Annotated in this window: 43 protein-coding genes (1 of these 43 running past the window's edge); 21 read left to right on the top strand and 22 right to left on the bottom strand. The window is 72.7% G+C overall.

Annotated features, from left to right (window positions below; all coding sequences use genetic code 11):
* Positions 1-78 precede the first annotated feature (78 nt).
* The 3 genes from DMH12_RS05065 to DMH12_RS05055 are packed head-to-tail and all read left to right on the top strand — an operon-like array spanning position 79 to position 3,511.
* Positions 79-1,398 (top strand): uracil-xanthine permease family protein, encoded by a 1,320-nt coding sequence (locus DMH12_RS05065; RefSeq protein WP_125490329.1) that lies wholly within the window; start codon positions 79-81, stop codon positions 1,396-1,398.
* Positions 1,395-2,804, top strand: a complete 1,410-nt coding sequence (locus DMH12_RS05060) for an amidohydrolase family protein (RefSeq protein ID WP_125490316.1) — start codon at positions 1,395-1,397, stop codon at positions 2,802-2,804. Before DMH12_RS05065 ends, DMH12_RS05060 begins: the two co-directional genes overlap by 4 nt.
* On the top strand, positions 2,801-3,511 hold the full coding sequence (locus DMH12_RS05055) for a sulfite exporter TauE/SafE family protein (protein WP_125490315.1): 711 nt from the start codon (positions 2,801-2,803) through the stop codon (positions 3,509-3,511). Before DMH12_RS05060 ends, DMH12_RS05055 begins: the two co-directional genes overlap by 4 nt.
* 36 nt (positions 3,512-3,547) lie before the next feature.
* On the opposite strand, the gene DMH12_RS05050 is transcribed toward DMH12_RS05055, so the two are convergent.
* Both DMH12_RS05050 and DMH12_RS05045 read right to left on the bottom strand, forming a co-directional pair.
* Positions 3,548-4,594, bottom strand: a complete 1,047-nt coding sequence (locus DMH12_RS05050) for a substrate-binding domain-containing protein (protein ID WP_125490314.1) — start codon at positions 4,592-4,594, stop codon at positions 3,548-3,550.
* A gap of 84 nt (positions 4,595-4,678) precedes the next feature.
* A complete protein-coding gene (locus DMH12_RS05045; protein WP_125490313.1) occupies positions 4,679-5,581 on the bottom strand; it encodes a hypothetical protein in 903 nt (300 codons plus the stop codon).
* A gap of 212 nt (positions 5,582-5,793) precedes the next feature.
* On the opposite strand from DMH12_RS05045, the gene DMH12_RS05040 reads away from it, so the two are divergent.
* The 4 genes from DMH12_RS05040 to DMH12_RS05025 all read left to right on the top strand — a co-directional run bounded on the left by DMH12_RS05040 (position 5,794) and on the right by DMH12_RS05025 (position 9,235).
* Positions 5,794-6,168 carry an AQJ64_40280 family protein gene (locus DMH12_RS05040; RefSeq protein ID WP_125490312.1) on the top strand — a complete coding sequence of 125 codons (375 nt, stop codon included), beginning with the start codon at positions 5,794-5,796 and terminating at the stop codon, positions 6,166-6,168.
* Between the two features lie 105 nt (positions 6,169-6,273).
* Positions 6,274-6,840 (top strand): PadR family transcriptional regulator, encoded by a 567-nt coding sequence (locus tag DMH12_RS05035; RefSeq protein ID WP_125490311.1) that lies wholly within the window; start codon positions 6,274-6,276, stop codon positions 6,838-6,840.
* A gap of 70 nt (positions 6,841-6,910) precedes the next feature.
* Positions 6,911-8,620 (top strand): acyl-CoA dehydrogenase family protein, encoded by a 1,710-nt coding sequence (locus DMH12_RS05030; RefSeq protein WP_125490310.1) that lies wholly within the window; start codon positions 6,911-6,913, stop codon positions 8,618-8,620.
* A gap of 63 nt (positions 8,621-8,683) precedes the next feature.
* Entirely contained in the window at positions 8,684-9,235 is a 552-nt protein-coding gene (locus DMH12_RS05025) for a YciI family protein (protein WP_125490309.1), read from the top strand.
* Between the two features lie 28 nt (positions 9,236-9,263).
* Here DMH12_RS05025 and DMH12_RS05020 read toward each other — a convergent pair whose 3' ends face one another.
* Positions 9,264-11,729 (bottom strand): SCO7613 C-terminal domain-containing membrane protein, encoded by a 2,466-nt coding sequence (locus tag DMH12_RS05020; protein WP_125490308.1) that lies wholly within the window; start codon positions 11,727-11,729, stop codon positions 9,264-9,266.
* Positions 11,730-11,876: 147 nt separating this feature from the next.
* Between DMH12_RS05020 and DMH12_RS05015 the strand changes: the two genes are divergently transcribed.
* Both DMH12_RS05015 and DMH12_RS05010 read left to right on the top strand, forming a co-directional pair.
* Complete coding sequence (locus DMH12_RS05015) at positions 11,877-12,056, top strand: hypothetical protein (protein WP_125490307.1); 180 nt, start codon at positions 11,877-11,879, stop codon at positions 12,054-12,056.
* A gap of 29 nt (positions 12,057-12,085) precedes the next feature.
* Entirely contained in the window at positions 12,086-12,388 is a 303-nt protein-coding gene (locus DMH12_RS05010; protein WP_125490306.1) for a hypothetical protein, read from the top strand.
* Positions 12,389-12,477: 89 nt separating this feature from the next.
* Here the strand turns inward: DMH12_RS05010 and DMH12_RS05005 are convergent, their stop codons facing one another.
* A complete protein-coding gene (locus tag DMH12_RS05005) occupies positions 12,478-14,406 on the bottom strand; it encodes a CASTOR/POLLUX-related putative ion channel (RefSeq protein WP_260474069.1) in 1,929 nt (642 codons plus the stop codon).
* A 363-nt stretch (positions 14,407-14,769) separates the two neighbouring features.
* Between DMH12_RS05005 and DMH12_RS38945 the strand changes: the two genes are divergently transcribed.
* A complete protein-coding gene (locus tag DMH12_RS38945; protein WP_185832151.1) occupies positions 14,770-14,919 on the top strand; it encodes a hypothetical protein in 150 nt (49 codons plus the stop codon).
* 21 nt (positions 14,920-14,940) lie between these two features.
* On the opposite strand, the gene DMH12_RS05000 is transcribed toward DMH12_RS38945, so the two are convergent.
* The 3 genes from DMH12_RS05000 to DMH12_RS04990 form a co-directional block, all read right to left on the bottom strand.
* Entirely contained in the window at positions 14,941-15,873 is a 933-nt protein-coding gene (locus tag DMH12_RS05000) for an ion transporter (RefSeq protein ID WP_125490304.1), read from the bottom strand.
* A 191-nt stretch (positions 15,874-16,064) separates the two neighbouring features.
* Entirely contained in the window at positions 16,065-17,000 is a 936-nt protein-coding gene (locus tag DMH12_RS04995; RefSeq protein ID WP_125490303.1) for a MerR family transcriptional regulator, read from the bottom strand.
* Positions 17,001-17,041: 41 nt separating this feature from the next.
* Entirely contained in the window at positions 17,042-17,245 is a 204-nt protein-coding gene (locus DMH12_RS04990; protein WP_260474068.1) for a hypothetical protein, read from the bottom strand.
* 41 nt (positions 17,246-17,286) lie between these two features.
* Between DMH12_RS04990 and DMH12_RS04985 the strand changes: the two genes are divergently transcribed.
* The 5 genes from DMH12_RS04985 (at position 17,287) to DMH12_RS04965 (ending at position 22,021) form a co-directional block, all read left to right on the top strand.
* Positions 17,287-17,739: a hypothetical protein gene (locus DMH12_RS04985; RefSeq protein ID WP_185832150.1), complete on the top strand. Its 453-nt coding sequence runs from the start codon at positions 17,287-17,289 to the stop codon at positions 17,737-17,739.
* A 133-nt stretch (positions 17,740-17,872) separates the two neighbouring features.
* A complete protein-coding gene (locus DMH12_RS04980) occupies positions 17,873-18,403 on the top strand; it encodes a hypothetical protein (protein ID WP_125490302.1) in 531 nt (176 codons plus the stop codon).
* Between the two features lie 318 nt (positions 18,404-18,721).
* On the top strand, positions 18,722-19,963 hold the full coding sequence (locus tag DMH12_RS04975) for a PP2C family protein-serine/threonine phosphatase (protein WP_125490301.1): 1,242 nt from the start codon (positions 18,722-18,724) through the stop codon (positions 19,961-19,963).
* A 70-nt stretch (positions 19,964-20,033) separates the two neighbouring features.
* Positions 20,034-21,578 carry an ATP-binding protein gene (locus tag DMH12_RS04970; RefSeq protein WP_125490328.1) on the top strand — a complete coding sequence of 515 codons (1,545 nt, stop codon included), beginning with the start codon at positions 20,034-20,036 and terminating at the stop codon, positions 21,576-21,578.
* Positions 21,575-22,021: a response regulator gene (locus tag DMH12_RS04965; protein ID WP_125490300.1), complete on the top strand. Its 447-nt coding sequence runs from the start codon at positions 21,575-21,577 to the stop codon at positions 22,019-22,021. The genes DMH12_RS04970 and DMH12_RS04965 overlap by 4 nt, the downstream gene beginning before the upstream one ends.
* A gap of 23 nt (positions 22,022-22,044) precedes the next feature.
* Here DMH12_RS04965 and DMH12_RS04960 read toward each other — a convergent pair whose 3' ends face one another.
* From DMH12_RS04960 to DMH12_RS04945, 4 genes are read right to left on the bottom strand one after another with little or no spacing between them, the layout of a single operon-like run.
* Positions 22,045-23,013, bottom strand: a complete 969-nt coding sequence (locus DMH12_RS04960; protein ID WP_125490299.1) for a PfkB family carbohydrate kinase — start codon at positions 23,011-23,013, stop codon at positions 22,045-22,047.
* The gene (locus tag DMH12_RS04955; RefSeq protein WP_125490298.1) at positions 23,010-24,488 is read right to left on the bottom strand and encodes a cytosine permease; all 1,479 of its coding nucleotides are present in this window, start codon (positions 24,486-24,488) and stop codon (positions 23,010-23,012) included. The genes DMH12_RS04960 and DMH12_RS04955 overlap by 4 nt, the downstream gene beginning before the upstream one ends.
* A gap of 47 nt (positions 24,489-24,535) precedes the next feature.
* Positions 24,536-25,528, bottom strand: a complete 993-nt coding sequence (locus tag DMH12_RS04950; RefSeq protein WP_125490297.1) for an ADP-ribosylglycohydrolase family protein — start codon at positions 25,526-25,528, stop codon at positions 24,536-24,538.
* Entirely contained in the window at positions 25,525-26,244 is a 720-nt protein-coding gene (locus DMH12_RS04945; RefSeq protein ID WP_125490296.1) for a GntR family transcriptional regulator, read from the bottom strand. The genes DMH12_RS04950 and DMH12_RS04945 overlap by 4 nt, the downstream gene beginning before the upstream one ends.
* A gap of 254 nt (positions 26,245-26,498) precedes the next feature.
* Between DMH12_RS04945 and DMH12_RS04940 the strand changes: the two genes are divergently transcribed.
* The 3 genes from DMH12_RS04940 to DMH12_RS04930 are packed head-to-tail and all read left to right on the top strand — an operon-like array spanning position 26,499 to position 29,322.
* Positions 26,499-27,521, top strand: coding sequence for a FecCD family ABC transporter permease (locus tag DMH12_RS04940; protein WP_399186638.1), 1,023 nt, complete (start codon positions 26,499-26,501; stop codon positions 27,519-27,521).
* Between the two features lies 1 nt (position 27,522).
* Entirely contained in the window at positions 27,523-28,296 is a 774-nt protein-coding gene (locus DMH12_RS04935; protein ID WP_125490295.1) for an ABC transporter ATP-binding protein, read from the top strand.
* Between the two features lie 15 nt (positions 28,297-28,311).
* On the top strand, positions 28,312-29,322 hold the full coding sequence (locus DMH12_RS04930) for an ABC transporter substrate-binding protein (RefSeq protein WP_125490294.1): 1,011 nt from the start codon (positions 28,312-28,314) through the stop codon (positions 29,320-29,322).
* A gap of 53 nt (positions 29,323-29,375) precedes the next feature.
* On the opposite strand, the gene DMH12_RS04925 is transcribed toward DMH12_RS04930, so the two are convergent.
* Positions 29,376-29,951, bottom strand: coding sequence for a snapalysin family zinc-dependent metalloprotease (locus DMH12_RS04925; RefSeq protein WP_125490293.1), 576 nt, complete (start codon positions 29,949-29,951; stop codon positions 29,376-29,378).
* Between the two features lie 149 nt (positions 29,952-30,100).
* Here DMH12_RS04925 and DMH12_RS04920 point away from each other — a divergent pair, with 149 nt between their 5' ends.
* From DMH12_RS04920 to DMH12_RS04910, 3 genes are all read left to right on the top strand, one after another.
* On the top strand, positions 30,101-30,967 hold the full coding sequence (locus tag DMH12_RS04920; RefSeq protein ID WP_125490292.1) for an aldo/keto reductase: 867 nt from the start codon (positions 30,101-30,103) through the stop codon (positions 30,965-30,967).
* Positions 30,968-31,166: 199 nt separating this feature from the next.
* Positions 31,167-32,303: a sorbosone dehydrogenase family protein gene (locus DMH12_RS04915; RefSeq protein ID WP_185832152.1), complete on the top strand. Its 1,137-nt coding sequence runs from the start codon at positions 31,167-31,169 to the stop codon at positions 32,301-32,303.
* 117 nt (positions 32,304-32,420) lie between these two features.
* Complete coding sequence (locus tag DMH12_RS04910; protein ID WP_125490290.1) at positions 32,421-33,101, top strand: phosphatase PAP2 family protein; 681 nt, start codon at positions 32,421-32,423, stop codon at positions 33,099-33,101.
* 7 nt (positions 33,102-33,108) lie between these two features.
* On the opposite strand, the gene DMH12_RS04905 is transcribed toward DMH12_RS04910, so the two are convergent.
* The 10 genes in view from DMH12_RS04905 to DMH12_RS04860 are tightly spaced (at most 7 nt apart) and all read right to left on the bottom strand, a layout consistent with a single transcriptional unit that may run on beyond the window.
* Positions 33,109-34,443 carry a glutamate-1-semialdehyde 2,1-aminomutase gene (locus DMH12_RS04905; RefSeq protein WP_125490289.1) on the bottom strand — a complete coding sequence of 445 codons (1,335 nt, stop codon included), beginning with the start codon at positions 34,441-34,443 and terminating at the stop codon, positions 33,109-33,111.
* 7 nt (positions 34,444-34,450) lie between these two features.
* Entirely contained in the window at positions 34,451-35,002 is a 552-nt protein-coding gene (locus DMH12_RS04900) for a dTDP-4-dehydrorhamnose 3,5-epimerase family protein (RefSeq protein ID WP_125490288.1), read from the bottom strand.
* Positions 34,999-36,237 carry a polysaccharide pyruvyl transferase family protein gene (locus DMH12_RS04895; RefSeq protein ID WP_125490287.1) on the bottom strand — a complete coding sequence of 413 codons (1,239 nt, stop codon included), beginning with the start codon at positions 36,235-36,237 and terminating at the stop codon, positions 34,999-35,001. The genes DMH12_RS04900 and DMH12_RS04895 overlap by 4 nt, the downstream gene beginning before the upstream one ends.
* Positions 36,234-37,181 (bottom strand): glycosyltransferase family 2 protein, encoded by a 948-nt coding sequence (locus DMH12_RS04890; RefSeq protein ID WP_125490286.1) that lies wholly within the window; start codon positions 37,179-37,181, stop codon positions 36,234-36,236. The genes DMH12_RS04895 and DMH12_RS04890 overlap by 4 nt, the downstream gene beginning before the upstream one ends.
* Positions 37,178-38,509, bottom strand: a complete 1,332-nt coding sequence (locus DMH12_RS04885; protein ID WP_185832149.1) for a hypothetical protein — start codon at positions 38,507-38,509, stop codon at positions 37,178-37,180. Before DMH12_RS04885 ends, DMH12_RS04890 begins: the two co-directional genes overlap by 4 nt.
* Positions 38,506-39,804 carry a DUF4910 domain-containing protein gene (locus DMH12_RS04880; RefSeq protein WP_125490285.1) on the bottom strand — a complete coding sequence of 433 codons (1,299 nt, stop codon included), beginning with the start codon at positions 39,802-39,804 and terminating at the stop codon, positions 38,506-38,508. Before DMH12_RS04880 ends, DMH12_RS04885 begins: the two co-directional genes overlap by 4 nt.
* Positions 39,801-40,826, bottom strand: a complete 1,026-nt coding sequence (locus tag DMH12_RS04875; protein ID WP_125490284.1) for an NAD(P)-dependent oxidoreductase — start codon at positions 40,824-40,826, stop codon at positions 39,801-39,803. Before DMH12_RS04875 ends, DMH12_RS04880 begins: the two co-directional genes overlap by 4 nt.
* Positions 40,827-40,832: 6 nt before the next feature.
* Positions 40,833-41,480 carry a PIG-L deacetylase family protein gene (locus DMH12_RS04870; protein ID WP_125490283.1) on the bottom strand — a complete coding sequence of 216 codons (648 nt, stop codon included), beginning with the start codon at positions 41,478-41,480 and terminating at the stop codon, positions 40,833-40,835.
* Positions 41,477-42,271 (bottom strand): sugar phosphate nucleotidyltransferase, encoded by a 795-nt coding sequence (locus tag DMH12_RS04865; RefSeq protein ID WP_125490282.1) that lies wholly within the window; start codon positions 42,269-42,271, stop codon positions 41,477-41,479. Before DMH12_RS04865 ends, DMH12_RS04870 begins: the two co-directional genes overlap by 4 nt.
* Positions 42,268-42,832: the end of a class I SAM-dependent methyltransferase gene (locus DMH12_RS04860; RefSeq protein WP_125490281.1), read on the bottom strand. Its footprint extends 671 nt past the window's final position; the window shows 565 of its 1,236 coding nt (coding positions 672-1,236); its start codon lies beyond the right edge, outside the window — the gene reads right to left on this strand; it ends in the stop codon at positions 42,268-42,270. The genes DMH12_RS04865 and DMH12_RS04860 overlap by 4 nt, the downstream gene beginning before the upstream one ends.

Genomic DNA, 42,832 nt, shown 5'->3' with positions numbered 1-42,832 from the left:
CCGCAGGCCCCGCCCCCGGAGCCCGCCGCCGACTCGCGGTCCACGGCCGCCGCCGGTGAACGGTCCGGCGTCCACCCCGTGGACGAGTCGCGCCCGTTCCACCGCATTTTGCTCTTCGGCGTCCAGCACGTCCTCGTGATGGCGGCCACGCCCATCTCCGCGATCTTCCTGATGAGCGCCACCCTCGGGCTGGGCGACGGCCTCACCGTCGACCTGCTCTCCGCGGCCTTCGTGCTCTCCGGTGTCGGATCCCTCATCCAGTCGCTCGGCCCATGGAGGTTCGGGCCCCGGCTGCCGTTCGTGATGCTGCCGGGCGGCGCCCCGCTCATCCTCTTCCTGGCCATCGCCGAGCAGCACGGCCTGCCCACCGCCGGTGGCGCCGTGCTCCTCACGGCGGCGTTCTGCTTCGTCGTACTGCCGGTGTTCTCGCGGCTGCTGGCCTTCTTCCCCGCCCTCGTCATCGGCACGATGATCGTGATCGTGGGCGTCAACCTGGTGAAGGTCGGCGCGCTCCTCGTCACCGGCCCGCCCGGCTCACCGGCTTTCGCCGACCCCGGCAACCTCGGCCTGGGCATGGCGACGATCGGGCTCACCATCGTCTTCTACCTGCTCTTCACCGGCGTCCTGCGCCAACTGGCCGTCATGCTCGGCCTGCTGGCCGGCACCGCCCTCGCCGCGGCGACCGGCGCGATCCACACCGGGTCCCTCGCCGACGGGCAACTGGTCTCCCTGCCGCACCTGATGCCCTTCGGCACACCCGAGTTCAACCTCGTCGCCGCGCTGCCCCTGATGCTCTACAGCCTGGCCTCGATGGCCGAGGCCACCGGCCAGACCGTCATCAACGCCGAGGCGGTCGGCAAGACGATCGACAAGCGCACCGACGTCCCGAAGACCGTCCGCGGCGACGCCCTCACCTCGCTCCTGGGCGGCTGCTTCGGCCTGCCCCTCATGGTCACCAGCGGGGAGAACATCGGCATCGTCCGCGTCACCGGCGTCCGCAGCCGTTTCGTCACCGCCGTGGCCGGCGTCGTGCTCGTCGTCAGCGGGCTGCTGGCGCCCGTCACCCACGCCATCAGCGTGATCCCGTCCGCGGTCGTCGGCGGCACCGCCATGATCGTCTTCGGCGTCGTCACCGTACTCGGCGTCCAGATGCTCGGCCGGTCCGACCTCGACCGGCACACCAGCACCTTCGTCGTCGCCGTCGCGCTCGCCCTGGGACTGCTCCCGATCCTGGTCCCCGGCGTCTACGGCGGCTTCCCGCCGAACGTCCGCATCCTGCTCGAGAGCGGCGTCGCCGTGGGCGCGTGCGTCGCCGCCGTGCTCAACGTCCTCTTCCACCACGTCAGGCCGGGCATCGCCGCACGGCTGCCCCACCCCCGCACAGAAAGCGACCGATGAACCGACTCGACCGCGCCCCCCTCACCGGCCAGGGCCCCCTGCTGCTCGCGCCGGACGCCGTCCTGCTGCCCGAAGGGGCCACCGACGGGTGTGCCGTACTGGTCGACGACGGACTCTTCCAGGCCGTCGGACCTGCGGCGGAGCTGGCGGGGGCCCATCCGGGACTCGACACCGTACGCCTCCCCGGACACCTGCTGATGCCCGGATTCGTCGACGCCCACCACCACCTCACGCAGAGCTTCGGAGCGGCGCTCGCCTTCGGGGAACCGTCGGAGATCTTCCGCCGGGTCTGGGTGCCGCTGGAGGGAGCACTGGACGAGGAGTCGGCGTACACGGCGGCCAAACTCGCCTCCTTCGAGGCGCTGCGCGGCGGTTTCACGACCGTCACCGACGCCGGCACCCGCGCCGACGTCGACGTGGACGTGGTCGCGTCCGCCGCGCGGGACGCGGGCATCCGCCTCGTCCTGGGCCTCGTGTGCAACGACACCGACCGCGAGCCCGGGAGCGACCCCCGGGCCGTCCTCGACGGCGCCGAGAAGCACCTCGCCCGGTACGACGGCGACCCGCTCGTCCATCCCTCCCTCGCCGTCTCCATCCCCGAGGCGGCCACCGAACGAACCCTGCGCGACACCGCCCGACTGGCGGCCGAGGCGGGCGCCGTCGTGCAGATCCACGTCAACGAACATCTCGCCGGCGTCGAACGGTCGCTCCTGCGCCACGGGCTGCGCCCCCTCGAACACCTGCACCGCGTCGGGGCCCTCGGCCCGCAGCTGCTCGCCGCACACGCCACGCTGCTCACCCCGCGCGAACTGTCCCTGCTCGCCGACACGGGCGCAGCCGTCAGCTACAACCCGGTCGCCAGCGCCTGGAAGGGCAACGCGGTCGCGGCCGCTGCCGACATGACCGAGCGCGGAATCCGCGTCGGCCTCGGCACCGACGGCACCCGCGGTGACGGCTTCCGGCTCGCGGAGGCCGCCGAGTTCGCCCAGCGCCTGGCGTACGGGCTGACCACCGGCGACTCGTCGTGCGGGGCCGGCTGGACCTGGCTGGAGCACGCCACACGCGGGGGAGCGGACGCCGCCGGTCTCGGTGGCCGCACGGGGACCGTCGCACCGGGCAGGGCCGCCGACTTCCTCCTGGTCGACATCGACACACCCGAACTCGCGCTCTCCTGGGACCTGCCCTGGGAGCTGGTCCGGCGCGGCAACCGCGACCAGATCACCGCCGTCTTCGTCGCGGGACGGCTGCGCATGTGGCACGGCCACCCCACCGACTGGGACGGTGCCGCGCTGGTGCGACGCGCGGCCGAACTGGCCCGAGCGGCGGTGACCAGGGCGGGCGTCGTGCGGGCGCACCCCACCTCCACCGAGGCCCGGGCACGGCACGAGCGGACGGTGATCCTGTGAGCTGGCCCTCGCTGGTCGCCCTGGCCGTGACGGTGGCCGTCGCCGCCTTCGTCCAGGGCAGCAGCGGACTCGGCTTCGCGCTGGTCGTCGCGCCCGTGGCCGGCTTCCTCGCGCCCGGTCTGGTCCCGGTGTTCGTCCTGGCCGCGATGATCCCGCTCAACCTGTACGTCGCCTGGCGGGAACGTGCCTCGCTCGACCTGCGGGGCGCCGGGTGGATCACCGGGGCACGGCTCGCGGCCACCCCCGCGGGACTGGCACTCCTCTGGCTGATCCCGGAGCGCAGCCTCGGCGTGTTCGTCGGGGCCGCGACCGTGCTCGCGGCCGTGGTGAGCCTCGCCGCGCCCGTGTTCACTCCCGGCCGGGCCGCCTACCTGGGCGCGGGCGCGGTGACGGGACTGACGGAGACGGCCACCGGCGTCGGCGGGCCGCCGCTCGCGCTGGTCTACCAGCACCGGTCACCGGCCGAACTCCGCTCCACCGTCGCCGCCTGCTTCCTGGTGGGAGAGGTCGCCTCCCTGGTGCTGCTGTTCGCCACGGGGAAGGCGGCGCCGTCCCAGCTCGGCTGGGCGGCGGCGGCGCTGCCGGCGATCGCCCTGGGCGCCGGGCTCAGCCGCCTGGTGCACCACCGGCTGGACGCCCGCAGGATGCGGCTGTTCGTGCTGGTGTTCGCGCTGGTCTCCGGGGTCGTCCTGCTGCTGGGCTTCTGAACGGGCCGGGACGGGACGGCGGGGCGACGGAGGGAGTCAGCCCTTCCCGCCCCGGTCCCGTACCGACGAGGCGCGGGCGATCAGCGCCGGCTCCGGGGACCCGGCCACCGCCGGCGTGGTGGTGTCCCCGCGCAGCCTGCGCAGCAGCAGCTCGACGGCGGCCGACGCCGCCTGCTCCAGGTGCAGGTCGACCGCCGTCAGGGGCGGTTCGCAGGTGCGGGCGCGCAGGCCGTCGTAGCGGGTGGCCACCATGACGTCGTCCGGTACGGACCGCCCGCTGTCCCGGACGGCCCGGACGGCGCCCACGGCGAAGGCGTCGACCATCGCGCACACCGCGTCGGTGCCGGGGTGTTCGGCGAGGAGCGTGGCGCAGGCCTCGTAGCCCGCCTGTTCGCCACCCGCCTCGGCGACCCGCGCCACGACCGGGGGCCAGCCCCGCTCCCGCGCCATGTGCTCGTAGGCGGCGACCGCGTCAACGGACGAGTGCCGGGAGCCCGAGCCCACCATCAGCGCCGGCCGGGTCGCGCCCTGGTCGTGCAGGTGCCGCAACAGCAGCTCGGTCACCCGCCCACCGCGCAGATCCACATACGGGACGTCCTCGTCCGGCGCCATGGGCCTGCCGAGCGCCACGTACGGGAGCCCGCGCTCGCGCAACTGCGCCGCGGCGGCGTCCGCGGTGTCCGGCTCGACCACGATGGCCCCGTCGATGTCCACGGCGTACAGCGCCGACCCCGACTGGACGGGCGGCACGAGCACGAGCGCGAAGCCGTGTGTGAGGGCGCTCTCCGCGGCCGCCGCCGCGACCTCCATGTAGAAGCCGAGCCGGGACGGGCCGCCCGCCACGGCGAACGGCATCGAGGACGCCAGCGCGATCGCCTTCGCCTCTCCGCGGCGCAGCCTCTGGGCCCGGAGGTTGGGCCGGTATCCCAGCTCCGCGGCCGCCTGCCTGACGCGTTCCCGGGTGCGGGGGTCGACCTTCCCCAGCCCGTTGAGGGCGTGGGACACGGTGGTCCGGGAGACCCCCGCGACGCGGGCGACGTCGGCGATGGTGGGCTGTCTCGGGCCGGGGGCGGAAGCGGTCATCCGCGCGGACTCTCCTCGCTGGCGGGGAAGGGCGTACCCGACCATCTTCCCCGACGGCGCCGCGCACCGGGATCACGGCCGCGCTCAGCCCTGCTGCCCGGCCCCCTCGAGGGCCTGGCCGGTCATGTCGGTCACCTCGGCGGCGGGCGGGGCCTCGGCGTCGACCTCGGTGCCGAAGTCCGAGAAGTTCATGACCGTGCTCATCTTGAGTTCCTTGGGCGACGAGCCGCCGTCGGGCTTCGCGGAGGCGGAGGCCGGGGCCTTGACGGTCATGTCGATCTGCTGGCGCCGCAGCCGGCCTTCGTCGTCGAGCCAGACCTGCATCGGCAGCGTCGGGCCGAGCTGCTGGCGCATCAGTTCGCCGCCGGGCAGCTCGGCGACGTCGACCGACACCCGGTAGTGGGTGGTCTCGGCGCCGTCGACCTCCTCGCTGCCGACCTTCTTGACGTCCTTGTCGGTGATCGCCTTGGCGTAGGCGGCGGTCTGGGCCGGGTCGCCGAGCTGCTGACTGCCCAGGCCCTGCTGCTGGGCGACCTTCTTGAGGTCGATCTTGATCCAGGGCTTGCCGCCCGCGTTCTGCCCGGGCACCTTCTGGTACAGGACCTGGTCGACGACGCGCTGCTCGATCTTCTTGTTCTGAGCGGTGACGGTCATCACGCTGTTGCCCTCGGCCAGGTCGATCGTGCCCTGCCCGTCGGTCGTGATCCGCTCTTGCCCGGCGGTCAGTTCCATGTCGATCGTCATGCGCGCGGACCCGGCTTCGGCCGTCTTGTCGTAGGCCGCCCGGACCGCCTTCGTGTCCTGCCCCTGGCCGCCCTCGCCGGAGCCGCTGTCGCCCGCACTCGAACTCGCGCTCGCCGACGCGCCCTTGTCCTTGCCCGTGTCCTCGGCCTGCGAGTCGCTGTCGCCCCCGCATCCCGCCAGCACCACGCTCGCCATGACGGCGGCGGTGCCGATCGCGCCGGCCCTCATCCCCCTGCTGCGCATGTGAATCCCCTTCTCCTCAACGGCTCTCGGCCGCCGTCACCGGCGTCCGGCTTTCGAGCCGAATGCCCGTGATGAGGCCCAACACGCCTATTGCTGCCTTGTTTTGCGGATGGGACGGGCCGTCAACCTCAGCGGCCGTCGAGCGGTCCTGTCGAAGGGGGCCGGCGGTGGAGGAAGGCCGGCCCCGGACGACAGCCACGAGCGAGGTGGAGATGACGGATCTGCACACCACGGTGACCTGGGTCGACGTACGCGAGCGGCTGCCGCGGGCCGGTCACCCCGTAGCGGCGGCGATCACCGGACGGTATCCGGCCGAGGACACCGCCGATGCCGCCACCGCGCGACGGCAGGATTTCTGGCTGGTGAGGACCATGTACTTCACGGACCGGCACCACACAGAGGACGGCGAGGTGCACAGCGACTGTTTCGTCGACTCCGACGGCGTCGTGCGTTTCCCCTACGACCCGGACAGCGGCGACAGCGTGACCCACTGGGCCGAGCTGCCCACCCTGCCCGGCCGGGCGACGCACCTCCTGCTCGGCGACGACGTGCGGCCGGCTCTGCGGCAGGCGTGGAACATGCGCTGAGGCGTCCCGTCTCCAGCGGTCCGGCACGGGCGTCCCGGGGTGAGGCGTGTCTCATCCGGACCTGCCGCCTTGTCTATGCAACAAGTTGCATAGAAGGATCGGGGCATGGCGCTCGAACACGCGATCCTCGTCTCGCTGCTGGAGAAGCCGGGCTCGGGTTACGAACTCGCGCGCCGGTTCGAACGGTCCATCGGGTACTTCTGGACCGCGACCCACCAGCAGATCTACCGCGTCCTCGGACGCATGGAGGGTGGCGGCCTCCTGCACGTCCGCGACGTCCCGCAGCAGGGTCGGCCGGACAAGAAGGAGTACTCCGTGGCCGCCCCCGGCCGCGCGGTGCTCTCGGCATGGCTGCACGAGCCGATCGAGCCGGAGAGCGTCCGCCACGAACTCGCCGTGAAGATCCGGGGAGCGGCCTTCGACGACCCGACGGCGCTGATCTCCGAGGTCGAGCGCCACCGAAAGGCCCACGACGACCGGCTCCGGCGCTACCTCGCCGGGGAGCAGCGGGACTTCACCGGCCCCGAGGCGCCCGACCCCCTGGACGCCGGCCAGGAACTCCAGCACGTCGTCCTGCGCGGCGGCATCGCCTACGAGCGCATGACCATCGCCTGGCTCGACGACGTCCTCGACACCCTCCACCGGCTCCACGCCGGGAAGCCCCGCGCCTGAACACCCGGCGCCCCCGCCGCACCAGTACCACGTCCGCTCGTCCGACCCCGCTCCGGAAGGCAGCCCCCTCATGGCCGACCAGCTCCTGTTCAACCCGCTCACCTATGACCCGGCGCACTTCGACCCGGAGACGCGCAGGCTGCTGCGCGCCACGGTCGACTGGTTCGAGGCGCGCGGCAAGCGCAGGCTGATCGAGGACTACCGCTCACGCGTGTGGCTGGAGGACTTCCTCGCCTTCGCCGCGAAGGAGGGCCTGTTCGCCACCTTCCTCACCCCCGCGGCGGACGGCGACCGGCCGGACCAGCGCTGGGACACCGCCCGGATCGCCGCCCTCAACGAGATCCTCGGCTTCTACGGCCTCGACTACTGGTACGCCTGGCAGGTCACCATCCTCGGCCTCGGGCCGGTCTGGCAGAGCGACAACGCCGCCGCCCGCGCCCGCGCGGCCGAACTCCTCGCCCAGGGTGAGGTGTTCGCCTTCGGCCTCTCCGAGAAGAGCCACGGCGCCGACATCTACTCCACGGACATGCTGCTGGAACCCGACGGCAGGGGAGGCTTCCGGGCGACCGGCTCCAAGTACTACATCGGCAACGGCAACGCCGCGGGACTCGTCTCGGTGTTCGGCCGCCGCACGGACGTCGAGGGCCCGGACGGATACGTCTTCTTCGCCGCCGACAGCCGCCACTCCGCCTACCACCTGGTCAAGAACGTCGTCGACTCCTCCAAGTACGTCAGCGAGTTCCGGCTCGACGACTACCCCGTCGGCCCCGAGGACGTCCTGCACACCGGGCGGGCCGCCTTCGACGCCGCCCTCAACACCGTCAACGTCGGCAAGTTCAACCTGTGCACCGCCTCGATCGGCATCTGCGAACACGCCATGTACGAGGCCGTCACCCACGCCCACAACCGCATCCTGTACGGCCGCCCGGTCACCGCGTTCCCGCACGTGCGGCGCGAACTGATCGACGCCTACGTGCGCCTCGTCGGCATGAAGCTGTTCAGCGACCGCGCCGTCGACTACTTCCGTACCGCCGGCCCGGACGACCGCCGCTACCTGCTGTTCAACCCGATGACCAAGATGAAGGTCACCACCGAGGGCGAGAAGGTCATCGACCTGATGTGGGACGTCATCGCCGCCAAGGGTTTCGAGAAGGACACCTACTTCGCCCAGGCCGCGGTCGAGATCCGGGGTCTGCCGAAGCTCGAGGGAACGGTGCACGTCAACCTCGCGCTGATCCTCAAGTTCATGCGCAACCACCTGCTCGACCCGGTCGACCGGCCGCGGGTGCCGGCCCGCCTCGACGCGGCCGACGACTCCTTCCTCTTCCGCCAGGGCCCGGCCCGGGGGCTGGGCTCCATCCGGTTCCACGACTGGCGCACGGCGTTCGACGCCTACGCCGGGGTGCCCAACGTGGCCCGGTTCCGCGAGCAGGCCGACGCGCTGTGCACGTTCGTGACGACGGCCGCTCCCGACGAGCGGCAGAGCCGCGACCTGGACCTGCTGCTCGCGGTCGGCCAGCTGTTCGCCCTGGTGGTGCACGGCCAGCTCATCCTGGAGCAGGCGGAGTCGGCCGGCCTCGACGAGGACGTGCTCGACGAGCTGTTCGCCGTGCTCGTGCGTGACTTCTCGGGCCACGCCGTGGAACTCCACGGCAAGGACTCGGCCACGCAGGAGCAGCAGGACTGGGCCCTCGGGGCCGTCCGCCGCCCGGTCGTGGACGAGGTCCGCTCGGCCCGTGTCTGGGAGCGGGTGGAGGCGCTGTCCGGCGCCTACGCCTGACGGGCGTACGACGGGGAGCGGGCCGGTGGCGGCGGCCCGCGCCCGGTGATGAACACTGGGCGCATGGAGTTCTTCTGCTTCCACCGCGACCGGCCCGGCTCCCTGACGCTGCGGCATGAGCTGCTGGAGGCGCACTGGTCCTACATGGACGGGTACGCGGAGGAGATGATCGCCCGCGGTCCCACCTTCTCCGGCGACGGCGAGGCTCCCACCGGCAGCGTGCACATCCTCGACCTGCCGGATGCCGCCGCGGCCCGCGCGTTCGCCTTCGACGAGCCCGGCCATCAGGCGGGTGTGTACCGGGACGTGATGCTGCGACGGTGGCGGAACCTGCTGGGGCGCACCATGTGGGACTTCCCCGGCGGGCCGACCGACGGCAACCGGTACCTCGTGCTCGGCCTGGGCTCCGGGCGGGCGGCCGACCTCGCCGTGCCGCCCGCCCAGGACGAGCTGATCGCGTACGGCCCCCTGCTCTCCGACGACGGCGCCGGCTGGCTGGGCACCGCGGCGCTGGTGCGGGCACCGGGCGCCGACGCGGCCCGGTCCTGCCTCACACCGGACCGGTACGCCCACATCGAGGTGCACGACTGGCAGTTCGGCGGGCGACCGTCCTGACCTCGGCAGGCGCCCGGCCGGCCACGTCTCAGTGCAGCCGGCCGAGTGCCTCCCGCACCCTGCGCGCGTCCCGCAGCCGCTGCTCATAGGTCGCGCCCAGCACGAGCAGCACCACACCGGCCAGGGCCGGAGGCACCCAGCGGGGCAGCGCGTCGACGGCCTGGGCGATGTACGGGGCGAGTTCGTGCAGCGCCACCAGCGCGAGCGCGCCCCCGCCGAGCAGCAGCGGCGCCTGGAGCCGGTGCCGGGCACCCGCCAGCGTCACCGCAAGGGAGGCCGCGCCGAGCAGGAGCGGGCGCGTCCAGTGCGGGTCGCCCCAGGTCGCGAGCAGGCTCGGCACCAGAGCGACGGCCAGTCCGGCGCCGTACGCCGTCCACGAGGAGACCGTCGGCTCGCGGCGCCGGCGCAGCAGGCCGACGACGAGCGCGGGCACGGCCACCGGGAGGGTGTAGGCCTCCGGCGTCGTGACGTCCCAGGCGGCCAGTCGGACCCAGGCCGCCAGCAGGAACATCGCGGCGGCCGCGTGACCGACCGGGCGCCGGTCGGAGCGCAGCGCGGTCCCGGCGGCGACGACCCCGCAGAGGGCCAGGACCAGGGCCAGCGTCGGCAGGTCCGTCACGGCGAGCGAGAGCGCGAGTACCCCCGCGGCCGCACCGGCGCCCTCGACCGGGACGGTGGTCCGGGAGCCTCCGCCCAGTCGCGCGGCCACCAGGGCGGCGACGGCGGGCACGGCGACGACCAGCAGCGCCGTGCGGTGCGGCTGCCATCCGGCGGACGCGCCGACCGCGCACGCCAGCGCCGCGGCGTACCCGAGGGCGGCAGGGGCGGCGAGCGGACCGAGCGCCGGGCGGAACCCGGCCGCACCGAACAGGGCCGCCAGCGCCACGAGCACACCGAGCGTCGCCGGCTGGGAGGCCAGCGAGAGGAAGGCGAGGTGGACCGAGGTGACGAGGGCCAGCAGGAGGGCCGTCAGCGGCAACGGCGACGCCTCGGCGGCGGGACGCCGTGCCCACTCGGCGTACCCCAGGGCGGCCAGGACCACTGCCCCCTGAGCCACCAGACCCGCCTCGTAGGGCAGTTGGAGCACCACCGGCAGCACGAACACGGCCGCCCACCCCAGGACGAGCGCGCCCACCGCGGTCGCCGGGCGCTGGATGGCGCGCCGCTCGGCCACCACGAGCACAACGGCGAGGGCGGCGAGCACGAGCGGCACGGTGGTCGCGTACGGGGGCCAGGGCATGTGAGTGAACACGGCGTCCCGCGCGTCCCCGGGCGCACCGGACCACGGCCGCTCGGCCCCCGCGACCGGACCGAGAAGGGTCCCGGCGCACAGCGGGAGGGCCCACAGTACGGCGTACCCCTGGACGGTCACCGAGGCCCACACCAGCCCCTGACGAAGCGGCCGGGGGAGCGGTGTGCGGACGACCGCGAGCAGGGCCAGCGCGCAGGCCAGGCACCCGGGCACCGTCCACTCACCGGGCACCGAGACCCGCAGCACCCCGCCCGCCCCGGCGACCACCCACAGCCCGGCGGCCAGTGCCGCGCCCAGCCCGACGTCCGCCCTCGGGGCGAACCCGCCGGCGAGCAGCGCGACCACCGCGGCGAAGACCAACAGCGCCGCCGCCCGCGCGGCCTCGCCCGGATCGGCCGCGGTCCAGCAGAGCCCGCCGGCCGCCAGGACACCGACGGCACCCGTACTCAGCGCCCCGACGACCGCGACGAGGCGCACCGGCACGAGGCCCGTCCGCAGGGCGAGCGCGGTGCCGCCCGAGGCGGTCACCAGCAGCACGGCCGTGAGCGTGTGCGCATTCGCGCCGACGGCGACCGCCCACAGCAGCAGGGGCAGGTGCGCGGTCCCCACGGCGAGGGGGAGCGGCAGCCGGAGCGTGAGGCGCACGCCCTTCGTCGCCGAGCCGTCCTCCGCCGCCACGGGGCGACCCGCGGCCGGCGGCGCGAGTGCGCCGGTCCCCACGCCGTAGGCGGCCCACGCCGCGGCCAGCACGGCGGAGGCGACAGCCGTGTACGCGAGACCGTCCGTGCCGCTGAACGCCACCTCGTACAGCGCGTACGCGTCCAGCGAGGTCAGCGCCAGCCCCAGCCCCGCCACGGCCTCGGCGGTCGACCGCAGCCCGCGCCGCAGCAACACCAGGGGCGCGCCCAGCGCCCCCAGGGTCAGCGCACCGAGCACCAGGCCCCGCCCGGTGATCCCCATGTGTCCCCAGCTGACCAGGGTGAACGCGATCGCGGCGATCGTCAGGAGGACTCCGCCGAGGACCAGCAGCACGTTCTGCACGCCGGGTCCCGTCGCCTCCGGCCTCGGGGGAGGGACGGCGCCGGGGCCGGCGGGACCCCATCCGGTCGGGGCGGCGGTCGCCCGCAGTGTGTGGATCAGCCACTCGCGGCGGCGCAGCAGGACGGCACGGCGGGCGTCGAGCTGCCGCAGCTCGGCGTCGAGGAACCGCAGTTCCTCGGCCGGGGGCGGAAGGTTCGTCATGCCTCGGAGTGTGGCCGCCGCCACGTGGCCGGACATGAGCGCGGATACTCAGTCCGTACTCAGGTGCCGACCGGTCCGGACCTCCGCATCACCGGCGCTCTCCTGGGCACCCGGCAACCGTCGGGTTCACGAGCCGGAGGAGAGACCATGCCGCAGACATCCGAGGGACAGCGCCGCAGCCGCTACTGCAAGGCATGTGGCACGCCCGCCGGGGACGGCACACTGTGCGAGCACTGCGGGTCCGTCCTGGAGACGCCCGACGGCGAGGGGCTGACGGAGGACCAGGGTGCGGCCGTCCGGAGGGACTTCGAGGAACGGCGCCCATAGCGCGCCGAGTGCCGGGTACACGGTGCCGCATGGCAACGAGCACCGATTCCCCCGCACCCCTGTCGGCCGTGCGCCGGCTGCGCCAGCTCCGCCGCACCCGGGCCTCCTACCTGGTAGGTCTCGCCCTGTGGGCGGTGTCCACCGCCTGGACCGGGTGGGAATCGCCCGGCAGCCGGCAGATGTGGGTGTCCGTACTCCTTCTGTCGGTCTTCGCGGCCCTGCTGCTCATGACCTCGCTGTGGACCCGCCGTCTGGAGAAGTCGCGTCCGGCCGCGCCGGCACACCACGCGGCACCGCGACAGGCGGTCGTTCCGCACCACGCCGGCACCTGAGACGACGGCGCTCGTACCGCCGCGAGGACAGGCGTCCGTCCTGCCGTCGGCGTCCGTCGTGACGAGGAGCGTCCGTCCCGCCGTCGGTGTCAGTCGTGCGGTGGGCCGGACGCCGGACTGTCGTCCGTCTCGATCCGCTCCGCCCCGCGCATGCCCGGCAGGGTCCGGTGCCCGCCGGGGCAGTGGCGCTCGTCGTCGGGCGGAGCCACGACCAGGATCTCGTCGGCGTCACTCCAGACTCGCCGCTCAGACTTGTGGGGCGCCAGCCGGACGTCGGCGGGGCGGCCCGGCGCGTGCGGGCGGTACCCGATGGCGCACTCTCCGCGCCCGAGCGCGGCGGCCACCACCGTGGCGAAGGACGCTTCTCGACCCGCCAGCACATAGCGGGAGGCGGGGTGCAGGGCCAGCGCGCCGCCCCTGGAGGCGAACAGCTCCTCGAACAGGGAGGCCAGGGCCGGCGTGTGGGAGATCCGCGTCATGACCAGGGCGGTGAGTTCCGCGCGCACCACGGCGGCCGACCGCGGGCCGAGGGGTGCCAGCGCCCGGGTGCGGTGGTCACTCAGCTCGGCGACCACGGGCAGCGGCCGCCCCGCGGACTCCTCGCACGACCGCAGGGTCAGCAACGTCAGCAGGGTCTGGTCGTCCGGCCCGAAGGAGACGGTCCCCTCGTCGGGCCCCAGGACGATCACACAGTCGTAGCCGAAGAGGTCGAGCCCCGCCGCCTGCTCGGGCAGAGCCGACTCACCGGTGCGGTGGGTGACGGTCAGCCGTCCGCCGCTCACGCGACTCACGAGGCGGGATGCCGTCGGCGCCGCCCGTGGCGCGGTCATGATGTCGAGGACGGAACCGGCGCGTGCCGTGCGGCTGAGCAGGTCCGTGACCAGCGGAGCCCGGCTGTTCCACCCCAGCAGCAGGAAGCGTGCCGGCGGACCGGGTGGCGCGACGGCCGGGGCCATCACGTCGGGGTCGACGTGTGCCTCCCCCGCCGTCGGGCTTTCGGGCCGCTCGTCCGGGGCGACGACGATCAGGCGGTCGCCCGGACCGCACCGGGTACGCGCCGCCGGGGTGAGCAGGGCCCGTCCGTCCGGCAGCAGGAAGCCGACGGGGCACGCTCTCGTGTACCGCAGAGCCAGCTCCCCGAACTCCAGCCCCGCGGCCTCCGGTTCGTCGACCACGTGGAACTCCGCCCCCGCCAGGTCGAGGAGGTCTCGCAGTGTGGCCACCAGCCCGGGGGTGCGGGCGGCCTGCACGAGCAGCCGCGCCGTCGTGGCCTCCGTCTCGAGCACGGTTCCCCGCGCGCCGGCGGCGAGCCGGGCGGCCGTCAGGTGGCGCTCGTGGCGCACCGCGGCGACCACCGGCGGGCCCGCCTGCTCGCCGAGCAGCGCCCGCAGCGCCAGCAGGATCCGGATCACCTCGAGGTCGGCGTTGTCGTCGTCGGACGGCATCACCAGCACGGAATCCGCCGCCGACGGTGTGAGCAGGGCGAGCGCGTCGGGATCGGACGGTGAGCCGGAACGGCAGATGATCCGGACGCCGCTCGTCGCACCGAGCGCGGTGTGCAGCGCGGCCGCCATCTCGGTGGAATCCCGGTCCGCGAGGACGGCGACGACGCCTCTCTGCCGGGCGGACTGGGCCGCGACCAGCTCACCGACCACCGTGAACACCTGGTCGGACCAGCCGAGTACCACCGCGTGCCCGCGCTCCAGCACCGTGGAGCGCCCTCGCCGCAACTCCTCCAGCCGGTCACCCAGCCCGGTCGTGACGACGCCGACCAGGGTCGACACACACAGCAGCGCGATCAGCCCGAGCACCACGGACAGGAGCATCCGCAGCGGTGCGCCCGTGACCCCGCCCAGGCGCAGGGTCTCGGCGCTCGTGCGCCACACCGCGACCAGCCGCTCGGAGAGCGAACGCGGCGCCTGGGGGTCCGTCCAGACCAGCAGCGTGCTGACCGGAACCACGACCGCCAGGCAGCACACGGCGAGCCAGCCGAGCAGGGTCCCGGTGCTCCGCGCCAATGTCCGGTCGAACGCGTAACGCGCCCGGTCCCGGTACGAAGCCGGTCGATGCCGCCGCTCCACAGCCACCTCCTGCCAACCCGCCCGGCGTCCGCCGTCAGCGGCAGAGTGCTGGCAGCGACCTCCGCGACACACCGTGCCAGCTGGATATTCACCCTTACGGGAGCCCGCTGAACCGGCGGGAGCGGGTGCCCGCGCCGTCGAGGGCCCGTCGCAACGGGCAACGCCGGGGGAGCTATTGGTCCGGACCATGGCACTCGCGGCCGGTCCGGCCGGGCAGAGTGCGGGCGTCTGCTTGCTGTACTTCGAGTAACAAGATCATTCTTGGTCCCGCGTCCCAGCCCCCCAGTGACAGGAACCCCGATGACTCCGCCGCACGACCGCCTCGAGCAGGCACGCCAGGACTACGAACGGCACCTGCGCAGCTGCCGTCAGTGCGAGGCGGACGGCGCGCGGTGCCCTGCTGCCAAACACCTGAGACGCCTCTACAACAACCAGCTCAGAGCGGGCTGACGAGCGCGCCGCGACACGCGGTCAGACGGTGGTGGTGACGCGGTCCCGGCCGTTTCCGGCGGGTGGCTGCGCGGCCAGGGACTGCTCCAGGGTGTCGAGCGCCTGGCGCATGCCGGCGATGCGCTCGGCGAGAACCGCGGGGTCCGGCGCGGGAGGGCTCACCACGGCGGCCCGGGCCCCGAGTTCACCGTCGCCCCTCGGGCGCCGGGCGTCGTCGAGCGCCGCGGTGTCCAGCTCGCGCGCCTCGTCGAGGCTGTTGAGGACGACGCCGATGAGGACGTTGACCAGGACGAAGGACGCGAGCATGACGTAGGAGCCGTAGTACAGGATGCTCAACCGGGAGATGGACAGACCGGAGTACACGGCGTCCTGCAGGCCCTCCAGCGTCATGAGCAGGAACAGGGTGAGCATGGCCCGGCCGAGCGAGCCGTAGTGGGCGGGGTCGCTGGAGCCGAAGCAGAGCCAGCCGATCATCGCGTAGACGTAGAGGATGACGGCGCCGACGAAGAGGAAGCTCACGGTGCCGGGCAGGCTGCGCGACACGGCCAGGAACAGGACGCGCAACTGGGGCAGGAACCTGGCCGTGCGCAGTACCCGTACCAGGCGCAGCAGCCGGAGCACGGTGGCGTTCTCCCGCACCAGGGGGATGTAGGCCGAGGCGACGACCACCAGGTCGAACACGTTCCATCCGTCACGCCAGAACTTCCCGGGCCGGTCGGCGTGCGCGGCCACCCGCAGCAGCATCTCCACGGTGAAGAAGGCCAGACAGCCGTGCTCGGCCCAGCGCAACCGGCCCATGTGGTCGGCGGCGAAGCCGTGGTAGGTCTCCGCGCCCAGCAGGGCGGCGTTGAGCAGGATCACGGCGAGGACGGCCAGGGAGAAGAGGCGGGCCTCGGTCACGGCGCGGCAGGAAGCCGCGAGCCGGGCCCGGACGGGAGCCGGGGCGGTGGTCATGAGGATCTCCGATGCGGGACTGAGTCGGGCACCCGCCACGGAGCGTGCGCTGCGACCCCCGGGCGGCAGGAGCGGCTGCCCCCTCGCGCCTAACGCGTGAGACGCCCTCAGGCTGCGGCGCGAGGGGCAAATGACCACGGGATTCATCCACTTCGGCGAAGGCCCGCTCCCGCAGGCCCGCGCGCCGCTGGTCAGGGCCGGCCGAGGGCCTCGGTCATCCAGGGCTGGAACGGCAGGTGTCCGTCGACGATCTCCCAGTCGTTCACGGTCCAGACGAGACGCCAGTACCGCTCCACGAGCGGGTCGTGTCCCGCCTCGAACTCCCGGGCCATCCACTCCCGCAGCGCCGGGCCCGCCGGGCGGCCGAGTACCGCGGCGAAACGTGCGACCACGGAGCCGACGACGGGGGCCGCCTCGGCACTGTCCGGCTCGATGCCCGCACCCCGCGCGGCGGCGACGGCCTCCCTGGTGAAGGACACCAGCTCGGCCGCCTTCTCGGACTCCACCCGCGGCAGGGCCGCTTCGTCGGAGGCGGCGAACGCCCCGTTCGCCAGGCGGGTACGGAACCCGTCGTCGGCCATGAGCTCGGCGATCTCCACCCACGCGGCCAGTTGGGCGTCGGACGGGTCGTCGGGCAGCACGGGCAGCGCGGTGCCCAGTACCGCCGCCGCAGCACGGGCCTGTGGTGTGCCGGGGGCGAGACCGGCGACGAAGTCGGCGACCAGGCGCTTCCGTTCCTCGGCGGTGAGGTGGGTGAGGCGGTGCATGAGAACTGTCTCCTCGGGGCTGGAACCACGCTCGGCGACGAGCCGCAGAATGCTCTGACGCAGGCGCAGCGTGCGGATCCGCAGTGCGGTGGCCTCCCTCTGCGCCGCCGCGACCTCCGCGACGGAGAGGTCCTCGTCGAGGACGCGGCGGATGGTGGGGAGATCGACGTCCAGGTCCCGCAGGACGCAGATCAGGCGCAGCCGCCCGACGGACGCGTCGCCGTACCGGCGGTAGCCCGCCGGGGTGCGATGAGCCGGGGGCAGCAGTCCGGTGTCCGAGTAGAACCTGACCGTCCGCACCGGAACGCCGGTACGGACGGACAGGTCACCGATCGAGTGCGGGAGCGTCGCGCCGTTCATGACGCCCACTCTCCAGTCTCCAGCCACTGGAGGGTCAAGCCTCAGGGGCCGGCTTCGATCCTCAGGTCACCCGTGGTCACCCTGCGGATGTGGTCACTGGCGAGCATGTCGTGCGGGAAACCCAGCTCGATCCGGCCGGCCTCGTCGAGACGGGCCAGCTGGGAGGCGGTCAAGTCGACCTCCAGCGCACCGAGGTTGCCTTCCAGCTGCTCGGGGGTGCGGGCGCCGATGATCCGCGGCGCCACAGCTGGCCCGGCTGGTCGCGGACCTGTCGCCCCTGCCGGCCATGCTGACGAACCACCGCTACGACATCCTGGCCTGGAACGGCGCCATGGCGAGGCTGCTGCTGGACTTCGGCACCCTGCCGCCGGCGCGCCGCAACGCGATGTGGCTGTGCCTGCGGCATCCGCGGATCAGCGCGTTCTACGCCGACCGCGAACGCGTCGTGCGCGAGGGCGTCGCCCACCTGCGTGCCGCGTGGGCCGCGCACCCCGAGGACGCGGCGCTGACCGACCTCATCACCGGGTTCGTCACCCATGACGAGGAATTCGCGCGCCTGTGGGCCGAGGGCGACGTCAAGGTGAACGGCCGGGGGCAGAAGGTGATGCGGCATCCGGACGCCGGTGAGATCGCCCTGCACTTCGAGGTGCTCATGCCACTTCAGGACACGGACCAGCTGCTGATGATCTGCCGCGCCGCCGACGACGCGAGCCGGTCGGCGCTGGACCGCTTGCGGTAGTCCGGCCACCGGCGGCGGGCCCGGCCGGTCGCGGGGGCGAACGGCCGTACGCGCCCGCGTGGCGCCGTGTCCGGGGACGCCACGCGGGCGAGCATGTGCTGACCCACCCCTCTCCCCGCACCGAGGCGATGCGATGGCCGACCACACCAACCCCGTCCCCGCACAGGGGGCCGCGTCGTGGATGTCGCGGCACCGGCAGGAGCGGTGGCTCTTCCGGGGCATCTACGGCCTGGTGCTCGCCAGCGCCCTGGTGGCCGCGCTGGACGTTCCGGGCGAGGCGGCGGAACCCGGCCAGGACGCGCTGTGGGTGCTGCTCACCGCGCTGGCGGCGGGCGCGGCCCACGGGTACGCGCATGTCATCGCCCAGCGTGCGGCCGTCGCGGGAGCGGCCGGATCCAGCAGGCTGCGAGCGGTGCTCGCCGAGTGGCCGCTGGTCGCGGCGGTGCTCCCCACCGTCTGCCTGCTGCTCGGCGCGGAGGCGCAGTGGTGGACGGAGCAGACGGCCGCCGATGTGGCCCTGCTGTTCAACACCGTGGCCCTGTTCGCCCTGGGGACGTGGGCGGCCCGCGCCGCCGGGCTCAGCCGGCTGTCCTCCCTGCGGTCGGGAGCACTGGACATGCTGATCGGCCTCCTGATCATCGCCGCGGACGCGCTGATCGAGTGACGGCGGCGGACCAGGTACTGCTCCCCGGCACCGCTCCCCGGTACTGCGCGGCCGCTCGGCGGAACGCCGCCGCGCTCCGACGGGCCCCACGGGCACGCCCTGCCGCATCCTCGTCCGCGGGCCGGTCGGGGTAGTTGCGTGGAGCACATCCGGCACGTCACCCGCCCGATGTTGTGTACATTCTGTAAGGGCGGGCGCAGTCGTCGTGGGAGAGACGGCTCCGGGTGTGCTGGACCCCGTACTCGGAGCCATGATCCCGTGTTTGACGGGACGGAAGGTGGAGGCAGGGTGGCGGCGCCACAGTCATGGGCCGGGGGGATGCCCGCGTCCGCGAGGACCTCCGCCGCGGAGGCCTGGCAGTGGCGGGAACCGTCGGTGCTCCTGATCGAGGACGACCCGGGCGACGCCCTGCTCGTCGAGGAACTCGTCGCCGACAGCGCGTTGAAGATGCGCCTGCGCTGGGCCCGGTCCATGGCCGAGGCCCGCGAGGTGCTGCTGGTGGAGGCGCCGGACTGCGTGCTCCTCGACCTCCACCTGCCGGACGCCCACGGGCTCGAGGCCGTGTCCCAGGTGCACGCCCTGGCCGAGCAGGTCGCCGTCGTGGTGCTCACCGGTCTGGCCGAGGACGAGACCGGCCTCGCCGCCCTCATGGCGGGTGCCCAGGACTACCTGGTCAAGGGCCGCGTCGAGCCGGAACTGTTCGGCAGGGCCGTGCGGTATGCCATGCAGCGCAAGGAGGCCGAGCAGGCCGCGGCGGCTCTGCAGGCCAGCCAGATGCACGCCCGGGAGAACGCCCGGCTGGAGAGGGGGCTGCTGCCCCGCCCGTTGCTGCACGGCACCGGCGTGGACGTCGTGGCCCGCTACCGGCCGGGCCGCGCCCAGGCGCTGCTCGGCGGCGACTTCTACGACATCGTCCAGAGCCCCGACAAAACCGTGCACGCCGTCATCGGTGACGTCTCCGGGCACGGCCCCGACGAGGCCGCCCTGGGCGTCGCGCTGCGCATAGCCTGGCGCACCCTGGTGCTCAGCGGTGTCACCGGGCCCGAGCAGATCCGCCGCCTGGAGGAGATCCTGGTGGCCGAACGAGCCCGCACCGAAGTGTTCGCCACGCTGACCAGCCTCATCCTTCCGCCGGGCGCACCCTGCGCACGGATGGTGCGGGCCGGCCACCCCGGCCTGCTGCTGCGCACCGACGACGGCGACGTGCGGTGGGTCGAGGTCGCGGGGGGACCGGCCCTGGGCGTGGTGCCGGGCCTGGCCCACTGGCCCGTCCAGGAACTGCCCCTCCCCCCGGGCGCGGCACTGGTGCTCTTCACCGACGGACTCTTCGAGGGATACGTCGGCCAGGGCAGGGAGCGCCTCGGTGAGGAAGGGCTGCTCCGACTCGCGAAGGAGGCGGCCCGGCTGGCCCCGGAGCCGTTCGTCGACGGTCTGATCGGCCGGGCCGAGGACCTCGCCGAGGAGCAGGGCGGCCTCGCCGACGACGTGGCCGTGCTGCACCTGCGCTGGAACGAGCGGCAGGAGAACGAGAACAAGGGTGGAGACGTAAGCAGTGGCTGACGAGACACGGGGGCCGCGGGGCGGCGGCCGGCTGACGGTGCAGGGCTGGTTCCAGCTCGTACTCGGCCTCATGGTCCTCATCGTGGTGGTGGGCACCGTGGTCGGTGCCCGGGTGCAGGAGCGCACCACGGACCTCACCGACCAGCTCACCGACCGAATCCAGCCCGCCCGCACCGAGGCATACCGGCTGCAAGCGGCCCTGGTCAATCAGGAGACGGGCGTACGCGGCTACGCCATCGCGGCCGACCGGCAGTTCCTCACCCCCTACGAGCAGGGCAGGAAGGACGAGGCCCGGGCCGCGGCCCGGCTGCGCACGCTCATCGGGGACCAGCCCGTGCTCCTGGCGGACCTGCAGAAGGTCCAGCGGCAGGCGGCCGAGTGGCGACGCGTCTACGCCACCCCCCTCGTGGACGGCGTCACGCCCGGTGAACCCAGGACCGTCGACCAGACGACCGCCGGGCGGGGCAAGAAGGTCTTCGACGCGATGCGCGCCGGCTGGAACCAGCAGAACCGCGACCTCGCCGACGCCGTCGAGGACGGCAAGGCCGACCTGGCCGACGCCCGCACGCTGCGCAACCTGACCTTCGGCGTCATGGTGGCGGCCTTCCTGCTGGCCGGTGCGGCACTGGCGATCGTGGTGCGCCTGCTGGTGGCGCGTCCCCTCCAGAGGCTGCGCGAGGCCTCGCGGAAGGTGGCGGGCGGTGAGTTCGAGCACTCCATCCCCGCCGAAGGCCCGGCCGACCTCACGGCCGTGGCACGGGACGTCGAGGACATGCGGCAGCGGATCGTGGCCGAACTCGATGCGTCCCAACGGCAGCAGGGCGTCCTGAGCCGCCAGGCCGCCGACCTGGACGAACAGGCCGTCGAACTCCGCCGCTCGAACGCCGACCTGGAGCAGTTCGCCTACGTCGCCTCCCACGACCTCCAGGAGCCCCTGCGCAAGGTGGCCTCCTTCTGCCAGCTGCTGGAGAAGCGGTACGGCGACCAACTCGACGACCGGGGCCTGCAGTACATCGACTTCGCCGTCGACGGCGCCAAGCGCATGCAGGTCCTCATCAACGACCTGCTCACCTTCTCCCGGGTGGGCCGGGTCAACGACGCCGCTGTGGAGTGCGGCCTCGACGAGTTCCTGTCCAAGGCCCTGACCAATCTCGACACGGTCGTCACCGAGACCGGGGCGCAGGTCGAACGTCCCGAGGAACTGCCCCGGGTCGTCGGCGACCCGACCCTGCTGGTCATGCTCTGGCAGAACCTGCTCGGCAACGCCGTCAAGTTCCGCGACCCCGACCGCGCCCCACGGATCCGCATCACCTGCGACGAGGACCCCGACACCCCCGGGGCCCGGCGGTTCTGTGTCACCGACAACGGCATCGGCATCCCGCAGGAGTTCGCCGAGAAGGTGTTCGTCATCTTCCAGCGGCTGCACAGCCGCGACTCGTACGGTGGCACGGGCATCGGCCTGGCGCTGTGCAAGAAGATCGTCGAACATCACGGCGGGCGCATCTGGATCGACACCGCCCACACGGGCGGTACCCGCTTCTGCTTCACTCTGCCGTGCGTCGGTGGCGACACCGGCGACATCGACTCCCGCACCGAGGAAAAGGCCCTGGCATGACGACACCCGCCACCCCCATCGACGTCCTCCTCGTCGAGGACGACCCGGGCGACGAGCTGATGACGCGCGAGGCGTTCGAGGACAACAAGATCGGCAACACCCTGCACGTGGTCCGGGACGGCGAGGAGGCGCTCGACTTCCTCTACCGTCGCGCCGGCCACGCCGAGGCCCCTCGCCCGGACCTGATCCTGCTCGACCTCAACCTGCCCAAGTACGACGGCCGGCAGGTCCTGGAGAAGATCAAGTCCGATCCCGAGCTGAGCGACATCCCGGTCGTCGTCCTCACCACGTCGGCGGCCGAGGAGGACATCCTGCGCAGCTACAAGCTGCACGCCAACGCCTACGTCACCAAGCCGGTCGACCTGGACCAGTTCATCGCCGCGGTCCGCCAGATCGACGACTTCTTCGTCCAGGTGGTACGCCTGCCCCGACGCGGCTTCTGAACGAGCGGGCGGAGTCGGCCTCCTTACGGGCCGTCCGCGCCGAACAGGGCGTTCGCGAGCGGGTCCGCACCCAGGAACGCCTTCAGTTCGGCGCGGTCGGGTGCGGTGGCCGGGCCCCGGCGGCCCACCGCGAAGGCGGCCGCCGCGTTGGCGCCGCGTGCGGCTGTCAGCGGGTCGTGGCCTTGTGCGAGCAGGGCCAGGAACGAACCGACGTGGGCGTCTCCCGCCCCGTTGCTGTCGACCGCGTCGACGGGGAATCCCGGCACGTGGACCGGTTCCCGGCCGGGCAGAGTCAGCCGGCAGCCGTCCTTGTCGGCCCGCACGAGCACGCCCGCCGTCGGGGCCAGGCGCTCCCGCAGGGATGCCACCGCGGCCCCCGGATCCTCGTGTCCGGAGAGCAGGCGGGCCTCTCGCGCGTTGAGGCTGAGCCAGTCCGTGCGGGCGAGGACGGGCCCTAGGACGGCCTCGGGAATGTCGGCCACCAGGGGCGCCGGGTCGAGGCAGAGCGTGATGCCCGCCGGGAGCCCGGACGCGAAGGCGGACAGCAGGGGGCCGTTGGCCGGCAGCACCAGACCGTAGCCGGAGAGCTGCACCAGGTCCCCGGGGCGCAGTCGCCCCGCGACGGCCTCGATGTCCGAGGGCCGCAGCGTGGCCTCGACACCGAAGCTGGTGACGAAGGTGCGTTCGCCGCCGCCGTCGATCAGGGCGACGGTGAAGCCGGTGTCGGCCTCCGTGCGGGCGGGCAGCAGGGTGCCGATGTCCTCGGCGGTGAGCGCCTCGCGTACGAGATCGCCGTACGGGCCGGTGCCGTGCAGCCCGGCGAACACCGCCTGCGTGCCGAGCCGACGGGCCGCGACCAGAGTGTTGAATCCGCCGCCGACGGTCGTCCCGCTGCGCGTGCCGATGACGTCCCCGCCGCGTTCCGGCAGCGCGGGCACCTCGATCACGAGGTCGGCGATCACATTCCCGGCGAGGACGAGACGGCCGGTCATCGTCCGGCCTCCTGGAGAGCGGAGGGCAGGGTCGGGTCCCCGCTGCCCGGGGCGGAGCGGGTGCCGCTGCCGAACAGCGCGTACACGGCGGCGCCGACCGCCATGGCGATCGCCCAGCCGAGCCCGTTCTGGCCGAACCAGGTGTCGGAGAGCGGACCCGCGAACCAGACGTCCGCCTCACTGGTCGCGGCCTTGGTGAAGAGCAGGCCGGCCACGATGGCGGCGACCCAGCCCAGGACGGCGGGCAGCCGGAAGCCGCCCGAGTACCAGTAACGGCTGGTCGATGTGGTGTCCATCAACGCCTCAGGATCGTAGGCGCGCCCGCGCAGCGAGTCGACCGCGATCACTCCGATCCAGGCCGAGATGGGGACGGCGAGCAAGGTCAGGAACGTCGAGAAGGGCCCGTAGAAGTCGTCGGCGATCAGCATGAAGTAGATGCCGCCGGCGAACATCAGCACCACGTCGAGGGCGACGGCGGCGGCCCGCGGAACCCGGAGCCCCAGGGTGATCATCGTCAGCCCGGCGGAGTAGGTGGAGAGGTGGTTCGACATCAGCAGCCCGCCGAAGGCCGCGACGAGATAGGGGATCGCCATCCAGGAGGGCAGCATCGCGTTGATCGCCGCCACCGGGTCGGCGGAGGTGGCGAGCGTGGGATCGCCCGCCGAGAGCAGCGAACCGAGGGAGATCAGCAGGACCAGGGGGATGCCCGCGCCGAAGGCGGAGGCCCCGATGAGCCGCCGGCCGGGGACGGACCGGGGGAGGTAACGGGCGTAGTCGGCACCGGCGTTGGCCCAGCCGATGCCGGTACCCGCGGCGATGAAGCCGATCCCCGCGATCACACCGCTGGCCGGGCCCGCCGGGGTGCCGAGGACCTCGGACCAGTCGACGGTGGCTACCAGGAAGCCCATCACGACCAGGTTGAGCGCGCCGAAGACGACCGTGGCCCACTTGTTGATCCACATGATGGTGGCATGGCCCAGGCCGCTGATCAGCAGCGTGCAACTGATGAAGACCAGCAGGCAGACCAGCGTCAGCACGGTGTTCCGGCCCACCCCGAAGGCGGTGTGCAGCATGGCCAGCAGCGCGTACGCCGCGGTCGTGGTGGTGATGGTCTCCCAGCCGACCCGGCTGAGCCACGTGATGAGGGTCGGACCGGCGTTGCCCCGCTGTCCGAAGACCGCCCGGGAGAGGGTGAGCGCGGGCGCCCCGCCCTTCTTGCCGGCCAGACTCAGGGCTCCCACCAGCGCGAAGGAGCCGAAGGAACCGACGGCGGCGACGAGGGCCGCCTGCCAGATGTTCAGGCCGCGGAAGGCGACGAGAGTCGCGCCGAGAGGGAGCCCGAGGATACTGATGTTCGCCGCGAACCAGGTCCAGAACATCTGACCGGCCTGGCCGTGCCGCTCGTGGTCGGGGACCGGCTCGATCCCACGGGTCTCAATGGTGCCGACGCGATCGTTCGTCTTCGAAGCGGTCATGACGGAACCTCCTTGCTGGTGCGGAGGGGCGGGGCGTGCTCGGCGGCTCAGCGGAGTGCGAGCAGCCGTGTGGTCAGGGGTTCGAGTTCCAGGGAGTTGACGGACCGCAGCGTGTCCACGGCCTCGGCGGGCAGCCCGGAGAGCCCGGCGACGGACCCGGCGACGGCACCGGCGATCGCGCCGATGGTGTCACTGTCTCCGCCGAGGTTGGCGGCGAGCAGGGCGGCCTGCCAGGGATCTCCGTCGGCCACCGCCAGGACCGCGAACGCGGCGGGCACCGACTCCTGGCTCGCGACGCTGGTGCCGACGAGCGCGACGATCCGGTCCAGCGCCTCGGCCTCCGGGAGATCCTGTACGAGATCCCGCGCCCAGGTGATCCGGGTGGCGATGTCCGCCCCGGCGACCCAGTGGCCGCGCCGTGCACCGGCCCGGGCCGCGACCACCGCGGCGGCGACGGCGTCGTCCAGCGAGCCGCCCCCGACACCCGTGCTGACGGCGGCGGCGACGGCGGCCGCGCCCGCGATGCCGAGACCCGTGTCATGGGTGACCTGGCAGGACTCCACGACATGGTCCAGGAAGAGGTCCAGCGGCTGGACGTCGAAGGCGATGCCGACCGGGGTGACGCGCATGGCCGCGCCGTTCGTCGTGCCGTTCCTGCCTGCCTCCCGCGCCGGGACACCGCCGGCCACCGCGTCCAGGGCGGCCTTGGTGGAGGGGCCGAGGAGGTCGAAGGAGCCCTTGGCCTTCATCTCCTTCTCCCAGTCGAGCAGGTCGTGGGCCAGGCGCAGGGGGTCGATCCGGCCGCGTCCCTCGGCGATGAGGCGGCCGACGATGACGGCCTGGTCGGTGTCGTCGGTGACGGAGCCGGCCGGCATGCCGGCGCTGACCGGATTGCCGGGGAGCGCGGGCCGGAAGCCGGTGAGCCTGCCGTAGACCCGGACGACCTCCTCCCGGGACATCACCTGTGTGGGCATGCCGAGGGCGTCGCCGAGGGCGAGCCCGTAGTAGGCGCCGAGGGCGCGGTCGAGTCGGTCGGTCACGGTCGGCCTCCCTGGCCCGAGCGCACGTGCAGTTCGAACTTGGCGGGATCCAGCAGGCTGGTGACCTGCTCGACGACCGAGCCGTCGCCCGCCCGGTACACCTGGGTGAGCCGCAGGAAGGACTCGCCGGGCGAACGGTGCAGCAGAGCCGCGTCCGCCGTGTCGAGCCCGCGCACCGACACCACACCCTCGCCGGAGACGGTGACCCGGCCCGCGGCGACCAGTGCCCGGCTCAGCGAGCCGTCGACGAGGCCGCGTTCGGGCAGCCCGGCCAGGTCTCCCGTGGCCGGGACCCTGCTGCGCTCCAGCGACACGCCCCGTCCGTCGGCGAGACGTCTCACCCGGTCCAGCGCGATGAACGTACGCGAATCCATTCCGAGTTCGGCGGCCAACTCGCGGTCGTCGACCTCCTCGAAGCGCAGCGTCTCCGAGGTGAGTTCCGTGCCCTGCTCGGCGAGGGCCTTGGTCCAGCCGAGCCGGTTGTCGATCGGCGTCCCCTCGAAGGTGACGAAGGAGCCGATTCCGGCATGCGTGGCGATGAGCCCTTCCTCCCCGAGTGCTTGCAGCGCCTGCCGCAGAGTGGTGCGACTGACGCCGAAGCGCTGGGTGAGCGCGTGCTCCCCGGGGAGCCTGCTGCCGTCGGAGTGGACTCCGGCCCTGATCTCGTCGGAGAGAACACGGACGATGCGATGGTGTTTGTGTACCTGTCCAGGCATGTCCAAACGGTAAATGAACAAGTCTGGTCAGGTCTATAGCCGGCCGAGGTTTTCCCGAATCGTGTGATCACGCGGAGCCGGGCGTGCTAGATTCCCCACCTGAACATGGTTCCCATTATCGAAAGAAAGCGTAGGTAGGCCACGTGCCTCCGCCCTCGACATCCATACCGACGGCGCGCGCCGACGCGTTCACCGCGGCCGAGGCGCCCGCACCCGCCACGGGAGGCGGCGGCCGGCTCGCCTCCCGCACGGGACTGCTGCTGGCCTGCGGCGCGTTGACCGCCCTCCTGCTCGCTTCGGTCGTCGTGGCCATCGGCCTGGGACCCGCGGTCATCACCCCGGGGGAGACCGCCCGCCACCTGTGGGCGGCGCTCAGCGGCGGGGTCATCGGCCAGGACGAGGTGACGACGTACCAGATCGTCTGGCAGATCCGCACCCCGCGCGTCCTGCTGGCGGCCCTGGTCGGAGCCGGGCTCAGCGCGGTCGGCGTGGCGATCCAGGCCATGGTGCGCAACGCGTTGGCCGACCCCTTCGTCCTCGGCGTCTCGTCGGGCGCCTCCGTCGGCGCCGTCGCCGTCACGGTCACGGGCGGGCTCGCGGCCCTCGGCGTCTACGCCGTCTCCGCCGGAGCCTTCGTCGGCGCGCTCGCAGCCTCGCTGCTGGTGTACGCCGCGTCCGCCAGCCGGGGCGCGCTCTCCCCGCTGCGACTCGTCCTGACCGGCGTGGCCATGTCGCTCGGTTTCCAGGCCGTGATGAGCCTGATCGTCTACTTCGCGCCGGACAGTGAGGCGACCAGCATGGTCCTGTACTGGACCATGGGCAGCTTCGGCGCCGCGACCTGGGGCTCGCTGCCCGTCGTGGCGGTGGTGGTCACGGCCGGGATCCTGGTCCTCCACCGGTACGGGCGGGTGATGGACGTGCTCGCCCTCGGCGACGAGACCGCGGCGAGCCTGGGCATCGGTCCCGACCGGCACCGCAAGGGGCTGCTGGTACTCGTCTCCCTCGTCACCGGTGTCATGGTCGCCGTCAGCGGTGCCATCGCCTTCATCGGACTCGTCATGCCGCACGTGGTGCGCATGCTCGTCGGCGCCACCCACGCCCGCGTCCTCGCCGTGGCACCGCTGGCCGGAGCGATCTTCATGGTGTGGGTCGACCTGGCCGCCCGGACCGTGGTGGCCCCCCGGGAGCTGCCGCTCGGCGTCATCACCGCACTCGTGGGCGTGCCCGTCTTCATCGCCCTGATGCGCCGCAAGGGCTATACGTTCGGGGGGCGTTGACATGGATCTGAGGCTCGACGGACTCTCCGTCGTGACCGACGGCAAGAGCCTCCTGCGCGGCCTGTCCCTGGACGTGCCGGACGGGCAGGTCGTGGGCCTGGTCGGCCCGAACGGCAGTGGCAAGTCCACCGCGCTGCGGTGCGTGTACCGAGCCCTGCGTCCCAGCTCCGGAACCGTCTGGGTGGGCGAGCGGGACCTGGCGCGGCTGCCGCTCCGCCAGAGCGCGCGGACCATCGCGGCGATGACCCAGGACGGCGCCGTCGACTTCGACTTCACGGTCGAGGAGGTCGTCGCACTCGGTCGCGCGCCCCATCTCCGGGGGAACCAGGCGCTCAGTGGCCGGGAGCGCGAACTGTGCGAGCGCGCGATGCACCAGCTCGACATCGGTCACCTCGCACACCGGGGGGTCCTGACCCTTTCGGGCGGCGAGCGCCAGCGCGTCCTGCTGGCCCGCGCCCTCGTCCAGGAGCCGAGCATCCTGGTCCTGGACGAACCGACCAACCACCTCGACGTCCGCCACCAGGTCGAGTTGCTCTCGCTGCTGCGCGGGTCCGGCCTCACCGTCCTCGTCGTCCTGCACGACCTGAACCTGGCCGCGGCGGCCTGCGACCGCCTCGGCGTGCTGTCGCGGGGCCGCCTCGTCGCCTCGGGCCCGCCCGCGGACGTCCTCACGACCGAACTGGTCGGCGACGTCTTCGGCGTGACGGCCAGCGTCGTCCCGCACCCGCTCACGGGCGGTCCCCAACTCCTCTACTCGCTCGGCTCATCCCGGTGAAAGGCGCCTCACGACATGCGTAGAACCCCCTTCCCCGTCCCGGCACGGCAGCGTGCGGCTCTCGGATCCGCCCTGGCGGCGGCGCTCGTGCTCAGCGGCTGCGGCGCCGAGGTCGAACCGGACGCCAAGACGTCCGCCGAGGTCACCGTCAAGCGCTGCGGTGAGCCGGTGAAGTACAAGGTTCCCGAGCGGGCCGTCGCCTACGAAGCCGGCAGCGCGGACAAGCTGTTCGCCCTCGGCCTGACCGATCACGTGCACGGCTACGTGATGCCGCCGGCCAACCCGCCGGTGACCGAGTCCCCGTATGCGTCCGAGTACGCCAAGGTGAAGATGCTCAGCGACGACCTGCTCAACAAGGAGGTCGTCGTCGAGGCCAAGTCCGACTTCGTCGTCGCGGGCTGGAACTCCGGTTTCAAGGACGAGCGGGGCATCACGCCGGCGATCCTGGACAAGCTCGGCATCCAGAGCTTCATGCACACCGAGAGCTGCTTCAACTACCCCGGGTATCCGGAGAAGGTCACCCCCTTCGAGGCCCTCTACACCGACCTCGAACGGCTGGGCCGGATCTTCCGGGCCGAGGAGAAGGCCAAGACGGTGGTCGACGGTCTCAAGGAGCGCGTCGGGGCCGTCGAGGCCAAGGCTCCGGCGGGTGACCCGGTTCCGGTCTTCCTCTACGACTCCGGAACCGACCAGCCGTTCACCGCGGGCAATCAGGTCCCGCCCAACGACATCATCAAGTCGGCGGGCGGCAGGAACGTCTTCGACGGACTCGACGAGCGCTGGACCCAGGTCAACTGGGAGTCGGTCGCCGCATCGGAGCCGGAGGTCGTCGTCATCCTCGACTACGGCGACCTGCCCGCGGAGAAGAAGATCGACTTCCTGAAGAAGTCTCCCCACACCAAGGGACTCCCCGCCGTGCGGAAGAACAACTTCTTCGTCCTCGACTACAACGAGGGCATCAGCGGGCCCCGCAACATCGACGGTCTGGAGAAGTTCGGCGCGTACCTGCGCCGGCTCGCGGACTGACCGGGCGATGCCGTACGGCACCGGCGAGGTGCCGTACGGCGGTAGTGCGTCGGTCAGTCGCGCACCAGGACGGGCATTCGCGCCGGAGCCTCGGACGGCGAGGCTGCCGCGTTGCCGAAGTTGCCCTCGACCTCGGACTTCTCCGCCGCGTTCGGGTACGGGTTGGTGCAGGCGACGCCCGCCGTGGAGCCCGACATCAGGCTGGAGCACGGCCCGGGCTTGCGGTCCGGCAGACCCAGGATGTGGCCGAGTTCGTGGGACGAGATGCGCACCGTGTTGTAGCCCTGGTCCACCGCCTGGCGCCCTATGTAGACGGTGCCGTTGCCCAGTGAGGTGGTGTAGGCGCGCGGCCAGCCGTTGTCGGCCAGGATGCGGATGTTGGCCCGCTGCCCGGACGCGGCCGGGCGCATCTCCACGCCCTCGACACTCTCGTTCCATATCGCCGCGCCCCGGTCGACGGCCGACCGGAACTCCGCGGAACCGCTGGCGTCGTAGGTGAGTACCGTGGCCGCGGCCAGGGACCGCGCGGTGCCGCTCGGGGAGTCGGCGGCCACGGCCTGGCCGCTCAGCAGGGGCATGGACATCAGCAGGGCTGCGGCGATACCGCCGGTCAGCGTACGGACGTGCATGTTCGACCTCCTTGTGGGGGTAGGAGTCGTGCTCATGACATCACCTGCGTCCCTGCCCGCTCGCCCCGGTGGCCAATCCGCTATTCCGCCCGGCGTCGAACAACTGCGCTGATAGCGTGGTGCCTTGAGCGAAGGGGAGTAGGCAGCACGTGACTTCGACTGAGTCTCTGATCGGCGGGGATCTGCGCGTACGGCGGCTCGGATTCGGGGCCATGCACCTGCCGACGGACCCGGACCTGGCCCGCAAGAACTCTCTCGCGGTCGCCCGGCGGGCCGTCGAGCTGGGCGTCAACCTGATCGACACCGCGTACATGTACGGCGGCGGAGCCAACGAGGAACTCCTGGCGGAGGCCCTCCACCCCTATTCCGATGAGCTGCTGATCACCACCAAGGTCGGCGTCGCCCGATCGGGTCCCGATGACGAGTGGAGGCTCGACGGCCGGCCGGCGGTCCTGCGCGACCAGGTCGAGCAAGCTCTGCGCCGACTGCGCGTCGAGCGGATCGAGCTGCTCCAGCTCCACCGGATCGACCGCGAGACCCCGCTCGCCGACCAGGTCGGCACGCTCCGGGAGCTGCGGGACGAGGGGAAGATCGGCCGGATCGGACTGTCCGAGGTCACCGTGGGCGAACTCGACCAGGCGCGGCGGATCGTCGAGATCGCGAGCGTGCAGAACCGCTACAACCTGCTCGATCGCGAGCACGAGCCGGTGCTGGCGGCCTGTGAGGCGGCGGGGATCGCGTTCCTGCCCTGGCGCCCTGTCGCCTGGGGAGAGTCGGGACAGCGGGCCGAGGTCGCCGCCGTGGCTGCCGAAGTCGACGCCACCCCCACACAGCTTGCCCTGGCTTGGCTCCTGGGCCACTCGCCGGTCGTCCTCCCGATCCCGGGAACCGCCCGGATCGACCACCTGGAGGAGAACCTCGCCGCCGAGAACCTCCACCTGTCCCAGGCTCATCGCGACCGCCTCGACCGCCTCGACCGCCTCGGAGACGCCGGGAGCCAGGGAACGACCCGGTAGCGCCACCGGTTTGGAAGCCGAGTGACAGAAGTGGCGTGCGTTGGTCTAGGCCTGAGCGCTCCGGGGTCGTAGGGTCGGCGGTGGCCGGCGGCACGACCTTCCCCCCACCCGAGTTGCGAGCCGGCTCGGACGACGCCCCACGACCGCGACCCGAGCAGCCGGGTGAACTCCCCCCACTCACCGCCTCCGGGAGGCCATGGTGAAAGTTCGCACCAGATTGTCGGCGATCATCGGCACGCTCGGTCTCGTCGGATCCCTGGCCCTGGCCACGGCGTACGCCGACGAGCCCGCCACCGACGCGAGCGCGGCCCAGGTCGCGCTGACGGAGGTGGCCCAGGCCACGAACCCGACCGCCGGTGCCGCGGGACCCGGCGACACGGTCTGGATCGCCGAACGCGCGGGAACGGTCCGGGTCCTGAACGACGGCGGACTCGGCGAACCCGTCCTCGACATCTCCGACGAGACGACCACCGACGGCGAACGCGGTCTGCTCGGCGTGACGTTCGACAAGGACTTCGCGCACTTCTACATCTCCTACACCGACCTCCAGGGCACCAGCACCATCGACGAGTTCGCCGTCCAGGACGGGACGATCCAGGAGGACACCCGGCGCACCGTCCTGACCCAGGAGCAGCCCGAGTCGAACCACAACGGCGGCGACATCACGTTCGGTCCCGACGGCTACCTCTACATCGCGTTCGGCGACGGGGGAGGCGGCGGCGACCCCGACGGCAACGGGCAGAAGCTCGACACCCTGCTCGGCAAACTGCTCCGGATCGACCCGCGGGGCGGCACCCCGTACGCCGTCCCGGAGGACAACCCGTTCGTCGGCGACCCGAACGCCAGGGGCGAGATCTGGTCGTACGGGCTGCGCAACCCGTGGCGGTTCTCCTTCGACGCCGGCTCCGGCGACCTGCTGATCGCCGACGTCGGCCAGAGCGCATGGGAGGAGATCGACTGGGCGCCCGCGGACAGCAAGGGCGGCGAGAACTACGGCTGGGCGCAGATGGAGGGCACCCACCCCTTCCGCGGCGGCACCGAGCCCGCGAACCACGTCCCGCCGATCCACGAGTACGACCGCAACGGCCTCGGCTGCTCGGTCACCGGCGGCTACGTCTACCGCGGCCAGGCCATCGCCGACCTCGAAGGCCAGTACGTCTACAGCGACTACTGCGACGGCACCCTGCGCTCCCTGGAGATCGACAACGGCAAGGTGACCGCCGAGCACGACCTCGGTGTGAACGGCGGAGAGGTCGTCTCCTTCGCCCAGGACACCGACGGCGAGCTGTACGCCCTGGCCATCGGCGGCACGGTCTGGCGGGTCGACCCGGCGTGACATGAGGGAATGACGGAGCCCCGGAAGGGCCGCACTTCGCAAGGGTAGGGTGGGCGGGTGACCCTCATCGTGCGGCCCGACCGCGTCGTCCGACGCCCCCGTTGAGTGGGCGCGCCTGTGACCGGTGCGCGGGAGCGCGCGGTGCTTGCGACGGGCCCGCGCGTGTGGTGGGGGGCGATCGCGGCCCTCGCCGCTCTGGTGGTCGTCGCGCTCGGGGTTCTCTACGGCGGTGCCGGCGGGCCCGGGGCGGTGGACGCGCGGGTCGGGGCGGCGGTGGACGGTGCGGGGACGTCGTGGCGGCATGTCGCCCTGGCCACGGACTTCCTGGGGGAGCCCGGGGGAGCGGCGATGCTGGTGGGGGCCGCGGCGGCGGCCGCCCTGTTGCTTCGGTGGCCTCGTGCGGCGGTGTTCGTCGTGGCCGGTCCCGGCCTGAGCGTGGTGGCGACGAAGCTTCTCAAGCCACTGGTGGGGCGCACCATCCACGACGGTCACCTCTCCTACCCGAGCGGGCACACCGCCTTCCTCACCGCGTTCGCCCTCGCGGTGGCGCTGCTCGTGACCGGACGGCTCCGGCTCGGCGGCGCGGCCGGCCCGTCGCTCGTGCTCGCCACGGCGACGGCGGCCGGCGCCGCGATGGGCTGGGCACAGGTCACCCTGGGCGCGCACTACCCGACGGACGCGCTCGGCGGCTGGTGCACCGCGCTGGCGGTGACACCGGCCACCGCGTGGCTGGTCGACCGGACCGCCGACAGGCCGGCCGGCCGGACGTCCGGCGCCCCTCAGCCGGAGCGCCGCTGACGTCACGTCACACAGAACGCCGGAACACCGGCTTCACCGGTCGTCCCCCCGTCCACGGCGTGGGATCACCCGCGTCCAGTGCCTTCCGGTACACCGCACACGCCTGCGCCACCACATCGACGGTGTGATCGATGTCGGCGTCACTGAGCGCGTCGCTCACCACGAACGACGGGGCCAGCACCCCGCCCGCGAGGAGCCGGCGCAGGAACAGGGTGCGGTACGGCTGCGACGGCCGCCGGTTCTCGTCGAGGGTGGCGAAGACCAGGTTGCTGGCCCGGCCCCGGACGACGACGTGGTCGGCCACTCCCATGCCGGCCGCGGCGTCGCGGACACCGGCGGCGAGCCGCTCGCCGAGCGCGTGCAGCCGCGCGGTGACGCCCTCCTCGACGTAGGTGGTCTGTACGGCCATCGCCGCCGCCAGCGAGTGCGTCTCGGCCCCGTGCGTGGTGGACAGCAGGAACACCCGGTCGCCGGAGTGACGCAGCCCGCCCCACTCCATCAGGTCGCGGCGCCCGGCCAGCGCGGAGACGGCGCATCCGTTGCCCAGCGCCTTGCCGAAGGTGGAGAGGTCGGGGACGACGCCGTACAGGCCCTGGGCGCCCGCCTCGGACCAGCGGAAGCCGGTGATCATCTCGTCGAAGACCAGGACGCAGCCGTGCCGGTCGGCCAGTTCCCGCAGACCGGCGAGATACCCGGGCGGCGGCTCGGTGTGGGTGGCCGGTTCGAGGATCAGGCAGGCGACCTCGTCCCGGTACCGGGTGAGCAGTTCCTCGGTGGCGGCCAGGTCGCCGTACGGGAACGCCACGGTGAGGTCGGTGGTCGCCGCCGGAACACCGGCGGACATGGGCGTGGTGCCGATGAACCAGTCGTCGACGGAGTAGAAGGGATGGTCGCCGCAGATGGCGACTCGTGCGCGACCGGTGACGGCGCGGGCGAGACGTACCGCGGCGGTGGTGACGTCGGAGCCGTTCTTCGCGAACTTCACCATCTCCGCGGTCGGCACGGTGGCCAGGAAGCGTTCCGCGGCCTCGACCTCCACGACGGACGGCCGGACGAAGTTGCTGCCGCGGCCGAGTTCGCGCCGTACCGCCTCGACCACGCGCGGGTGCGCGTGCCCGAGGCTCACCGACCGCAGGCCGGAGCCGTATTCGACGTAGCGGTTGCCGTCGACGTCCCACACATGGGCACCGCGGCCGTGGCTGATGACCGGGGCCACGTCGTCGGGATACTGGTCGTCGCCCTTGGCGTAGGTGTGCGCGCCCCCGGGAATCATGGCGTGCAGCCGCTCGTTGGCCTGCCGCGACCGGGGCAGGCGGAGGCCTCCGGACTCTTGGGTGTCCACGCGTACTTCAGCCCTCTCTCTGCTTCAGGACCTCGGCGAGGCTCGGCGCCTCCCGGTCCCGCTCGGACATCGACCTGGGCGGCAGCGGCCAGGGAACGGCGAGTTCGGGGTCGTCGAAGGCGATCGTGACGTCCTCGGCCGGGTCGTGCGGGCGGTCGATCCGGTAGGAGGTGTCGGCGGTCTCGGTCAACGCCTGGAAGCCGTGCGCGCACCCCGCCGGGATGTACAGGGTCGTCTGCGTCTCGCCGGACATTTCGAAGGTGGCCACGGTGCGGTAGGTCGGGGAACCGGGTCGCAGGTCGACCACGACGTCGAAGATCCGCCCGTACGAGCACCGCACCAGCTTGGCCTCTCCGGCGCCCGAGCGCAGATGCAGCCCGCGCAGCACGCCCCGTACCGAGCGGGACACGCTGTCCTGGACGAAGGCGTCCGGGTCGAGGCCCGCCGAGCGGACCACGTCGGCGTCGAAGGTGCGGCAGAAGAAGCCGCGTTCGTCGGCGTACGGCACCGGCTCGAAGAGGTACGCGCCGGTGATCTCCGGGACCGCGGTCGCCTTCATGACGTCTCCTGTCGGGCGGGGGCGCCGGCGTTGCCGGTCGAGGGGAACAGGGTCGCGGTCAGCACGGTGAACTGCTGCTCCGACCGCCGGACGGCGGCCTCGTTCCGCTCGGCGAGGGTCAGCCGCAGCTCCTCCGAGCGCTTCTCCACCTCCCGGAACTGTTCCAGCAGATGCTCGGCGTCGACCTCGCGGGCCGGGTGGCAGTACGGGGCCAGCCCCATGCGGGCCATCAGGGCGTCGCTCTTGGCCGAGTAGCTGAGCGCGAGCGTCGGCGTGCCCGCCTTCAGCGCGCAGACCAGGTTGTGGTACCGCGTCGCCACCACGGTGTCGGCGGCCGCCGTCTCCTGCATCAGGTCGTCGAGCGAGGCCGTCTCGGCGACGGTGACCAGCGGCGAGCCCACCGCGTCGAGGATCCCGTCGGCCACCGGCCGGTCCAGCTCGTCGCCGGTGAGCAGCCGGACGGGTCTGCCCTCGTCGACGAGCGCGCGGACGAACCGGGTCGTCCCGTCGAGGTAGCGCCGGTGTATCTCGTCGGCCCTGGCTCGGTCGTCGTTGCCGCCGTGGAAGGCCATGACACCGACGCAGACCGTGCCCGGCGGAGCCGAGGGTGCGCTCGCCGGCGGTGTCGGCAGAGCGAACGCGAGGTCTTCGTAGACCTCGTCGCGCGCGGTGTCCACGCCCATGGCCCGCATCGCGTCACGGGACATGTCGTCCCGGAACGACCGGTACGCGGCCAGCCGTGCCGACCAGCGCGTCAGGACCCGGGTCGGCCGCCGCGCGATCGTGGCGGCGCCCACACTGACGAGCGCGACCCGGGTGCGGAGCAGCCGCCCGGTCGCGCAGAGCAGGAACAGCGAGTACGGGAAACCCCATGGCCGCAGTGGCAGGGTGGCTTCCAGGACGCCCGTGCCGGGCACGATCACCACGTCGTGCCGGCGCACCCAGACGGCGGTGCGGACGGCGTCGACGAGTTTGCCGAGCCCCTTGGCCGCGATCGCGCTCGCCCGGGACGCGGTCCGGTACTCGCCGCTGTACCAGTTCAGCCGCGTCGCAGGGATCCCGTACCTGCTCTCGACGTGCTCGGGTCCACCGCACAGCGCGTCCACGACGGCCGCCGGATGCTCGGCGCGGAGGTACCCGAGCACGGCCTCGAGCGAGCCGTCGTTGCCGACGTTGCCGGAGCCGAGCAGCCCGAACAGCCCGACGCGCACCGGCGTTCCGTGGGAAGCGGTCATACCTGCCTCCCCTCACGGCCGGCTACGAGCGCGTCGACGGAGACGGTGTGCCGGCCCGGGTCGACCGGCGCGCGGTCCTCGACCCGCTCACCGGCACCGGGCCGGGTCCGGCTGGTCAGCCACGCGGCGAGGTGGCGGTAGCACGCGCGCCGGTCCGCGGCCGACAGCGGCGCCCGCCGGATCGCCGTGACGAAGCCCCAGACGTACTCGGCGAGCAGCCGGGGCGTCGGGTGCAGCGGGCCCGCCCGGCGCGGGTCCAGGTTGACGCACCGGGCGCGCTTGCCCGGGTTCGCCCGCTCGGCGCGGGTGGGGTGGTCGCGGCGGAAGTACAGCAGCTCCGGCACCTGGTGGAAGGGGCCGTGCAGGGTGATCTCGGCGACGAACGTGCGGTCCGCGTGGTGGTAGCTGTCGTGCGGCTTCACCCGGCGCAGCACGTCGGCCCGCATCACCCCGTAGAAGTCGTCGCCGCCCGGCTCGAACAGCAGACTGCGGAAGCGCTCCGGCGCGCGCGGCGAGTCGGTCGCGAGCCCGTACTCGTAGGGGACCTTCACCTCGCCGTCGCCGTCGACGACCGCCTGCCCGCTGTGCGCGAGGATCACGTCCGGCCGCTCGTCCAGCGCCTGCACGCAGCGGCGCAGCAGGTCCCGGGCGTACAGGTCGTCGTGCGAGGCCCACTTGAACAGCTCGCCCCGGCACTCGGTGAACACGTAGTTGTGGTTGGGCGCGGCGCCGATGTTCCTGGGCAGCCTGAGGTACCGGATGCGTGAGTCCCGCGCGGCGTACCGGCGGCAGATGTCCCGGGTGCCGTCGGTCGAGGCGTTGTCGGAGACGACCAGCTCGAAGTCCTCGTAGGTCTGGCCGAGCAGGGCGTCGAAGGCCTCGGACAGGTACTCCTCGCCGTTGTACACGGGCAGGCCGATGCTCAGCCGGGGATGGGCGGTCATGGCGTCCTCACTTCACGGATGGAATGGTGGTGGCGCTCGCGCAGCGCGGCCCGCAGCTGCAGCCACCAGACGGCGGAGCCACAGGCGGCGGCGGTGGCGACGCCCCAGGCGGAACCGGCCGTGCCGGCCGCGAAGGCACCACCGAGCCCTCCGCCGACGTAGCAGACGGAGGCGAACAGCTGGCAGCGCAGGCTGCGCCGGGCCGCGGCGAGCGCGCGCAGCCCGGCCGCCGCACCGGTGCCGAGGCCGGCGCCCGCGACACCGAGCGTGACCGGCACGACGATGGCCGACGCGGCGGACCAGACGTCACCGAGTACCAGCTCGCCGAGCCGGTCCGGGACCAGCAGCAGCGCCGCGCCCCAGAGCAGGGCGCCGACGGCCTGCCCGCCGCCCAGGAGGAGGCAGAACCTGCCCAGCCGCCGCGGGGCCTCCCGCAGGACCCGGGCCGCCTCCGCCACGGTCACCAGCGACAGCCCCATCAGCACCGCGAGGAAGGGGCCGAGCAGTAGTTCGGCGCCCCGGATCACCCCCACCGCACCGACGCCGACGATCACGCCGAGCCCGTACGCCCGCAGCTGGCTGGAGCCGCTGACGCCGACGTTCTCCACCAGGTACCGGTAACCGAGGTCGCGGTGGTCGCGCAGCCAGTCGCGTGCCCCGCCGAACCTGGGCCGGATGCCGGACTGGAAGCAGCCGTACACGGCGGCCACCGCGGCGGACGTGCCCCACGCGACCACGAACGCGGTCACGCTGGCCACACGGGCCGCCACCACCATGGCGGGGACGAGCGCGACACCCCAGACGACGTCGTTCACGAACGCCTTGCGCCCCTGGCCTGCGGCGAAGAACGAGTACCGCCAGGCGTCCTGCAGCAGCAGCCCGGGCAGCATGAGGCCGAGGCCGGCGAACGCGGGTCCCACCCGGCCGCCCATACCCAGGCCGACCACCAGACAGACCGCGCCGACGGCGGTACCGACACCGAGCGCGGTGCCCGACGACCGGTCCACCGCCCCGCGCCAGGACGCCTCCGGCACACCGCTGAAGCGCACCACGAGCGGGTCGGTGGCCAGCCCGCGCGAGACGCTGAGCACCACGCCGTACGTCACCCAGGCCAGGCTGAACACGCCGAACGCGGTCAGCCCCAGCGAGCGGGCCACGTAGATCCCCACCGCGAAGTTGGAGATGCTGGAGGCCGCCTGGTCGGCCAGCCCCCAGGACAGCCGGCCGGCCATGCCCGCCATGGCCCGCGTGCCGCCGCGCCGGGCGGGTCCGGCCTCGTCCGCCGAGGCCGTCGTCGTCTTCTTCCCTCCGGTGGGCATGGGCGTCATGCCTTGAGCAGCCCTGCGCCGTGCAGGGCGTCGGCCGCGTCGGCGACGGTGTCGAACGGGAGCCCGGACCGCTCGGCGATGTCCAGCAGACCGTGCTCGCCGTCGGAGAGGCTGAGCACCCAGAGCATGGCCATCTGGGCCTGCTTGGCGTCGCTGCGGCCGCCGACCGAGTCGTACAACCCGCGCCGCCCCAGCTGCGGTTCGCCGTAGGGGCTGAGATTGACGTACCGCCGGTCGCGGTCCAGCACGGCGAACGCCTCACGGCAGACGGCGAGCGTGTCCTCCATCGCCCGGGGGGAGACGAAGTCCAGATTGTCCGCCGAGGTGTGGTACTCGGGGTAGCCGGCGTACGGGGTGCGGGTGAGCGAGCCCACGCCGAGGTCGAAGCCGGGCGAGCAGAACTGGCGCTCGTCGTATCCGTACGGTGTGAACTCGGTGACACGGTGCGGGCGTTCGGAGGTTTCCAGCACGTGCCGCATCACCCGGTCGATGCCCGCGTCACCGCGCCTGCTCCGTTTGTAGGTCAGCCGCCCCCGGTCGCCCGCGCAGGCCAGCACCAGGCCGTGCCTGACCCGTTCCACACGCTCCGCGTTGCGGGCCAGCCAGGTGATGGCCCCGATGGTGCCGGGCGCGAACAGGAACCGGTACGTGTAGTACGGCGTCCGCTGCGCCAGCTCCCGCGCCAGGAACGTCGCCACCGCGATGCCGGCCAGGTTGTCGTTGGCCAGCGACGGGTGGCAGACGTGGCAGGAGACGATCACCTCGTCGGGGACCTGCCCGGGGACCACGTGCTCGGCGTAGGTGAGGTGGCCGTCCGCGAGAGTGGAGTCGATCCGGACCTCGTAGTCCCCGTCCGGCAGCGCGTCCAGGGTGTCCTGGGCCAGGCAGAAACCCCAGTCCGGCTTGTAGTAGCTGGTGCGGTACGGCACCCAGGCAGGGTGGTCCGGCAGGGTGTGCAGGTGCGCGCGCAGTTCGGCGAGCGGCATCGTCGCCGACACCGGGACGCTGTAGCCGAGCACGTGGAGGCTGGACGCGGCGAAGTCGACGACCCGGTTGCCGTGCGCGTCGGCGATGTACGCGTCGCGGATGTTCCACTCCTGCGGCACCGTCCAGTCGAGCACCTGCGTCCCCGTCGGCACCTCGTGCACCCGCAGCGGCAGGTACTCGTCCACGATCTCCAGGGTGGCCCGCACCCCGTCGCCCGTGATGCTCCGGCACAGCGGATACATCCGCTCCACCAGCGCGTGCATCCGCTCACCGACCGCCGTCACCGGCTGCGCGCCGGCCGTCGTCATCCGCGCCACCGCAGGGTGTCGTCCACGGAGCCGGCGTCGGCGGCCGCACGCAGCACGGCCAGCCGGGTGAAGCGGCGCTCGAAGTCCTCCCGGGTCAGCCCGTGCTTCCGGTAGGCGTCGGCGAGTTCGAGCGCGCCCTGCTTGACCGTCCACTCGCAGTCGAAGCCGGGCACCGCGGCGCGGAACCGCGAGAAGTCCACCCGGTACGACCTCGGATCGGCACCGGTCTCCCCGGTGATCACCACGCGTGAGTCCGGCACCGCCGCCGCGACCTGCTCGGCGATCTCGGCAACCGTGACGTTGTTGACCTCGCTGCCGATGTTGAACGCCCGGTCGTGCACCGCCTCCCGGGGCGCGGTCAGCGCGGCCGTGAAGGCCCGGGCGATGTCCACGGCGTGCACCAGCGGACGCCAGGGGGTGCCGTCCGAGAGCACCAGCACCTCGCCGGACAGCAGCGCGTGGCCCACCAGGTTGTTCAGCACGATGTCGGCGCGCAGCCGGGGCGAATGGCCGAAGGCGGTGGCGTTGCGCATGTACACCGGGCTGAAGTCGCCGTCGCACAGCGCGTGCAGGTCGTCCTCCACCCGCACCTTGGACTCCGCGTACGGCGTCACAGGCCGCAGCGGGGCGTCCTCGGCCACCAGCTCGCCGCCGCCCGCGGCGCCGTAGACCGAGCAGGTCGACGCGTACAGGAAGCGCCGCACCCCGGCGTCACGGGCGAGCCGGGCCAACCGCACGGACGCGTGGTGGTTGATGTCGTACGTCAGCTCCGGCGCCAGGGAGCCCAGTGGGTCGTTGGAGAGCGCGGCCAGGTGGATCACGGCGTCCACCCCGCTCACGTGCTCCGCCGTGACGTCACGCAGGTCGACCCGGTGCCCGGGCGGGTCCTCGGGCGAGGGGCCCAGCAGGCAGTCGGCGAACAGGCCGGCGTCGAGACCGACGACCTCGTGCCCGGCGGCGGTGAGGACGGGCGCCATCACGGTGCCCAGATAGCCCTGGTGTCCGGTCAGCAGTACGCGCAAGGTTGTTCAACCCCCCAGGTTGAGAGTGAGTTTGGTGACGGCGAACGCCTCGGCGTAGCGCGCGTGGCATTCGATGCCGCGGATCCGGGCGAGACCGAGGAAGGCCTCCCGGTCGTACCAGGGCCGGTGCCGCTGCGAGGGGTAGTGCTCCTGGAGCAGCCGTACCTTCCGCTCCGCGATCTCCGGCGACAGCGGCTGGTAGGCCACCGGGCGCCCGAGATCGCCGTCCCACTTCGCGATCTCGTAACGGAGCACCAGGTGGTCGCGGAACGCGGTGGTCATCAGCTCCGCCAGGTTGCGGTGGTCCTGGTGCGCGTCGTCGGTGCGCGGCGCCAGCACGAGATCCGGTTCGGCCCGCTCGCGCAGCTCCTCGACCGCGGCCTTGGCCTCCTCCCAGTGCGCGGGCATCCGGCCGTCCGGCAGCTTGAGCACGGTCAGCCGCAGATCGGCGCCCGGGCAGAAGGCGTCGAGCGCGGCCTGCTCCTCCTGCTCCCGCTCGCCGCCACCACCGGACAGCACCAGCGCGTCGACGCGGACACCCGGCCGCGCGGTGCACAGCGTGAGCAAGGTGCCGCCGGCACCGATGGCGATGTCGTCGCAGTGCGCGCCCACCGCGACGATCCGGTCCAGGGGTCCGGCTCCGAGCCCGATCACGCGCCCGCTCCGACGCCGGCCCGCTCCCACACGGCCCACGGACGGTCGCCCTGGGCGTAGGCGGCGTCGAGCGCGGCCCGCTCCTTCACCGTGTCGGTGGGCTTCCAGAAGCCGCGGTGCTGGTGCGCCACCAGCCTTCCCCGCTTGGCCAGTTGGGCGCATCCGTCGGCGACCAGGTCGCCGTTCTCCGGTATGTGGTCGAAGACTTCCTGACGGAGCACGAAGTAGCCGCCGTTCTCCCACAGCGGCAGTTCGCCGACCGCGGTGATGCCGCCCACCAGGCCGTCCTCGCCCAGCTCCACGCAGTGGAACGACGACTGCGGCGGGACGACCATCATCGACGCCCCGGCATCGCGCGCGGCGAACCGGTCGATCATCTCCGGCAGCGGGGCGTCGGTGAGCACGTCGGCGTAGTTGGCGAGGAACATCTCGTCGCCGTCCAGGTGGTGGCGCACCCGGCGCAGGCGTTCCCCGATCGGCGACTCGATGCCGGTCTGCGCGAACGTGATCGTCCAGTCGGAGATGTCCGTGGACAGCAGCTCGGTGCGCCCGCCGCGCAGGACGAAGTCGTTGGACGTCGTCTCCTCGTAGTTGAGGAAGAAGTCCTTGATGTGGTGCGCGCCGTACCCGAGGCACAGGATGAACTCGGTGTGCCCGAAGTGCGCGTAGTACCGCATGACGTGCCAGATCAGCGGGCGCGGGCCGACCATCGCCATCGGCTTGGGCACGTCGTCGGAGGTGCCGCTGCGCATCCGCATGCCGTAACCGCCGCAGAACAGGACGACCTTCATCGCTTGACCTCGACAATGCTCAGTTCCGGAATGGGGAAGACCAGCCGGCCGCCCCAGTCGTGCACGAAGGACAACTGCTCGACCAGCTCGTCCCGCAGGTTCCAGGGGAGGACGAGGACGTAGTCCGGGCGGTCGGTGCCGATCTGCTCGGGCGGCAGGATCGGGATGCGGGTGCCCGGGGTGAACCTGCCGTGCTTGTACGGGTTGCGGTCGACCGTGTACGGCAGCAGGTCGGGCCGGATGCCGCAGTGGTTGAGCAGGGTGTTGCCCTTGCCCGGCGCGCCGTAGCCGACCACGGTCTCGCCGCGCTCGGCCGCCTCGACGAGGAACCGCAGCAGGTCCCGGCGCACCTTGGCCACCCGGGCGGAGAACTCGGTGTACCCGGACAGCTCCTGCAGCCCGGCGGCCTTCTCCCGGGCCAGCACGTCGGCCACCCGCCGGGTCGGCTCGCCCGCCGCCTCGGCCGGCCGGGCCCACAGCCGGATGGAACCGCCGTGCGTGGGCAGCAGCTCGACGTCCACGAGGGCGAGCCCGCCGCTCGCCAGCGCCCGGATCGCGGAC

This window comes from Streptomyces sp. WAC 04229 (assembly GCF_003947455.1).
Taxonomy (GTDB): domain Bacteria; phylum Actinomycetota; class Actinomycetes; order Streptomycetales; family Streptomycetaceae; genus Streptomyces.
The sequence above is the reverse complement of the archived record's forward strand: the minus strand, read 5'-3'. Positions and strand labels throughout refer to the sequence as shown.

Excerpts from the sequence above, each read along its gene's own strand:
- DMH12_RS05060 (WP_125490316.1), top strand. The coding sequence starts at position 1,395 with ATGAACCGACTCGACCGCGCCCCCCTCACCGGCCAGGGCCCCCTGCTG.
- DMH12_RS05050 (WP_125490314.1), bottom strand. The coding sequence starts at position 4,594 with ATGACCGCTTCCGCCCCCGGCCCGAGACAGCCCACCATCGCCGACGTC.
- DMH12_RS05045 (WP_125490313.1), bottom strand. The coding sequence starts at position 5,581 with ATGCGCAGCAGGGGGATGAGGGCCGGCGCGATCGGCACCGCCGCCGTC.
- DMH12_RS05040 (WP_125490312.1), top strand. The coding sequence starts at position 5,794 with ATGACGGATCTGCACACCACGGTGACCTGGGTCGACGTACGCGAGCGG.
- DMH12_RS05035 (WP_125490311.1), top strand. The coding sequence starts at position 6,274 with ATGGCGCTCGAACACGCGATCCTCGTCTCGCTGCTGGAGAAGCCGGGC.
- DMH12_RS05030 (WP_125490310.1), top strand. The coding sequence starts at position 6,911 with ATGGCCGACCAGCTCCTGTTCAACCCGCTCACCTATGACCCGGCGCAC.
- DMH12_RS05025 (WP_125490309.1), top strand. The coding sequence starts at position 8,684 with ATGGAGTTCTTCTGCTTCCACCGCGACCGGCCCGGCTCCCTGACGCTG.
- DMH12_RS05020 (WP_125490308.1), bottom strand. The coding sequence starts at position 11,729 with ATGACGAACCTTCCGCCCCCGGCCGAGGAACTGCGGTTCCTCGACGCC.
- DMH12_RS05015 (WP_125490307.1), top strand. The coding sequence starts at position 11,877 with ATGCCGCAGACATCCGAGGGACAGCGCCGCAGCCGCTACTGCAAGGCA.
- DMH12_RS05010 (WP_125490306.1), top strand. The coding sequence starts at position 12,086 with ATGGCAACGAGCACCGATTCCCCCGCACCCCTGTCGGCCGTGCGCCGG.
- DMH12_RS38945 (WP_185832151.1), top strand. The coding sequence starts at position 14,770 with ATGACTCCGCCGCACGACCGCCTCGAGCAGGCACGCCAGGACTACGAA.
- DMH12_RS05000 (WP_125490304.1), bottom strand. The coding sequence starts at position 15,873 with ATGACCACCGCCCCGGCTCCCGTCCGGGCCCGGCTCGCGGCTTCCTGC.
- DMH12_RS04995 (WP_125490303.1), bottom strand. The coding sequence starts at position 17,000 with ATGAACGGCGCGACGCTCCCGCACTCGATCGGTGACCTGTCCGTCCGT.
- DMH12_RS04985 (WP_185832150.1), top strand. The coding sequence starts at position 17,287 with ATGCTGACGAACCACCGCTACGACATCCTGGCCTGGAACGGCGCCATG.
- DMH12_RS04980 (WP_125490302.1), top strand. The coding sequence starts at position 17,873 with ATGGCCGACCACACCAACCCCGTCCCCGCACAGGGGGCCGCGTCGTGG.
- DMH12_RS04975 (WP_125490301.1), top strand. The coding sequence starts at position 18,722 with ATGCCCGCGTCCGCGAGGACCTCCGCCGCGGAGGCCTGGCAGTGGCGG.
- DMH12_RS04970 (WP_125490328.1), top strand. The coding sequence starts at position 20,034 with ATGGTCCTCATCGTGGTGGTGGGCACCGTGGTCGGTGCCCGGGTGCAG.
- DMH12_RS04965 (WP_125490300.1), top strand. The coding sequence starts at position 21,575 with ATGACGACACCCGCCACCCCCATCGACGTCCTCCTCGTCGAGGACGAC.
- DMH12_RS04960 (WP_125490299.1), bottom strand. The coding sequence starts at position 23,013 with ATGACCGGCCGTCTCGTCCTCGCCGGGAATGTGATCGCCGACCTCGTG.
- DMH12_RS04955 (WP_125490298.1), bottom strand. The coding sequence starts at position 24,488 with ATGACCGCTTCGAAGACGAACGATCGCGTCGGCACCATTGAGACCCGT.
- DMH12_RS04945 (WP_125490296.1), bottom strand. The coding sequence starts at position 26,244 with ATGCCTGGACAGGTACACAAACACCATCGCATCGTCCGTGTTCTCTCC.
- DMH12_RS04935 (WP_125490295.1), top strand. The coding sequence starts at position 27,523 with ATGGATCTGAGGCTCGACGGACTCTCCGTCGTGACCGACGGCAAGAGC.
- DMH12_RS04930 (WP_125490294.1), top strand. The coding sequence starts at position 28,312 with ATGCGTAGAACCCCCTTCCCCGTCCCGGCACGGCAGCGTGCGGCTCTC.
- DMH12_RS04925 (WP_125490293.1), bottom strand. The coding sequence starts at position 29,951 with ATGCACGTCCGTACGCTGACCGGCGGTATCGCCGCAGCCCTGCTGATG.
- DMH12_RS04900 (WP_125490288.1), bottom strand. The coding sequence starts at position 35,002 with ATGAAGGCGACCGCGGTCCCGGAGATCACCGGCGCGTACCTCTTCGAG.
- DMH12_RS04895 (WP_125490287.1), bottom strand. The coding sequence starts at position 36,237 with ATGACCGCTTCCCACGGAACGCCGGTGCGCGTCGGGCTGTTCGGGCTG.
- DMH12_RS04890 (WP_125490286.1), bottom strand. The coding sequence starts at position 37,181 with ATGACCGCCCATCCCCGGCTGAGCATCGGCCTGCCCGTGTACAACGGC.
- DMH12_RS04885 (WP_185832149.1), bottom strand. The coding sequence starts at position 38,509 with ATGACGCCCATGCCCACCGGAGGGAAGAAGACGACGACGGCCTCGGCG.
- DMH12_RS04880 (WP_125490285.1), bottom strand. The coding sequence starts at position 39,804 with ATGACGACGGCCGGCGCGCAGCCGGTGACGGCGGTCGGTGAGCGGATG.
- DMH12_RS04865 (WP_125490282.1), bottom strand. The coding sequence starts at position 42,271 with ATGAAGGTCGTCCTGTTCTGCGGCGGTTACGGCATGCGGATGCGCAGC.